This window comes from Prevotella sp. Sow4_E9_plate (assembly GCF_052116205.1).
Classification (GTDB): Bacteria; Bacteroidota; Bacteroidia; order Bacteroidales; family Bacteroidaceae; genus Prevotella.
On the sequence record NZ_JBQKLN010000003.1, the window covers coordinates 1 to 57,671 of the forward strand.

Below are 57,671 nucleotides of genomic sequence, written 5' to 3' on the forward strand. Positions count from 1 at the left end.
TGATTTGTTGTATTGATGGTCTCAAAGGCTTCCCAGATGCCATCCAAAGCGTATTTCCTGAGAGTTCTGTGCAGCTCTGTATTGTCCATCAGATACGCAATTCTATCAAGTATGTTGGCAGTAAGCATCAAAAGGAGTTTATCAAGGATTTAAGAACAGTATATGGTGCAGTAAACAAAGACTCCGCTGCTGCTAATTTAGACCTGTTAGAGTCTAAGTGGGGAGAGATGTACCCAATTGTCATCAAGTCATGGCGTGACAATTGGGAACGTCTGACAGAGTATTTCCAATATACTCCAGCCATCCGTAAACTCATTTATACGACCAATACGGTTGAGGGGTATCACAGACAGGTAAGAAAGGTCACAAAGACTAAAGGGGTCTTTCCTACGGATAATTCTTTGGAGAAGCTTGTGTACTTAGCTTACCGCAACATCCGTAAGAAATGGACTATGCCACTGGCAAATTGGGGACAAATTTCTCAACAATTGGCAATAAAATTTGGAGATAGATTTAAAATTATGTAACTTTGCAGCCGAAAAGGCTTCCCTGCTGGGGGCATGCCCCCAGCAGGGAGTGGGAATGAAAGTTAAGAACAAGCCTTGACACAGTTTAAATTACACCCCCTAAGTATTCTTCTTTGTTGATAAAGCGAGCTGCACTCGGCAATTTGAAAACGAGTTTTCATTGCACTCATTGGCATCGCTTTTTCCCATTAAAGAAGGATCCACCTCTCATCTCGGTCTTCTTCAATGGTCTTTACACTCCCTTCGGTTCCCTCTTTTAGGGGACAGAAACCTTCCTTACCTTTTTTCGAAAACCTACCCGTCCTTCCTTACCATTAAAGAAGTTTTTTTCGAATCCCTCCGTCTCCCTTAAGCCAAAAGGAGGTTTTTCTAAAATCATCCCGTCCTTCTTTACCATTAAAGAAGGCTCCACCTTTCTCACCAAGCCTCTCTTCAATAGTCTTTACGCCCCCTTCGGTTCCCCTCACAGGGGACAGAAACCCATCTCAGACGGGAAGGATGTAACCGCCCTACAGTGCTGAATTTTCTACCTCTCCGTCTCTCCTGCAAGGAGAGCTCCACTTTCTCCCCAAGCCCCTCTCAATGGTCTTTACACCCCCTTCGGTTCCCCCGTTCCCGGGGGACAGAAACCTCAGGAAGCGGGGATGTAACCGCCCTCCGGTGCTCGGAACCGCTACGCTCTAAGGTTGGCGGGGCATCAAAGCCCTTCGCCATCTTGTGCGGGATGGGACCGCCTTATTACAACTTGCTTCTGGTCTTCGCCATCTTGTGCGGGATGGGACCGCCTGGGGTAAGGTGGCTAAAAGTGAAAGTATGGGGAATCTCCTTGGGTGGTTTTGGGGTGATTGGAACTGATGTGATTATTGGTTATCCAATATTTCCATCATTTCTGCTGCTGTAATCACTTGCGGTTCTTTTGGAAAATGCTTGAGGTTACCGGTAACCAGGAAGGAATCTTCCTTGCTCAGGCAGACTTCGTAGAAGACTCGGTCGTCCTCATCTGGCATTTCGCCAGCATAAGGAAAACGGGACGAATCAATTCCGTTTTGCTTTACAAGTTCTATAACTGTGCAGATTTGGTCGTTTGACAACTTGAATTTTGCGCGATGAAGCACTTCATCGTATTCTTTTATAATGTCATCATTATATAAAGGTATAATACGATGAAGGAACAAACTTTCAAGAACTCTTGCTGTTGAAGCATTTGAGTTGTGAGTGATAAGGGCTGATACAAATATGTTTGTATCAATGACTGCATATACCATTGCGTTCTTTTCTTAATCGTCTGACTTCTCTGATTTCTTCATTGATTTCATCAAGCGTGAGTTCTGGGGTTTCACCTCTTTCTGCTTTAGCTCTAAGTTGCTTGAAAGCAGCCTTTGCTTTTGCAGTCACTTCATCTTCTTCTTCATTCTTTGCCTGAATGGAGAATGGAATGCTCTTACTGCGAATTACTGCCTTTACAAAGATGTTGATGGCGGTATTCGCACTCATACCGAACTGCTCGCAGAGTTTATCAAACTGTGCTTTCTGCTGGTTGTCCATACGGACTGTCATTGCTGTCTGTGCCATAAGCCTAAAATGTTTAATAATAATCATTCTGACTGCAAATATACATCATTATGGCGTAAAATGGTGCGGCAGTATTAATAATTTAATAAAGATTAATAGTTGAATGAATGATATAACTGCTTGTTTCGCTTTCCTGAAGTATTGCCTTGGAAATAAGGAGAAATATGCATTTCTTCTGGAGACTTAAACACAGGAGATAATCTTTCGGAATCTTCTTTTCTTGAAGCCCTATTTGGGCTGGAGTTTGGTCACGCAGATTTCGCAGATGACGCAGATTTTCTTCTTTGCTGTTTATTAGTCCCACAGATTTCACGGATTTACACAGATTTCTTTTGATTTTCTTGGTGGTTTCGAAGAAAAAGCGTAATTGTTGCGCTAACAAAACGAATCGGATGCGGATATACACTTTAATTGCCTAATATCTGGAAAACACAAAAGGATTAGATTTTAAATTTTAATTATATACTTTAAGATTGGCAGGGCTTTTGATGAAGCTCTGCCTATCTTTTTGACTTTTCTTAAAAAAAAGATACCATATTACTTTTTAACATACTGATAGGTGTCACTGCTTGGAATATAGCAGGGACGCTATATTTATTATATGCTTTTATATGAAGAATATCAAACTCTTTGATTACCAAGAGGATATGAGGGAACGGATTGAGAAGGCGTTGCGCCTTCATCGGTCCGTTATGGCACAAATGCCAACGGGTACGGGTAAAACGGTTCTACTCGCTTCGGTCGTAGAATCGTTTTTGAGGGAACATTCCGATTGTAATGTTTGGATTGTTGCCCATAGAAGGGAGTTGGTTTCTCAGATTCGAGAAACTATTGGAAGAGTCTTTTCGAAAATCACCCCGTCCCTCTTTACCCTTAAAGAGGGGAATTTTTCGAAAACCCACCCTCAATGGTCTTTACACCCCCTTCGGTTCCCCCGTTCCCGGGGGACAGAAACCTCCCTTACCCTTAAGGGAGGCTCCACCGCTTTCCCCAAGCCCCTTTCCCCTCAGGGGACAGGGGATGTAACCGCCCTCCGGTGCTCAGAACCGCTTCGCTCTAAGGTTGGCGGACCATCAAAGGTCTCGCCAGATTGTGCGGGATGGGACCGCCTGGGGATGAGTGGAGCATCAAAGATCTCGCCAGATTGTTTGTCGGCTGGCGCATTCAATGTTCCTATCAAGGCGGTGTCGATACAATGGTTGGTTAAACACTATGATGAGATAGAGGAAGAACCGGGGATGATAGTGATTGACGAGGCACACCATGCGCTTGCCAAGACCTATAAGGAAATGTGGGAGAGATTCCCGAATGCTAAGTTCCTGGGACTGACGGCTACTCCTTGCCGATTAAACGGTAAGGGTTTTACTGATCTGTTTGATGTGTTGGTGCAGTCGTGGAGTGTTCCTGAGTTTATCAGCAAGGGAAGATTGGCGACATACGATTTCGTGAGCATCAAATCGGATGGTGTAACGCAACGGCTCATCGACTCCTTGCAGAAGCGAGGGGCAGATGGTGACTACCAGAACAAGGAAATGGATATGCTGCTGAATAAGAAGCCGAGTATCGAAAGGCTCTATCGGAGCTTGGAAGAATTTGGTAAAGACCGAAAGGGCATCGTCTATGCTATCAATATTTCTCATGCCAATGCTATTGCCGAGTTCTATAGAGAACACGGCATAGCGGCTGTTGCCATTGATAGTAAAACGCCAAGTTCTTTACGAAAAGAACTTATTGAAAGGTTCAAATCTTCTTCCTTATCTTTTTCGAAAACCCACCCTCAATGGTCTTTACACCCCCTTCGGTTCCCCCGGGGGACAGAAACCCTCTTTACCCTTAAAAAAGGAGATTTTTCGAATCACCCCGTCCCTCTTTCCAAAGAGGGCTCCACTTTCTCCCCAAGCCCCTCTCAATGGTCTTTACACCCCCTTCGGTTCCCCCGTTCCCGGGGGACAGAAACCTCAGGAAGCGGGGATGTAACCGCTCCTCCTCGTCGCTCGGAACCGCTACGCTCTAAGGATGGCGGACCATCAAAGGTCTCGCCAGATTTTTTGTCGGCTGGCGCATCAAAGGAGGTGTCAAAGGTCTCGCCAGATTGTGCGGGATGGGACCGCCTGGGTGCTACTTGCTTGCGGGCTGCTGATAGGCTTGGTGCTACTTGCTTGGGGGCTACTGATGGAGTAGCTGATGAACTTGCTCCTATACAAGTATTGGTGAATGTGGACATCTTCTCGGAGGGATTTGACTGCCCGGATGTGGAGTTTGTACAGTTGGCTCGACCTACCTTGTCGCTTGCCAAGTATCTGCAGATGGTGGGACGTGGACTGCGAGTGGCTAAGGGGAAGAAGAACTGCTTGATTATAGATAATGTGGGACTGTATCGGGTGTTTGGATTGCCTTCGCAAGTATGGAACTGGAATGCTATGTTCGAGGGAAAGCTGAAAGTTGGCAAGAAAAAGGAGACTTCGAAGGAAAGAGATTTCTTCTTGATGTACGGAAAGCAAGAAACTATGCCTGTTGGTCAAGACTCGGAAATGATGATGGTGATGAGCCATGAGAAACTGATGCAGTCATTGCTGTATCGGGAGTTTGTGGATTGCAATGATGATTTTGCCATCGTCAAGTTGAATGATGGAAAGATGACGGTGGTAAACCGACAAGGCGAACAGGTGATAGAACCAGGCAACTATTATGAAATGAAGTTCTTACGAGGTAATATCTTATCCTATCGACCTCGCAGAAAGACTGTATGTTACTACGACCTCTTGGCGAGAGTTGTCATTGACGAGGACATTCATGAGAAAGATGCTCCCGAGGTAATCACCATCAATAAATGGGAGTTCGTCGAATATAATGGTCTCTTCAGGTCTCGTACCTACGAGCACTTTGCTTTACCTTTTCGCCCTTCCCAATATGACCTTTGGAATTATGGATATTATATGATCTACAACTTTCAATGCTCTACAGACAGTGGTTGTCTGGAATGGATATATAAAGAGGAGGATGGCGGCTCTATGCGCATGTATAAAGAAAACAGTGAAAAGGTTTGTTTTTTACGTGGCGACCATACTCATGTATATTGGCTGTGCGCCGACCTGTACGACAGTGGCATAGTGGTCATGGACAGTCATGAGGATTACTACTTCGTTGACTCCAGCTTGAAAAAGACCTATATAGGTTGCAATCAACCCAAAACAGAAAGCGAGAATTTGATGGTTGCGATGCCACGGCTTGGCAAACTGGTCTATGAGCGAGAAATGAAGCGCAGGAAAAAGCAAGAGGAACAGGAACTGTTACTGTTGCACGAGAAGTCGGAGGCAGGCAGCGTGGAATTGTATCAAGCTGGAAAGAAGTGGGGATTGAAGATGGATGGTAAGGTTGTAGTACCTCCTCTCTACCACAGCATTTCTCAACCTGTTGGTGCCTATTGTGCCTTTGAGCAGATGCCAAGGCATTGGGGTATCATGAACTTGAAAGGCAAGGTGATTGTTGATGCTAAATATGAAAAGGTGGAGGTTCTTGCCAATGGTAAAGCTGTTGTTACTACTATTACGGGGAAAACACAGACTGTCAATCTTAGATAAAGGTAGGTGTTTCCCTTGACGTCACATGCCGTTTGTTGCTACCTATCTGACCGTTTTTTCTGTTATTCTGTCAGTCTGTGGGCGTGCCAAAGTGTCAGTATTGATACTTTGGCACGTTTTTCGTATGGGCATGTGTCGATTGGTGGTGAGCCCCAATAGGCTTGCTGAAGATCTGAAATATAAACAAGAAGTAATAACAATTTAAAAAAATAGAATCATGAACATTAAACCATTAGCAGACAGAGTGCTGGTACTTCCTGCACCAGCTGAAGAAAAAGTAGGTGGAATCATTATCCCTGATACAGCAAAGGAAAAGCCACAGCGTGGTAAGGTCGTTGCTACAGGCAAGGGTACTAAGGATGAAGAAATGATTCTCAAGGAAGGTGATACCGTTCTCTACGGTAAGTATGCTGGTACTGAATTGGAATTTGATGGTACCAAGTATATGATGATGCGTCAGAGCGACGTACTCGCAGTAGTAGAGGAGTAGTTTTAAAGGTAAAAAGGTAAAAAAGTAAAAAGGTAAAAAGCTTTTTTGCTGATAAAGGTAAAAAATACTTTTTGCGATATTTAAACATTATTAGAAAGAATATATTATGGCTAAGGATATTAAATATAATATGGATGCCCGCGACCTCTTGAAGAAGGGTGTCGATCAGTTGGCAAATGCAGTAAAGGTAACTCTCGGCCCTAAGGGACGCAACGTGGTAATCGAAAAGAAGTTTGGTGCTCCTCAGATTACTAAGGATGGTGTTACCGTGGCTAAGGAAGTAGAGTTGGAGAATAAGTTCGAGAATACTGGTGCTCAGCTCGTAAAGAGCGTTGCCAGCAAGACTGGTGATGATGCCGGTGACGGTACAACAACTGCTACTATCCTGACTCAGGCTATCGTAAATGAGGGCTTGAAGAACGTTACTGCCGGTGCTAACCCTATGGACTTGAAGCGTGGTATCGACAAGGCTGTAGCTGCTGTCGTTGCCTTCATCAAGGATCATGCTGAGCAGGTTGATGACAACTACGACAAGATTGAGCAGGTGGCTACTGTTTCTGCCAACAACGATGCTGAGATTGGTAAGCTCCTGGCTGACGCTATGCGCAAGGTTTCCAAGGATGGTGTCATCACTATCGAGGAGAGCAAGAGCCGTGATACCAACATCGGTGTAGTTGAGGGTATGCAGTTCGACCGTGGTTACTTGAGCGGTTACTTCATGACAGATGCTGACAAGATGGAGTGTGTAATGGATAACCCATACATTCTTCTTTACGATAAGAAGATTTCTAACCTGAAGGAGTTCTTGCCAATCCTCCAGCCTGCTGCTGAGAGCGGTCGTCCTTTGTTGGTTATCGCTGAGGATGTTGATTCTGAGGCTTTGACTACATTGGTAGTTAACCGTTTGCGTGGCGGTTTGAAGATTTGTGCTGTAAAGGCTCCTGGCTTCGGTGACCGTCGCAAGGCTATGTTGGAGGATATCGCTGTATTGACTGGCGGTGTTGTTATCTCTGAGGAGAAGGGCTTGAAGTTGGAGCAGGCTACTTTGGATATGCTGGGTTCTGCTGACAAGGTTACTGTTACCAAGGATAATACAACTATCGTAAATGGTCATGGCGAGAAGGCTAACATCCAGGATCGTGTAGCTCAGATCAAGAACGAGATTGAGAACACCAAGTCTTCATACGACAAGGAGAAACTTCAGGAGCGTTTGGCTAAGCTCGCCGGTGGTGTAGCTGTTCTCTACGTTGGTGCTAACTCTGAGGTAGAGATGAAGGAGAAGAAGGATCGTGTTGACGATGCTCTCTGCGCTACCCGTGCAGCTATCGAGGAAGGTATCGTAGCTGGTGGTGGTACTACTTATATCCGTGCTCTCGAGGCATTGAAGGATATGAAGGGTGACAACGCTGACGAGACAACGGGTATCCGCATCGTAGAGCGTGCTATCGAGGAGCCTTTGCGCCAGATTGTAGCCAATGCAGGTGGCGAGGGTTCTGTAGTAGTAAATAAGGTTCGCGAGGGCGAGGGTGACTTCGGTTACAATGCCCGCAAGGACGTTTACGAGGATATGCGCAAGGCTGGTATCGTAGATCCTGCCAAGGTTGAGCGTGTAGCTTTGGAGAATGCTGCTTCCATTGCTGGTCTGTTCCTGACTACAGAGTGCGTATTGGTAGACAAACCAGAACCAGCTCCAGCAGCTCCGGCAGCAGCTCCAGGTATGGGCGGCATGATGTAAAAACCGAATAGTTCGCGCAAAGAACGCATACTGTAAGGGCGCGGTTTTGCAAAGTAAAAATAACAAATAGGGGTGATTCTCAATGAATTACCCCTATTTTTGTATTTATTAAGTTTTAAAGATGCAAAAAATCGCAAAATTATTTGGAGTGAATTGACTTTTTTTGTAATTTTGCAAGCGAATAAAGATAGTTCTTCTCACTGCGAGGAGATTATCTTTCAAAGTTTGATTGTAATTGTATGAGGACCGTGAGGTCTGTGTACAATGAAAATATTTTTTTGATTTGTTTTAGTAGATTAGTTTTTAAGTAGTTTGTTTTTGAAAATCGGTTGTCGTGAGACATCCGATTTTTTTTGTTATTTATTTTGTGTTTTCGAATTTATTGTGTAATTTTGCAGCATGAAGAATATTGATTGGAAAAAAGCATTGGTCTTCCTGATTGTTATCGGTGGACTGATTTATATAACAAAGGCTGAGTTGGGAATGACAACTACTAATTCATTCCTCACTACGCTTGGTATTTTATTGCTTCTCTTTATCGGTGATAACTTCGCTCAGAAGATAGACGATAATAGAAAGCGTCGTAAACTGAATGATGATGGAAAAGCTAATTAATCTTTATAGGCAATGGGCTGGCGAAGAACCTGCGGAGGTCATCAAGTTGGCAGGGCAGGGGAGCAACCGTCAGTATTTCCGTATCATCAAGCAAGATGGAGATACGGTGATTGGTGTCGTGGGCACCAGTCGTGATGAAGATCATGCCTTCATTTATCTTGCCAATCATTTCAACCTCCGACAGTTGCCTGTACCTAAGATCTTGGCAGTGAGCGAGGATCAGCTTTGCTATATACAGACTGACCTGGGGGGAACTTCGCTTTTCGATGCTATCAAGGGTGGTCGTGAGGCTGGAGGAAGATATAATCAGAAGGAGAAGGAACTTCTGAAGAAGACTATCCGTGAGTTGCCTAACATCCAGTTGCGTGGTGCTCGCGGGCTGGACTGGTCCAATTGCTATCCTCAGCCGGAATTTGATGTGGATAGCGTTCTTTTTGACCTCAACTATTTCAAGTATTGTTTCCTGAAACCTACCGATCTGGATTTTCATGAGCTGAAACTTGAAGCCAATTTCCGGTTGTTTGCAAAGGATCTTACTTCCGAAAAGATGGATTGTTTCCTCTATCGTGATTTCCAGGCACGCAACATTATGTTGGACGAAAATGGCAATCCGTATTTTATCGATTTCCAAGGTGGCAGAAAGGGACCGTTCTATTATGATCTGGCTTCCTTCCTCTGGCAGGCTTCTGCCAAATATTCCTTCAAGCTCCGCCGGGAGTTGGTTTGGGAGTATTATCAGTCGCTCAAGAATTATACGGAGGTTCCTTCGGTCCGCCATTTCGTGAATCGTCTGAGTCTCTTTGTGCTCTTCCGCACCTTACAGGTGTTGGGAGCTTACGGTTTCCGTGGCTATTTCGAGCGCAAGAAGCATTTTCTTGAGAGTATTCCACCTGCCATCCAGAATCTTCGTGATCTCTTGAAGATGGGCGAGAAGGTGTTCCCTTATCCCTATATGATGGATATGCTTCGCAGACTTACCGAACTGCCGCAGTTCAAGCGCATCGAGAGTGCTGCCGTAACACGTGCAGATGGATATAAGACTACAGATAATAATATTTATCGGGCTCATCCACAGGATGGACCGGCAACATTCTCCAAGTATGACGGAAAGGGACCTTTGGTTGTGAGAGTCTACAGTTTCTCCTTTAAAAAGGGTATTCCTGAAGATCCGTCTGGCAATGGTGGCGGTTATGTCTTTGACTGTAGAAGCTCTCATAACCCAGGCCGTTATGAACCTTACAAGAAGTTGACGGGTCTGGACGAACCGGTCATCCGATTCCTGGAGGATGATGGTGAGATTCTCCAGTTCCTGGAGCATGTCTATGCACTTGCCGATCATCACGTGAACCGTTATATCCAGCGTGGTTTCACCTCTCTGATGTTCTGTTTCGGTTGTACGGGCGGTCAGCATCGCAGTGTGTATTCCGCTCAGCATCTGGCAGAGCATATCCACGAAAAGTTTGGCGTGGAAGTGCAAATCTGCCATCGTGAGCAACAGATAGAGCAGGTTTTGCCTGCAAAATAAGAATAAGTGGCGTGCAAATTTGGCTATCTCGCAAAAAGTTAGTAAATTTGCACGCACATTAAGATATAGCTATACAGCAATGATGCAAGCAATGATATTCGCAGCAGGTTTGGGCACTCGCCTTAAGCCACTTACCGACCGTATTCCGAAGGCATTGGTAAGTGTCGGTGGAGAACCTTTGCTCAAACGTGTCATCTTTCAGTTGAAGGATGCCGGTTTCACTCGCATTGTAGTGAACGTGCATCATTTCTCCAATCAAATCATCGATTATCTCAGAGAGAATGATAACTTCGGTATGGACATCCGTATCAGTGACGAGAGCGAAAAGCTGCTCGAAACGGGTGGAGGTATCCGGAAGGCATGGTCGCTCTTCAACCAGACTGAGCCTATCCTCATCCACAACGTGGATATTCTGAGTAATGTGGATCTGAAGAAGTTCTACCAGATGGAGTCGAAGGAACTTTCAGATGATTCTTCGGATTTTATGAAGGAGAAGGCTCCCTTGGCAGCCCGCCTTCTGGTGAGCGAACGCAAGACCAAGCGCTATCTTCTCTTCGATGACAGCATGCGATTGGTAGGCTGGACGAATATAGAGACGGGCGAGGTAAAGAGTCCTTATCCTGATCTCAATCCTAAAGATTATAAGATGTATGCTTTCTCGGGCATCCACATGGTAGCCCCATCACTCTTCCCATTGATGGAGGAGGAACCGGATAAGTTCCCAATCATGGATTTCTATCTGAAGCATTGCGACAAGGTTCGCATTGAGGGATACGTGAAGAACGATCTCAAGCTGATGGATGTGGGAAAGCAGGAGACGCTGAAAGAAGCGGAGGCGTTCCTGAAAGAATTATAAATTATAAATTAGACAATATGCAACAGAAGATTATTATTTTGGATTTCGGTTCACAGACCACACAGCTGATTGGCCGTCGTGTCCGTGAGCTTGATACCTTCTGCGAGATTATGCCTTACAACAAGTTTCCAAAGGATGACCCATCTGTGATTGGTGTCATCTTGAGCGGTAGCCCTTATTCCGTTCATGATCCGGAAGCTTTCAAGGTAGATCTGAGCCAGTTTATTGGCCGCATTCCTGTGCTCGGCATCTGCTACGGTGCTCAGTTCCTCTCTTACGCCCAGGGCGGTAAGGTGGAGGCTGCAGACAGCCGTGAGTATGGTCGTGCCAACTTGGAGCAGTTCGACAAGGAGAATCCTTTGTTCAAGGGATTCATCGAGAACTCTCAGGTTTGGATGAGTCATGGTGATACCATCACTGCGATTCCTGAGGACTATAAGTGCATCGCTTCTACTGCCAATGTGAAGTATGCTGCTTATGCTTCTACCAAGCAGCCTGTTTGGGCTGTACAGTTCCACCCAGAGGTGTTCCACTCTTTGCAGGGTACACAGCTCTTGAAGAACTTCGTGGTAGATATCTGTGGCAGCAAGCAGGACTGGAGTGCTGACTCTTTCGTTGAGACAACAGTTGCTGAGTTGAAGGAACAGTTGGGTGACGACAAGGTTATCCTCGGTCTTTCTGGCGGTGTTGACTCAAGTGTTGCTGCCGTTCTCCTGAACAAGGCTATCGGTAAGAACCTTACCTGTATCTTCGTTGATCACGGTATGCTCAGAAAGAACGAGTTCCGTGATGTAATGGAGGATTACAAGTGCTTGGGTCTGAACGTAATCGGCGTTGATGCATCAGAGAAGTTCTTTGCTGACTTGGCTGGTGTTACAGATCCAGAGGAGAAGCGTAAGATTATCGGCCGTGACTTCGTGGAGGTTTTCAATGCTGAGGCTAAGAAGCAGACTGGTGCCAAGTGGTTGGCTCAGGGTACTATCTATCCTGACCGTATCGAGAGCTTGAACATCACCGGTAAGGTAATCAAGAGCCATCACAACGTAGGTGGTCTTCCTAAGGAGATGAACCTTCAGTTGTGCGAGCCATTGAAGTGGTTGTTCAAGGATGAGGTTCGCCGTGTAGGTCGCTCTATGGGTATGCCAGAGCACCTGATTACCCGTCACCCATTCCCAGGTCCAGGTTTGGCTGTCCGTATCTTGGGTGACATCACTCCAGAGAAGGTACGTATCCTTCAGGATGCTGACGATATCTATATCCGTGGCTTGCGTGAGTATAAGGTGAAGTTGAGTGGTGAGGAAGCTCGCCGCGTCCTGGCTGCCGGTGTTCCTGCTGACATGCAGAATGGCGAGATTGAGGTTTCTCTTTACGATCAGATCTGGCAGGCTGGTACCGTATTGCTTTCTACTGTCCGTTCAGTAGGTGTGATGGGTGATGAGCGTACATACGAGCATCCTGTTGCATTGCGTGCCGTAACAAGTACTGATGCGATGACTGCCGACTGGGCTCATCTTCCATACGATTTCATGGCTAAGGTAAGTAACGAGATTATCAATAAGGTAAAGGGTGTTAACCGCGTTTGCTATGACATCTCTTCAAAGCCACCTTCGACAATCGAGTGGGAATAGTCGGAATACCGATAAACAGCTACTCAAATAAAGATGAATTAATTTAAACTCAATAAGTTAGGGGATTCGTTGACGTAAATCATTGATTGTCAACAAATCCCCTTTCTTGTACATTTTATCCAAAACCGTCCCCGATTCCGTCCCTGCTTATCCCCGATAGCATTGGTTATATGGCAGTGTTGAACTCCAATAACTTGGCTATCTGTTCGGGAGTAGCCTTCACGTATTTATAAAATGTGCGCTCGTTGGTATGGCCTGTAAGCTGCATGATAGCGTAGGTAGGCTTACCTGCCAAAAACATATTTGTAGCAAATGACCTTCTTGCAGTGTGGAAACCTATCAAATCATATTTCTTGTGCTTGAGCGTTGTGACCTTTCCACCCCGATTTTCAGTTATGGCTGTAATCTCGTTAATCCCTGCCAATCTCCCCAAGTTTTTTAGATGTTCATTACTGTTGTGCTTGTCTCCAAGTTTAGGTAACACACCATGATATTTATTGTAGATGGCTCGTACACATGGATGCAGTGGGATGATAACTCGCTTTTTCGTCTTCTCGGCAATAATAGAAACTGTATTCCCATTCTCGTCTAAATTCCATATTCCATCGTTCAGCTTGTTTAAGTCACTCCTGCGTAGTCCTGTATAGCAGCCGATAACGAAAAGGTCTCTTGTCTTTTCCATTGTACTTTTTTCGTCTATCAAGCCTTCTTGCTTGAGCTTTGGTATATCCAAATTGTAGATGGCTTTAATCTCGTCCTCATTGAGATATATGTTATCCACGTCCTTTCCCTTTCCTCTCAATTGTTTATAATAGGTATCGTCTATATCAAACTTAGCTCTTTTGGCTGCATTCAATTGAGCCTTTACGATTTCATAAGTGGCGTAGATGGTATTTTCTGTGTAATTCTTCTTGCTATACCCCCAATCCATAAACTTTGTTCCAAAATTTTGTGCTGTGAATGTCTCAAACGTATCTGCAAGATTGCAATCTTCCAAGAAAGATTGTAAACGGTGAATTACTGTTGTTTGAGCATTCTTCGTTCGGTCAGCTACATAACGTCCTGTGTGGGTATCAAGTCTATCGCTGTTTATATTGCTCAACATCCACTCCGTAGCTTTTGTTTCTTGCTTATCCATCGCCTTCAACTCTCCATCGAAAAACCAATTTGCATAACGCTTGATACTTCTCGTTAGCTCATCCTTATCGGTAAGACGTTTATTATAGTCATTCCAATAGCTTATCTTATCTAACATAAAATCGTTGAATTTCTTCAAGAAGGTATTGGTCTTTGATGCTGCACGATTATCTCTGTCCTTAAATTTTTCCTTAGATGTATAGCAAATATGTTTTTTCTTGTCCCACATTTCTGTTTTAACCACTTGTTTTGTTGATACCTTGGTTGTCATACCATTACAACGAACACTAAAAAATACCAAGCTCTCTTCTCTTTTTGGATATTGCAGTATATAACTGCATTTTACATTATTTTCTACCATACATTATTTTTTTACCATTAGACATTTGTTTAACTGTTCCAAATATACTACTTGGATGAAGCCTTTGATGAAATTGTTAGCCAACAATTGTTAAATCACGCACTTTACGCAATGTATTCACGCTTGTATGAGTGATTTTAGATACATTTCGTAATGAAATACCTTTTTTCAAAAGTCGTAACTCTTCGGCATATTCCTCACGCATATCATCTTGTGATTTGCGATAACCTGTCTTCCTGCCAACTTTTCCGCCGTTATCTCTAAAATGGTTATAACCGCTCTTCATACGGCTACGGATTAAAGAACGTTCCATGCTGTTAAACTGAGCGATAATCCCGAGAACCAAAGATGCGATAGGGTTTACAGAACCATCTTCAAGCAAGGTTTCAAGTCCATTTTGATGTATATAGAGCGATACTTTCTGCTCGTTTAGTTCTTCAATGACTTGGAGAAAGTCAACGATTCTACGAGACAAACGGCTACACTCATAAATTAACACCTTGTCAACCTTGTTGTTTCGCACATAGTTCAACAACTCAGATAACGCATTGCGTTCAGCCACCTTTTTTGCTCCACTGATTTTCTCACAGAAAACTTTGACTACTTCATAATTCATGCGCTTCGCATAATCTTTTAACTCGTCAACCTGCCTGTCATAGTCTTGAATGACGGTGGAAACTCTTGCGTATATAACTACTCTTTTCATATTCGTATTGATATTATGTGTTACTATTATGGCCGCTAAAGTACATAAATTATCAATTGGAACCAAATTATTAGTGATATCTAAAGTTAAATCGTATAATTTAGATTGATATTTAATATCAATTTGCTACCTTTGCAGCAAAAATGAATGATATGAAAGTCAATTTAAGTCAAACAGTGAAGAAATTGTGCAATAATCAGAATATGACTCTGAAAGATTTAGCAAATAAAATGGAGATAGCTCCCGAAAGCCTTTCCCGAGCTATAAATGGCAATCCTCAATTATCTACTTTGGAGTCTATTGCAACCCATTTGGATGTAAATATATCTGAATTGTTTTCTTTTTCTCACACAATTTCGTTACATTCTATAATAGTGCATGACAATACTACTTATATTGCAGACGATTTGAACAGCTTAATAAATAATGTAAAGGCTATTTGTGCAAAAGAAGGTGTTGAGCTGTAAAAGAATAACCGCCAAGTATTGATTCTTTAAAAATTCAACACTTGGCAGTTTCATTTGTTCACATAGAATTGGTAATTACTTTGATTCTATGCGCTTCGTTTCTTGTTCAAACAACGTTATCAAGTCCTTTTCGACTTGGGAAAAAGTTGCATCCATATCCATTTCTCCAATACCATCAAAGTGCTTTATAATGGATAGTCCACCAAACGGCTTAGTCATTGTTACTTTAAAAGTATCAGAAGAAATCATTTCGCAATAGCCCTCTAAATGGCATTCTTTGCCGTTGACAATAGGATTAATGTCAATATCAAATCGGTACATATCGCTTACTTGTTAGAATAATCCCCATTCGGCAAATTTCTCAAAGCCACCGACCTGTTTGATGTATTGACGAGCGATTTCTACTATCTCACGATAAGGTTTACCGTCAATAGTTTCATCGCCAATAGCACAAAACAATTCAACCTTTTTATCTGTTTGTTGGGCTTTCAAGAAAGCATAAATGTTGACGGAAACATCAGCCTTTGAAAGGTCTTTCCCCTGCACTCCTCCGCCCGAAACAGACTGAGCCATATCCGAACCGAGCTTGCGATTTGTTGCTCCTGCGTCTACATCAGTTCCTCCTGTCCAATCTCCGAGCGGATTAACAATGGCGTTAGGGTAGATTCGCTTCAAATCATCTGATGGGACGTTACTTTGGCAGATAATAAGCTTGCCATTGCCTAACACATACTTACCATCTGAAGGGTAACGCTTGTAGATGTCATGAGCGATTTTGCTGAGTTCTTTTTCCTCCTCAGTCAATGGAACACCCTTAAAGATTCCATTATCGCCACAGCGGATTTCTCCGTCTTGGTTGCTTGCAAGTATTGGGTCTTGAGCTACCATAACGAGCGAAACCTTCAAGTCTGTGCGCTTAGTGATACGGCTAACTATATCCTCAGCCTCAGCGTTAGAAATGTTCACACTACTCTCAATAATGAGATTAACAACACCATGTCCGAGCAGTACTTCAACTGCTATTTTCGGATTCTCTTCTTTCTTGTACGCAAGGTCTACAATAGCTCCTGCGATACGGTCTGCCACCTTATCCGGATGACTTGGATTTACTTTTTCAATCATAATTTATTACTTTAAATTAATTGTTTTTATGTTGTCTAAAAGTTCTGTCAACGTAATTGCTTCGTCACCTTCTGCCTCCTTGAATAATTCTTGTTGCGTAAGGGCAAGAGTATGCGCACGGCTAAGGAAACTTCCAACTTGGGCATTGCCGTTTTTATGGCAATGTATGCACTTGTAGGATATTGATGTTGTGCCACTCAACGGACTACCTGCAAAGCTATATATGAAAGCCTTGTGCCCACATTCGCATTGATATGTAAGCCACTCGTTTTCATTCGCCCAAAGTCTTAACATCGTGCCAATACAGATAGGTTGACATACCATATATACTTTCAATGGTATTGTAGCCATTGCCCATTCCTTATGAGCAAGAATTTCATTTCGATGCTCATAAAGCAATTCGATGTTGTCTATATATGGACTCCATATCCTTTTTTCAGCCAAATTATGCTCTCTTTGTTTGACTAATGATGTAATTGTATCATGAACGTTTTTGAGCGTAAGATGTTCGTATTCTCCTGCTGCCTTGCTGTATCGGCTACAGTGTTGCTTTAAGCGACTTAGCCTGTCGGAATTGTCTTTTTGAAAAAGAACATCTTTGATTACCTCCGATATGGTAGCCACTTGTGTAATACTTTCCAACCATTCCAATAAACCACCTAAAGTGTATATGAAATCTCTGTCTTGATATACAGGTATCAAAAACATACGGCTGTTATCGAAAATGAACTCTCTATGTTCGTAAAAGAAATCAGCATGTTCGCAAAAATACCTTATGGTATTCTTGTTACTGTGCTTTTGGCCGCCATAGAGCTTTAACTCCTTGCCACTCTTTATTTTGATTGTATTGCTAATTTTCATGCCACTATATGTAAGTTAGACATTGGTGTGTTGTTGGTTGGGAACGTGAGGCGTTTGCCCATGATGTGAATGTCTTTTGACTCCAAAAGAGCGTAGTCTATTGGTGGTTCTACGCCTTGTATAAGACAATCACGGCAAATCATGAGAATCTTTCCTAAGTTATTCTGACCGACAAACGTTCCAATGCCATTGACTTTGCAAGTCTCACTGTTTACCAAACGCTTCAAAGCAGCCTTGGATATGTTTGGATAGTCTGCCTTAGCCTGTTTGATGGTTTCCTTTTTAACCTCTGCTCTTCTTGCAGCCAACTCAAAGTTGGTGCATCCCCAAACTTCCTTTGTGTCGCAATGTTGTATGGTTGTGTCCTCGATAATGATAGCGTCATTTGGTAGTTGCAAGAGCATCTTGGCAAAATCCGCATTATCCTTGCACTTCTGCCATACTACGTAAAGCATCCACTGTATGCGAAATGTCGAGAAGTCACTACGGATGAATCTCTTGTATTTGTTCTTGACAAAGCGTTTGGCTGCAAAGCCGCTTGTCTGTCGGTGCATTTCCTCCTGTATAGCCCGATGTTCGTCAGATGAGTCCGAAAACTCACCGCACAAATAAAGCGTCTCACTATCACGCCAAGTTATGTCTCCGAATGAAAACGGATAGCCACCTGCCATATTACTGAGACGCATGTTAATGCCATTCACCAAGTCAGAAGTCTTGGAGAACGACAAACAGTTAAAGTGTGAAGCGTTGATGTACTCCACACGACCTAAGATGATTTCTGATGTTTTTGATGTTGCCATAAAATTTTAATTTAAAGATGAATAATCAAGCCTTAAACTCACATCTATTTTACCACCGTGGCAATGGCTAATCTGCTCGGTTGGTTCTGTATTTAAACAGTCTCTTGATGCTTGTCAATAAATAAAAGAACAACTCCCCATTTTGGAAAGCGGTTGCAAAATTACGTTCTTATTCTGAGAAAAACGAAAAGATTGTGCTAAGAAAAGTTAACGATGATTAGTTTAGAGTTCTGCTAAATAGTATTTGTGCTTATCAAATGATTTGGATATGGGGTCTTGTTATATGGAAAGAGGCTGCCAGAAGCAGCCTCCATAAATCTGTATTTCAATATTACCAATATGTTATTTTGACAGTCTCTTTGTGTAGAAGTCCATCGTAAACAATCTCTGTTGGTCTGCCTTGCTCGTCTGAAGAAGTTATTTTGTCTTCCCAATTTTTAGGTATGTAAATCGAACTCCCGATGATGTCTAAAATAGGTATTGACATTTTTTCTTCCGTTTTAGCGTTTCCCCAAATATCTTCTCTTTCTTCGTGAGCATTATTTTCTTCGTCATAGGCAAATGTACTTGTGTCGTATTCATCTTTGATTTTTACAATACGGTTCTTGCTGTCATATGTAACATTGCACAATGTGTAGTTGTCACAGGAAATAATATCTTCATTTGCGCTAACCTTGTTATACTCCACCTCTTTACCATCCTGTGATATTAGTTTCCCTTGTTTTATGGTGTAACTGTGAGAAGAAGTAAAGGTAGTATAGTCTCTATTGCACTTAACGCTGATAAGAAATCCCTGTTTGTTAAATTCGTATATAGAATTCTCTTTTTCGCTTGTCATACGAATTTGTTTAATTCCATTGGGTAATCCTATAACTTCAACATCAGAAAAAGATGGTGTAGGAGCAGAAGGTCTATAATTTCTTTTTTTTCTTTCTTCTTTTTGCTGCTGCATTGCCTTTTCATGTTCGATAGAATCTCTTACATGCTTTTCTGCCATCTCTGCATTGTATTCTTCTAATTCAACTTGTTTTGCGTGATTGCTATATTGTATTAATCCTATAACTGCAATTATAAAGCAAGCGACCACTAAAAATATGGTTAAACACGATTTTCCATACTCTTAGTTTTAATTTCTTCTTCCTTCTTTTCTTCTTTCTTCTTTTCAAAATTTTCTTTCTTCTTTTCTAAAACCCCAATGGCAGATGAAGGATAATACATCTTTAGTAATTTCTCCTTCTGATTTTCTGTTAAGCCAAAATCTTCTTGCTTTAAATATTTTTCAAAGTTTTTGTAATGAGCAACTCGTTCTTCTAATGTTTTTAATTTATGCGTACGAATACTACTGAGGGTACGGTCTTTTCCAAGTCCGTCTACATAGAAATAATTTTCCTTCCTATCTAGGTTGAAATGTATAACGTAAAATGGAATAGTTATAGGAACGCCATCGTCTTGCAATTTAGAGATTACAGACTCATCATACCAAGGATTCATGCTGCGGATACTGCTTGAAAATTGTTCTTTCCCTAATCTATTCCAAATTTCATTAGGAGTCTCTTCACATTTACTAATGTTTACATCAAAGTCGGTTTCATATTTACCTTCTATCGATTCCTTGATATATAAATCGCTGTCATAGAACATGCTATAGCTATCAAACGAAGGTAGCTTTTGAATACTATCATCGTATGATGGGATGATAATTTTTTTTCGCCTTTTAAAGTACCATTGTCAGGTATTCCATCTTCATTTTCACCTGTCCAATAATATTCATAATAAACGTTATATGCAATAAAAGGGATACTGTAAGTTGAAATATTTATAATCTTAATGTTTTCAAAAGAAACTTTTTTTCCATACAAATAGCTTAAAAACAGCTCAATAGCTTCATCCTTTGTTGTAGAAAATCTAACAATTCTTGGTTTGTGCTCTTTTGACTTACCGCTTGTTGTTGGCTTTTCTTTTGGAAAAGGAATCTTTGTACCGCAAAACTCACAGTATCTTCCAACTGTTCCTTCTGCTCCACAATTAGGACATATCGCTTTCTGTGTCATATTTATATCTTTTTGGAACAATCAATGTTATGTCTGTGTAATTAATTAAGTAAAACTTTACAGATGGCAAGTAAATTCAGAATACCTGCAATTATAATGCCAATTACCATAAGTATAGGCACGCAACCATCTGTTTGGGTTGTATTTTCGTTTGTACCCAAGGACTCTGGCATATTAGAAATATCTGCTGATAATTCTTTGCATATTTCTAAATCATTAATACCGAAATTATTTGTATTGAGAGCATTAGTAAGATTTTTACATTTTAAAGTTTGAGAATCATTTAGAATGTGGCTTCTTTTATTTTCCGCTTCTTGTTTTGCCTTGAAGTTTTGTTTAACTTTACCTAATAGATAAAGAGATACAGCACACAAGGTATCCGCCAATAACAATAAAACAGGATTAAATGTAGTGGCAAATATTGCTATAAGTGAAACAAGAAGTAATATGCCACCTAATAAGCCCCCAAATATAGCATTCCCTTTGCTATCCTTTATTGTTTTGTTGAGTTCGTCTAATGAGCTTTTTTCTTTCTCATCAATAGGAGCATTTGAAAATATATAGTTCCCTGTACCATCAATGATAAAATCATATTTTTCTTCATTATAGTTGTAGTCGATGATCCAAGTAGCTAAAAGGAATGCTCTTCCTGCTCCACCATTTGTTGAGCAAGAATATGATAAATCTTCATAAATACGTGGAAGTTGAGCGTTTACAGATTTTTGGATATTACTATCTAAACACTTTCCACAATCGCTGTTGTTCCAAACAATAGCTTGAGAATCACCCTTTTCTTCAATAATATAAGTTTGCTCTTCTGAACTTAGATTCTTACGAGCTGTTTGGTCATATAGAGTCTTGTCAAATTTGATGCTTTCAAAAAAGTTATTGAAACTTGTTGGTAATGGACTTACGTCACAGTTTGGTAGCAAGAAGCTAAAATTGCCTCCTGCTACACCATTCATAGGATATTTCTTTTCTATTTCTTTGGTTTCGTCTCCAACCTTGTATTTTTCTGTCTCAATTTTTAGACACGACCAATTAGCTTGATATGAGCCTATGTAAGAATACATAGGGATGAAAACAGGTGAGACTTCTGTAATCTGAAGTTTGTTGAAAATATCAGATGGTACAGCTTCCTTTTGAGCTAAATTCTTTAAAAAGATTTTTATTACTTCATCTTGTGAAATTTTAAAATCCAGAACAGTCTTTCTAATAGTAGTGGAATATTCTGTATCTTTTTTCAACTCCACAATCTTTGTACCGCAAAACTCACAGTATCTTCCAACTGTTCCTTCTGCTCCACAATTAGGACATATCGCTTTCTTTATCATGATTATATCTTTTTTGATACAATATTTGCAATAATCAATAGTGCCGTCTGTGCAGTTCGTCAGACTGTCTTGTTGATTACATTCGACTTAAATTCTTACTTACCCTTTGTCTTATTCTTTAATAGTTGCATTGCTCCTTTAGCGAGAACGGACACACTTAAAGAGTGCATACTCTTAAATTCCTTTTGCGCCTTACTTCTACTCTTATCTGATAAAATAAAAGCATCAACAGGTGTATCTTTAGGTACGTGCAGCATATTATCTGAAACATAACAAAAGAAACGTGTAGCGGCTTCTGTATCATCACCAAATGATAAGACCAACGATTCATAATGATTTTTTGTTATTGGGTCAATGCCAAATTCTTGTGCAAATGAAATCTTATGCTCCTCAGCAAAAGCTGCACATCTATTGACATCCACATAATTATCTTTTAGCAAAATAAAGATTTGTGGCTTGCCATTTTTTACATTTTCCTCAAACAATGGTTTGCAATCATTATATCTGCTAAACATTTCATTGCCCACATTGAAAGCACTAACCCCCAAACGGATATCGTCTTCGTCTATCATTTCATCATCGGCAAGTCCGATTTTATCCAAGTCCAATGTAAAACCCATATTGACATCGTTCTTAGGTTTCTTCATTTGTATAGCTGTGAAATCCTTGAAAAAAGCCAATACTGTATCATAGTAGGTTATATCTTTGGGGATTTGTACCATAGCAGGTTTGTCAAATAGTACATATTTTATATGCTGCGTTGTTTCTTCCACAGCGTTTTCTTTCATACCGCTTTCTTGTGCTATGATATCCTTTTCTTGTGATTTGTCACCCTTTTCTAATAGCTTCTTTCCACAGCCTTCACACACCTTGGAAAGTGCAGGAATTGAGTTCCCGCATTGAGGGCAAATCTTATTGCACAGAGCCAATATGCCCATTATGTCTCCACTTAAATCAGCGTTATTTCCACTTTCCATTAATTTGCCAAAATAAGAATGGCTTTCACTCTTTGGCGTAAATAATCCGCTAAGTTTTAGAGAGGTTTCATCAAATTTGAGAACAGAGCTTTCATACCCCTTCTTTTCTGCTCGTTTGTTGTATCTCTCTACCATTTTGGCCACTTTGTCTTTCAACTCAGATGGCACATTCCATTCATGATGTTCGCTTGAAATATATTCTTGCGTCTCAAAAAGCCCCATTAAATTATTTTTATCCATAACTATTTGATTCTATTTGAAATAACTTTTGTTATAAACAACAATATCAGTTGAAACACAACTATAAGTGTTATCACTATTATCACCCAATTATCCATTATTCTATTGGGAGAAAATAGCGACAATACAAGTTCGATGAATCCTAAGATGGGATATAACACATACAAAGACGATTTGAAACCATCTTTTAATTGCACTATCCCAATCAACAACATAAAAATCCCAAACAATATGATGATTCCGCTGCTGAGAAGCATATTAAGCCACTCATAACTACTCAATAATAGGCCAAACAAAAAGTTGGTGATAAGTAGTGTTGTGCAAGTGAATAAGACTATTCTCTTCATTGTCGTATACTTTTATATTATTGGTAACGGTGGAGGACATTCTTCGTCAAACAAAGATTGAAAGTCTTCCACGTTGCAAATTTTATCCCAAGCTTTCATGCCTTTTCTCCAAACTAATATGTTAGCATTGATTTCATTGGCTGAATACTTTTGGCATATAGTATCAAAATCCATTGGCCCAACAGATTTGCCATTTATGCCTAAGTAATAGACAAATGCTTTCGGTAATGGGGGAGGAACTTCATCAGAGTTTAAGCCATTGGAAAGTGTCTTTGAAGCCATGGCTCCGACAGCATTTCCTATGCCAACACCTGCTCCAAGTCCCATTGCTGTACCCATACCGCCCTCATTTTCAGCAGCTGCCTCAAGTACATCGTACGAACGAGATAGACGATAATTCTCTTTGCCCATGATATTGATATGAGCAGCCTCGTCTTTGACTTGTTTCAAGCGTACAAAACTTGGGTCGTCTTCTTTTACAGAAATGGAAATGATGTTGAATAGTTCCAAGCTGATACCATAACGCATAAAAGTATCTTGTAAATGGCTTTGTGCATATTCAGACAGACCTTCAACCTGTGAATTGACATTCAAAGTAGATAGACCTTCTTCCTTCAGCTTGTTGTAGATGATGGTTGTCAGTTTAGACAATATCATACCACGGAAATAAGACACAATCTTGTCAACGGCAAAGGTTGGCATATTCCCGACTAACTTCTCAAGAAAGATTCTTGGATTAGTAATTTTGAATCCATATTGCCCGAAAGCACGTATTGGAACAATCACATCATACTTTGGATCTTCTACTTGTAAAGGTGTTGCTGTTCCCCACTTGCAGTCAAGCAGTGATACTTGGTTGACAAACCACACTTCGGCAGTAAAAGGGGTATCACCTCCAAATGGAATGTTCACCACCTTATTTAATATGGGAATGTTTTCTGAATTTAGTGTGTATGTGCCACTTGTGAACTCGTCTAATATCTTTCCGCCTTTTACAAAGAATGCAGTTTGGCTTGGATAGACAATCAACTGACTGCCTAACTTTATATTGTCTGACTTAAACTTACCTACAAGTTCTGTATCAGAAATTTCATGCTTTATAACATCTACAATTGCCATGCGACAGACAAGTTAGAAGCACCTTCAGCTCAAACAGTGCAGTTTGATAAATCTACTTTAATAGGCATACAAAAAAGTGGAGCTTCTATTCGCACCCTTGATGTAAGCCTTCGACTGCTCATGGAATTGGGATATGAATAGACAACTCCACTTGCAGTATGTTCGTGTTGATATACGAATACACCGAAATGGAGCGTCCTTTCACATATACCCTCAATTCCATTTTGTGAGTTGTCGAAGTTCACATCAAATCAGGTATAAGCGAAATACGCTTTTTCTAATATGTCTGTCAAAAGCCTATTACAGCAATATGACGCAACAAAGTTAATGAAATTCTATGAGACTAAAGAATTTCTATTGATGAATTTGCTGTTTTCTATCTGTATTTAGAATAATTCCATTTTGCGGTTGCGTTTTGTTTGAAAACTGTGTGAAAATAACCTTTTAGGTTAAACTGATACATTTAGTATAGTGTATCAATACCTGTTTGAAAGATTAAATTGACACACTATATAGTTTGATACAAAATCAAGCTATCAGACTACGGACATCTATACAGGTAGCGACTTCATTCTGCATTTTCATGTATAGGTTTCGAAATGGCTGCATCTTCTTTTTGACAGATACTGTCTTTGGTATCATAGCCCTCACCTTTGCCTCAACCTCCTCCAAGTCATTGTGACAATCTTTGATTAGTAGTTTCATCATGTATTCTTTCAAGTCTGAATGATAAGCCGTAGTTTCATTACGTCTTATCGCTTCATCGAATACCGTTAGAATAGGGTTGGCAGTTGATGATAGTACAGAGAAAAGCCGATTATCCGTCACTCCAAGCAATAATCTAATCTGCGCCTTGGTGTCTATGTTCAATTCAAATCTGATTTTGCCTTGGAAATAATCTAATAGTTCCTTTCTGTTGGTGATGGTGTTAAGGAACTCACGATTGCAAGCCTTATTCAATTCCTTTTGTTTGTCGTAGATGCTCAGTCGTTTTTTATATCTGTCAGTCTTAACAGTATTGCTAATCACAAGCCCATTGCCTTGGTACTTAGCACAAGTCCACTTGTCATAATTGCTAAGACTCTGCTTCATCTGTGTAATTATCTCCTGCATTTGTGTTGACGATATATCTTTTGTGACATCGCACTTACAGACTTCCCCATGCGCCAATATAGCCTTGGTGTCTATTCTGCATATCCCTATGTCATTTATCGTTTCAAGACATTTAACGATGTTGTTACGGTTTATCAGTTGTGAATAATCCTCTTTAAGAATTTTACCTGTAAACTCTATCACAAGTTCTTGATTATTTAAGTCTGCTTGTATCATTAGGCTAAATGGTGATTCTTGCTTATATTTATAGTAAAGGATTTTCCCATCCTTGGTTTGTGTGACAAATACAGTTGTATCTATTTCTGTAATGTCTTTGATTTTTGTGACAATTTTAAGTTTGTCAAATGTTATCATTACTCATTGGTATATACTTTTATTTTCTTGCGTTTTTGCAAGTTTTGTCACCTTTAGAAGTAGTGAAGTGGAGACTCTATCTCTCCGCTTCATTTTTCTTCTACAGGTATTGTTGCCCAATATTTGACTAATGCTGCCGACAATGATTGTCGATGCTGCTTTGATTTTGGTTTTCCTTTGAGTGCTGACGAAATCTTTTGTTTCGTTTCACTACTTAATTTTCTGTTCGTCCGTTTCATTGTGTTTGTCTTTAAATTCTTATTCAACGTTTCAAATATACTCCTTGACTTTTTAATAATTATAGGTAAGAGTGATAAAATTATCAAGTTTAGTAAGTTTTCCGAAAAATATACCGGAAAATTTCGGAAAAGGCACGGCAAACGGTTACAGTCAAAGCCTCGCTCCCTCTATAGGGGGAGGGAATGGGAGAATACGGTGGAAGCCCTTCCTTTAATCTGTTTGTATACAGTACTTTGTGTTTGTTTGGACTACTTAAAACGCTACTAAGTATTTACACCTTATTATATATGATGGGCAACAGGCTCTTTCCATGTTGAGGCTTGAAATCAATTGATTTTAAGTAGTAAAAATCGTGTAAGTGATTGATAACCACGGTTGTGTATGAAGTTCGTACAGTCCCCGATAAATATCCCCGACAATAGCTAACTCTCTGATTATCAGAAATAGAGTACAATTGAGTGGGAATAATCATATAAAAAAGACCACCATTTGAGTTGGATATCAAACTCAGATGGTGGTTTTTTTTTTGATGAAGAGTACTGAGTACTTTCTGAATAATGTACTCAGTACTTTTTGTTTTTAATAACCGTCGTTCTGCTTCAACTGCAAGTTAGCATCAAGTGCACCCTGTGGGATAGGGAGATAACGGTTGGTGGTCTTGAATACACGATCCTCAATCTTCTTGTCAGCTGCAGAAGCATTTACATTGATAGTGGCACGCATACCAGGAGCTACAGACTTATCCATGCTCACAGTACCAACCCGACGCTCCAATGTGCAGTTCAGCAAAGTCTCAGCCAACATCTTGCCACTGGCATCCTTCCAGCGTAAGATATCAGCACGGCGGATACCCTCACCTGCGAACTCAACACCACGTTCGCGACGAATCAACTCGCGAAGCTTCTCCTTGGTATTGTACTTAGCTTCATCTACATCAGGCATACCAACACGGTTACGAACCATATTCAGGTAGGTGTAAACCTGAGCAGAAGGACCGTTCAATTCATTCTCTGCCTCGCAGTAAGTAAGCAATACTTCTGCATAGCGGAAGACGATAGGCTGGCAAGTGGTGTTCCAGATGTCAGGATACTGGTTCATAGGTGCCAAGTACTTACCCCATGTCAAACCAGTCTTTGAACTGTTGTCGGCTGCAGTGTAAAAGTTGGCATTAGAAGCTCCATTTATAGTCTTGTCAAGCGAATTGTAGATAGCCTCTTTACCATTACCATTGATGTAGTCACAACCTGGATAGATGACAGTCATTGCCATACGTGGGTCACGGTTGTTGAATGGATGAGTAGGATCATAGCCAGAACCCGGTTCGTCCTTGGTCAAGCCGTTTGCCATTTCATAGGTGTCGATCAAGCCGTAGCTAGGAACGATAGAAGACCAACCGCCATCGGCGTTGTTGTACATACGGCCAATCACATCGTTATAGTAGTCGTTTTCTACAGCCTGTACGGCAAGGATGATTTCCTTGGAATCCTGACCTGCTACATTGAACAGGTTAGCATAGTTGTTGTCTAACTCATACTGGTTCAATGCAATGATCTTCTCAGCACGATCCTTAGCAGTAGCATAGTCTCCATAATAGAGAGCCTCGCGCATGCGGAGAGCCAGAGCTGCACCCTTGGCGATGCGACCACGGGCTGCAGGAGTTACATTGATATCGTTTACCAACTCGTCGAGTTCCTTCTCGATATACTCCTTCACCTCCTGCTCGCTTTTACGTGGAACCATAGCTTCCTCTGCAGTAGCATAGCTTTCGATGATAGGTACACCACCATAGTTCCAATTCATCAGGAAATAGCGGTAAGCGCGAATCCAACGAGCCTGAGCCATAATGTCTTTCTTGGCTGTTTCTGGCATAGTACACTTGTCTATGTTAGCCAACAGCTCGTTGACGCGACGGATGCGTGAGAAGTCGTACCAGTCTCTACCGCTTGATGCGGTCACAGTTCCATTGCCGATAGGTGTATAACCCTCCCAGGAGAACTGGTCGTAACCAAAGTCACTTGTACCATCCCAATACAGGAGGAAACCATCCCAGCCCCAACCGGAATTGTATTGGTCTTGCCAATTGTTGTAACAGCCAACGAGGAACTTGTCTGCATCGTCCTGGGTTTGCCAGGTGCTGACAGGTGAAAGGGCATCCTTTGGGGCTGTATCGAGGAAATCGGAGCATGAGGTTGCCAAGAGGGCGGTCATGCCGATAAATATATATTTCTTAAGATTTCTCATGATAATATCCTTTTTAAGTTATTAGAATGTTACGCTCAAACCGAATGAGTGAGTGCGGAGCAATGGATAAGAGCTGAGTCGCTGGCTCGTAGCCTCTGGATCCACGTTGATGTCGAGGTCGTCGATTGTGAACAAATTCTCGCAAGAGTAGTAAACACGTAGCTTGTTGACATGCAGGAATTCGAGTGCCGACTTAGGAAGTGAGTAACCCAGCTGCAAGTTCTTCAAACGGCAATAAGATACATTCTTGAGCCAGAATGTAGAAATCACCTGACGAGAAGAGCTAGGAGAGTTTGTATTGGTGAACAATCTTGGCATCTTAGGATTTGACTTGTTGTAAGTCCAGGAGTCTCTCCAGATGGTTGCTGGGTGAGAGCTGTCGCCCACAAAAGCACCTTCTACCTCGTATGCATCGAAGTAGCGGTAAGCCTTAAACTGTCCATTGAAGAACAGAGAGAGGTCGAAACCCTTCCAAGCTGCGTTCAGGTTCAAACCGAAGGTCCAGCGAGGAACAGAACTGCCTGCATAGAAGCGGTCGTTCTCGGCATCAATCTTGCCATCACCGTTGATATCCGCATATTTCAAGTCACCAGCCTTGAAGCTGCCACCGCCGAAAGGACAAGAACCCTTTGAACCGTCTGCTGGCCAGTATTTGTTCATATACTCCTGTGCCTCAGCATCAGTCTGGAAGAATCCATCAGCCTTATATACATAGTAGCTGTTGAACTCCTGACCCGTAGCGTTGCGCTGGTTGTAGCCAGTACCTACGTATCCCTTACCAGGCATGCTCTCAATCTTGTTCTTGTTGTATGCAACATTCAAGCCTGCGCCTACTGTCACCTCACCAATCTTATCGTTGTAGTTGAGGCTCATCTCGACACCCTGGTTGCGCATCTGGCCCACATTGTCAAGATAGCTACCCAAAGCAAACTCGTAAGGAGCATCTACAGAGATCAGGATACCATCTGTAAGACGGTTGTAGTAATCAACAGATGCAGTAATCTTGTTATCGAGGAATCCCAGGTCAACACCTACGCCCCATGTGGTCGCCTTTTCCCAAGTGATGGTGTTGATCTTGTATGAACTCTGGTAGTATCCAGATGTTACCTTGCCATCGAATGCATACTTGGCATTGATATTGTATGTATTGATAGCTGGATAGTAATCGCTCAAAGCCTCCTGGTTACCCAACTGACCCCATGATCCGCGAATCTTCAGGTTAGAGAGCCAAGACTTGGTTCCCTCCATGAAAGCTTCCTCGCTCACACGCCAACCTGCAGAGAATGATGGGAAGTAACCCCAACGATGACCATCTGCGAAACGGCTGGATGCATCAGCACGGAGGTTAGCCTCGAAGAGGTAACGGCCTGCAAAGTCGTAGTTAACACGACCAAACCATGAAAGCATATTCAACTCACGGGTATTTCCCTGTGCCTGCTGCGTAGATACATCACCGGCATTGATATCGGTAACACTATTATTAGGGAAGTTCTTGCGGTAAGTGTACCAATACTTATAGTCGTAAGCCTCTGCATGCCATCCTGCCAAAGCACCAACGGTATGCTGTCCGAAGGTCTTGTTGTAGTTCAGCAATGCCTCGAAGGTCTTGCGCTCCCACTTATATACTCGTTCATCGTGGAAATTTGGATCGGTCTTCTTGTTCGCATTGTAAACGAAGAACTTCTGGAAGTAGTCGTAGTTCTGGTTGTTATTAACATAAGATGCACTCAACTTAGCTGTCAAGCCGTCAAGAATCTTGTAATCAACACCGAAGAGACCTGTGAAGTTGGTATTGCGGCGATATACCTTCAGATCGTTGTCGAGCCATGCAATAGGGCTACCGTCAGAAATGGTTCCCCATGTACCATCGTCATAACGAGCGGTAATCCATGGTGCAATCAAGTTGAGCTGACGGATAATCTGGTCAGAACCACCACCTGCGTATGCAGAAGAAGGGTCGGTATAATCGTTCTTGATGTAAGCGAGATTCAAGCGGGCAGTGAGGCGGCTGTTGATCTTCATCTCCAGGTTGGTACGGCCGTTAACCTGCTCACGTCCAGCGTGAGGCAAGATACCCGACTGCTTCAGATAACCTACAGATGCGAGATAGTTTACGCTCTCTGTTGCACCGTTCACGCTTACGTTGTGGTGCTGCAGAGAACCAGTCTTGTAAGCCAGGTCGTACCAGTCGGTATTAGGAAGTGCATTGATTTCCTCTTCAGAGGTGAATTTCTTAGCCTTGCCCTCGCTTTCGAGCGCATCGTTCAGCATGTGGGCATACTCGTATGAATCCAGACGGTCAACCAGGCTGGTTGGATTCTGCACACTCACATAACCATTATAAGAAACTTGAGGCTTGCCGCTCTTACCACGCTTGGTGGTGATGAGGATAACGCCGTTGGCAGCCTTGGAACCATAGATGGCAGCAGAAGCAGCATCCTTCAATACAGAGATGCTCTCGATATCGTTAGGGTCGAGGCTACTCATGGTACCAGACTCTACGCCATCAATCAAAATATAAGGAGAGGAAGAGTTGAGGGTTCCCACACCACGTACGTTGATGCTACCTGAGTCCATACCCGGAGCACCATTGGTACCGCTGATGGTAACACCAGGCATCATACCCTGGAGTCCACTCTGCAAGTTCTGGATAGGACGGCTTTCCAAAGCCTTGCTATCCACTGATGATACAGAACCGGTGAGGTTCACCTTCTTCTGTGTACCGTAACCTACAACTACAACTTCATTGAGCTCCTTGTCTTCAGACTTCATGGTAATCTGCATGTTGCTTGCAGCTGTAAGAGTCTGTGGATTGAAGCCGACGTAGGAAATTGTAATCTTGCCATTAGGATTTTTCAGACTGAGGGAGAAATTTCCGTCTAGGTCGGTTACTGTTCCATTGGACGTGCCAACTTCCATCACGGTAACACCGATAAGAGGTTCGCCTTGATTGTCGACAACACGTCCTGTTGCTACTTTCTTCTGCTGTTGGATGCTGGTGGTAGGGTGGTTCAAGTTGTCAGCTTTTACCATAGTACCATTTGCAAACGCAGGAGACATGGAAGTCAGCGCACAAATCAGCAACGCTGTCTTCATTTGGTCTTTAGGTTTCATGTTCTTACTCATATTGTTTATGTTAAGAGTTGATGTTTAATTAAGATTTAGTGTACCTACTTAGATCTTATTTCGGGGCAAAGCTACAAAAAAAATATGTAATCAGCAAGGAAAAATGAAAGTATTTTTTAATAAACGTGAAAAATGTGTGTTTTTTTCAAAAGTAGGGGAGTTATTGTGGCTTTTTTTCTTTTATACCTTATTTATATATAGTATTTTTCTTTAAGGAGGGGCAGGAATGGTTGGGATGGAATACTTCTCAAGCCTTGATAGTGGTATTCATATCCTCTCATTCCTGTCTTCTTTTTTTTATTCTGCCATGAAAAAAACAGTGGTTATCCCTTCTGCTCTTTCAGCAAATCACGGATCTCTGCCAGGAGCTTCTCTTCCTGGGTAGGCTCTGTAGCCTTAGGAGCTTCAGCAGGCTTCTCTGCCTCCTTTTTGGCGGTAACCTTGTTCACTACCTTGATGAGCAGGAATACACAGAAGGCAACGATGAGAAAGTCGAGAGTGGTCTGGAGAAAATTGCCATAGTTGATGGTTGCAGCCTGAAGCTTCTCGCCACCGATCACCTCTACTGATGGAAGTGTGACTTTGAGGTCGGAGAAGTTGACGCCACCGATGAGCCATCCGATAGGAGGCATGATGATGTCATCTACTACAGAACTTACAATCTTGCCGAAAGCACCACCGATGATTACACCGACTGCCATGTCGAGCACATTTCCACGCATGGCGAATTGCTTGAATTCATTCAAAAATTTACCCATAGTCTTTAATGTTTATAATGATTAATACTTTCCTTGAAATGATCTATTTTTTGCTTTTCTGTGTACGATGAAGCTTTTCCCCCTTAATATAATAAGGTGTAAGTTTCAGACGCAACTTTCACTTTATCTTCTGGTGTCATATTCTACTTCCATTTAATAATTGCATTTTGCTATATGGAGTTGTCAGTATGGCATCTTAAAGTGCTTAAAATAGGTAATAATCGAGTTCTATCGCCTTTTTTTAACTTATTTAATACTCTATTCGTGTGCAAAGTTAGAAAATTTTTTGTAACTTTGCGCACGAAAAGAAGAAAAAATGCTTGATAGGGATGAAAAAAGGTGTTATCAGCTCCTTCGGATTCGCTTGATAGCTTAAAAGATATAATTTTTAAACTTTTAATTTAAATATTAGAACAATGATTAAGATTGGTATTAACGGATTTGGCCGTATCGGTCGTTTCGTATTCCGTTCTACAGTTGAGGCTGAGAACGCAAAGGAAGTACAGGTAGTAGCTATCAATGACTTGTGCCCTGTTGATTACATGGCTTACATGTTGAAGTATGATACAATGCACGGTCAGTTCGACGGTACTATCGAGGCTGACGTTGAGAAGAGCGAGTTGATCGTAAACGGTAACCACATCCGTGTTACTGCTGAGCGTGATCCTGAGAACTTGAAGTGGGATGAGGTTGGTGCAGAGTACGTAGTTGAGTCTACAGGTCTCTTCCTCGCTTACGACAAGGCTGAGAAGCACTTGAAGGCTGGTGCTAAGTATGTAGTACTTTCTGCTCCTTCTAAGGCTGACGCTAACGGTAACCAGGCTGATATGTTCGTTTGCGGTGTTAACACTGACAAGTACAATGGTCAGAAGATCGTTTCTAACGCTTCTTGTACAACAAACTGCTTGGCTCCTATCGCTAAGGTATTGAACGATAACTTCGGTATCGAGACAGGTTTGATGACAACTGTTCACTCTACAACTGCTACACAGAAGACTGTTGACGGTCCATCTATGAAGGACTGGCGTGGTGGCCGTGCAGCTGCTGGCAACATCATCCCTTCTTCTACAGGTGCTGCTAAGGCTGTAGGTAAGGTTATCCCTGAGTTGAACGGTAAGTTGACAGGTATCTCTATGCGTGTTCCTACTTTGGACGTATCTGTTGTTGACTTGACAGTTAACTTGAAGAAGGCTGCTTCTAAGGAGGCTATCTGCGCTGCAATGAAGGCTGCTTCTGAGGGTGAGTTGAAGGGTGTACTCGGTTACACAGAGGATGCTGTTGTTTCTTCTGACTTCTTGGGTTGCGCTTTGACATCTATCTTCGACGCTAACGCAGGTGTTTACTTGACAGACAACTTCGTTAAGGTTGTTTCTTGGTATGACAACGAGATTGGTTACTCACACAAGGTTGTTGAGTTGATCAAGATCATGAAGAAGCACAACGGTTAATTCGTTGCCTCTTAACGATTAAGAAATATAGCCGCCCAGCATTTCTGATGCTGGGCGGCTTTTTCTATATACATACTTCTCTTTTCTGTCTATATACTTCCTTTTTTGTTCAAAAACTCACAAATGATTGCTCAGATTGTCTTGATGTGAGAATTTCTTTTCGTTTTATTTTGTATTATCAATTATTTCCTTTATCTTTGCGGCATGAAACAGACGATGATTACCATATTAGGTCCTACTGCGAGCGGAAAGACGAGCCTTGCCGCAGCGCTTGCTTCCAAGATCAACAGCTTGGATGCTGCGTCGTGGGGGGGAACTACCCAGGGGGCGGAGATTATCAGCGCCGATAGTCGCCAGGTGTATCGTGGCATGGACATCGGTACGGGAAAAGACCTGGAAGATTATACCGTGGACGGCAAGTTGATACCTTATCACTTGATAGATATCTGCGAACCGGGAATCAAGTATAACCTCTTTGAATATCAGCAAGATTTCTATGATGCCTATCTCGATATCCGGAAACGGGGCGTACTGCCTATCTTGTGCGGCGGAACAGGACTGTATATTGAGTCTGTGCTCAAGGGATATCATCTTTCGCCTGTACCACAGAATCAGGAGTTGAGAGACCGGCTGGCTGATAAGAGCCTGGATGAGCTAACGGTGATGCTGAAAGAGTTGAAGGCTAAAACGGGTTCCAATATGCACAATCGCACAGATGTGGATACTGCACAGAGGGCTATCCGAGCTATCGAAATAGAAACCTATAATCTGGAGCATCCTATGCCGGAACGGGAATTGCCTTCGGTAGATTCGCTTATTATAGGTGTCAGTATCGATCGTGATGCCCGTAGAGAAAAGATTACCCGAAGGCTGAAGCAGAGACTCCAGGAAGGAATGGTAGATGAAATCAAAGGTTTGCTCGACAGGGGAATTCCAGCAGAAAACCTCATCTATTATGGTTTGGAATATAAGTTTATCACCGAATATGTGATTGGTAAAACCACCTATGATGAAATGTTCAGAGGTTTGGAGATTGCCATCCATCAGTTTGCCAAGCGCCAGATGACCTGGTTCCGCGGTATGGAGCGAAGAGGGTTTACCATCAATTGGATTGATGCCCTGCAGCCGATGGAGAAAAAGGTGGAGGCTGTTTTGGAGCTGATGAGGAGCTAAGGTGTAGCCTGAAAGCTGGCTCGGGCTGGTATCCGATGGAATCGGATGCAACGGTGTCTAGGCTTTTGAGGACGGTGTCTAGGTGGAGGTAATATTATTCAACTTTCAAATTACAAAGAAGAGACAATGATAAACGAGAATAAATGGGGATTGCTTTACTGCCCTCGAGGCGGCTGGAGAAGCAATAAGCGCTGGGAAAAAATAGAAAAGGTACTCAAGGCACAAAATGTAGATTATGACTTTGTGCAGAGTGAAAATCAGAAAAGCGTAGAGCGACTGATTAAGATGTTTGTCAATAATGGCTATAAGACAATAGTTGTTGTGGGCGGAGATTCTGCGCTCAATGATGCCGTCAATTGCTTGATGCAGATGAATACTGAGGAGCGTGAACAGGTGGCGCTGGGTGTGATTCCTAATGGATTGATGAATGATTTCGCCCATTTCTGGGGATTCAGCGACAGCGATATTGAAAAAACGGTGGCATCTCTTAAAGCAAGAAGAATCAGAAAGATAGACCTTGGATGTATCCGTTATACGAATAAGAAAGGGGAGAAATGCAGACGTTATTTCCTCAACTGCATCAATATAGGATTGATTGCTGCCATCATGAACCTGAGAAGGAAAACTCATCACATGTTTGGCTCCCGTACGCTGTCGTTCCTCTGTTCTTTCATCCTGATGATCTTCCAGCGTCTGGATTATAAGATGCATATTAAAATCAATTCAGATGTCATCAAGCGCAGGGTAATGACCATGTGCGTCGGTAATGCAACGGGTTACGGACAAACTCCTAATGCTGTGCCATACAATGGTTTGCTGGATGTTTCTGTGGTTTATCATCCGCAGATGACGCAACTCTTTGAGGGTATTTACCTCTTTGTGAAAGGTAAGTTCCTGAATCATAAGAGTGTGCATCCTTACCGTACCAGAGAAGTGGAGGTTTCATCCAATGCCCTGATTGGTATTGATGGCAGATTGATGAATACGCCGGTAGGACCTTACCAGATTACCGTTATTCAGGAAGTTGTCAATTTCCTGATTCCTGCGTAGTAGGAGGTCGTGAATAAAATTTAACTGTATACGCTTTGAAAGGACAATGGCTTTCATTGATGCTTTTGCCCTTTCAAGGCATATTGTGTTTTTTATCCCCTTTCTGCAATATTCTTCAGTTCTTCCTCATTCAGGATCTTTATTTTTCTTACGTTCGTACTGATAAGGCCTTCCGTCACGAAGGAGGATAGGGTGCGAATACAGTTACTTGTCGTCATATTGGCAATGTTGGCTAAATCTTCACGGCTCAGACTACAATCCAGGGTGCAACCGTCTTTAGCCAGTCCATAAGAATCCAATAGGAAAAGAAGAGCGTCGGCAAGGCGGGCACGGATGTGCTTTTGGGTGAGATTGACAGTGCGGTCGTCTGATTTACCGATTTCAATACTCAGGTATTTGATAAAATAAAAGCCGATGTTGTAACTGCTCTGCAGCATCTTCATGAGAACCTTCATAGGAAAATGAGCCACTACACAGTTGTCTAAAGCCATTGCTGCAGTTCTGTAGGCTTCATTGGCAAAATAGGCACGGAATCCCAGAAATTCACTAGGTTTGATAACGCGGATTATCTGGCTTTTTCCGTTGATTCCATCCTTGTAAATCTTCACCTTTCCTGCAAGCAGACACATGGCTTCTTTGGGAATAGTACCATTTTCATATATGATTTCACCCTTCTTGTATTTGGTGACTTGTATATACGTTTTCATCATCGCGAGCTGTTCACCCTTGATGCCGCCCCACAAGTTTGCCACTTCCTTGGCTGCACTATCTGTATTCCAAATCTTATGTTTTGCCATTATCCTTCTTGTTCGTTTTGTTTATATTGGTTTAAAACCGTGTGCAAAAGTACATAAAAAAATCCACATAAATGAAAAAAATAAGCAAAAAATATGTTCTATAACATATAAAATGAAGATTTTAAGAAAAAGTCGCGCTTTTTCCTTTGCTATACCATTATTTTTTCTTACCTTTGAATGCAAAATAGATTAAAGTCAATAATTTATAAACCTTAATATAGATCTATGAGTTATCTAAAATTCGAAAAGGCCCTAATGACTAACTTACAAGAGTCATTGCCAAAGGAGTTGTTAAGAACAAACCGCTCGGGTGCTTATTCGTGCTCAACGATTGTAGACTGTAATACGCGAAAGTATCACGGATTGCTTGTCGTTCCGGTTCCAGAACTGGACGATGAGAATCATGTGCTCTTAAGTTCGCTCGATGTTACGGTGATTCAGCATGGCGCTGAATTCAATCTCGGCTTGCACAAGTACCAAGGCAATAATTTTAGTCCGCTCGGCCATAAGTACATTCGTGAATTTGATTGCGATAAGGTGCCTACTACACTTTATCGCGTAGGTGGTGTTATCCTCAAGAAAGAGGTCGTTTTCCAGCATTATGAGAATCGTATTCTGATTCGTTATACTTTGGTAGACGGACATTCTGCCACCACACTTCGTTTCCGTCCATTCTTGGCTTTCCGTAGCGTTCGCCAGTTTACTCATGAGAATTCAACAGCTTCTCGTGACTATTCTGCTATAGACAACGGAATCAAGACTTGCATGTATGCTGGTTATCCTGACCTTTATATGCAGTTCTCTAAGAAGAACGAGTTTAAATTCTGCCCAGACTGGTATCGTGGAGTAGAATATCCAAAGGAGCAGGAGAGAGGTTATGCTTCTAATGAAGACCTCTATGTTCCAGGATATTTCGAAATGGGTATCAAGAAGGGCGAGACTATCGTCTTTTCTGCAGCTACTTCTGAAATCAAGACCAGTAGCTTGAAGAAACTTTTTGACACAGAGGTTGACGAGCGTTCGCCTCGCGACAACTTCTTCCATTGTCTGGTCAATGCTGCTCATCAGTTCCATCGTCGTGAGAAGAATGATGACCGCTATATCCTTGCCGGTTATCCATGGTTCAAGTGCCGTGCCCGTGATACGTTCATTTCTCTTCCTGGTCTTACGCTCTCTATTGAGGAGAACGATTACTTTGAATTGGTCATGAAGACTGCCATGCGCGGATACTATGAGTTTATGGAGGGCAAGCCTCTTACAGCTCATATTACTGAGATAGAGCAGCCTGACGTGCCACTTTGGGCAGTCTGGGCTTTGCAGCAGTATGCCAAGGAAACCTCTAAGGAAGAGTGCCACAAGAAGTATGGCCAGTTTATCAAGGACGTGATTCGTTTCATCCAGGACAACAAGCATCCTAACCTGGAATTGAAGGAGAACGGCTTGCTCTATACCAATGGAAGAGACAAGGCTGTTACCTGGATGAATTCTACCGCCAATGGCCGTCCTGTGGTTCCTCGTACCGGATATATTGTTGAGTTTAATGCTCTGTGGTACAATGCATTGTGCTTCTGTGCTTCTTTGGCAGGGGCAGTAGGTGAGGAGGCTGACCAGCAGGAATTGCTGGCTCAGGCAGAGATTACCAAGAAGTCGTTTGTAGATACATTCCTCAATGAATATGGCTATCTTTACGATTATGTAGATGGTAACATGATGGATTGGAGTGTTCGTCCAAACATGATATTCCCAGTAGCCTTCGACTATTCACCATTGTCTCAGGACCAGAAGAAGAAGGTACTTGATATCTGTACCCGTGAACTCCTGACTCCTAAGGGATTGCGTTCTCTTTCTCCAAAGAGCGGTGGCTATAATCCTATCTATGTAGGACCTCAGACCCAGCGCGACCATGCTTACCATCAGGGTACAGCATGGCCATGGCTTTGCGGCTTCTATATGGAGGCGAGTCTGAAACTCTATAAGCGTACACGCTTGAGTTTCGTTGAGCGTCAGATGGTAGGTTTCGAAGACGAGATGTCTTATCATTGTCTCGGTACTATCAGTGAGCTCTTCGATGGCAACCCACCATTTGCAGGTCGAGGCGCCACATCTTTCGCCATGAATGTGGCAGAGATTCTCCGTGCGCTCGAATTACTAGAAAAGTATCAATATTAATATAAGGAGGACGCTATATGAAAGTATTAATGTTTGGATGGGAGTATCCTCCTCACGTATTTGGTGGCTTGGCTACTGCCAACTTTGGTATCTCTCAGGGCTTGCATGCCCAGGGTGATGTCGATATTACATTGTGTCTGCCTCATCCTTTCGGTGATGAGGACCGCAGTGCATGTAAATTTGTGGCTATGAACAGTGTGCCTATTGCTTGGCGTGATGTAAATCACGACTATGTACAGCAGCGCGTAGGCAACATTATGGATCCTGATGACTATTTCCGCTACCGTGACCACATCTATGCTGACTTTAATTATATGAACGTGAATGACCTCGGCTGCATGGACTTTGCCGGTGGTTATCCATCTAATCTCCACGACGAGATCAACAACTACAGTATCATTGCCGGAGTTGTTGCCCGTAGCGAAGAATTTGATATTATCCACGCCCACGACTGGTTGACATTCCCTGCTGGTATTCATGCCAAGCGAGTGAGTGGAAAGCCATTGTGCATTCACGTACATGCTACCGATTTCGACCGCAGCCGTGGTAAGGTGAACCCTACCGTATATTCTATCGAGAAAGACGGTATGGACAATGCCGACTGTATCATGTGTGTATCTGAGTTGACTCGTCAGACAGTTATTCATCAGTATCACCAGGATCCACGCAAGTGCTTCGCCATGCACAATGCCGTTTATCCATTGAAGCAGGAGTGGCAAGACATTCCACGTCCTAACCATAAGGGTAAGGAGAAGGTGGTAACCTTCCTAGGCCGTCTCACCATGCAGAAGGGTCCTGAGTATTTCGTAGAGGCAGCCAATATGGTATTGCACCGTACCCGCAACGTGCGTTTCTGCATGGCAGGTTCGGGTGATATGATGGACCAGATGATTTATCTGGCAGCAGAACGCGGCATTGCCGACCGTTTCCACTTCCCAGGCTTTATGCGTGGCAAGCAGGTATACGAATGTCTCAAGGATAGTGATGTCTATGTCATGCCATCAGTGAGTGAGCCTTTCGGTATCTCTCCTCTGGAGGCGATGCAGTGTGGCACACCTACTATCATCTCTAAGCAGAGTGGTTGTGGAGAAATCCTTACCAACTGTATCAAGGTTGACTACTGGGATATTCATGCCCTTGCCGATGCCATCTACAGCATCTGCCACAACGAGAGTCTGTTCGACTATCTCTCTGAGGAAGGCAAGAAGGAAGTTGACCAGATTACCTGGGAGAAAGTGGGAGCCCGCATCAAAGACCTCTATCTCAAGACTTTGGGGTGGAAGTAATTTTTAATGTTAAAGGGCTAATCATAAAGTTCAAAGTTCAAAATTTAAAGTTCAAAGTATGAAAACAATTTGTTTATATTTCGAGATACATCAGATTACCCATCTGAAACGCTACCGCTTCTTCGATATCGGTACCGATCATTACTACTATGATGATTATGAGAATGATCGTAGCATCAACGATATCGCTGAGCGTTCATATATGCCAGCCTTGAATGCCATTCAGGAGATGATTGAGAAGAATGGTAAATCTTTCAAGGTGGCTTTCTCACTCTCTGGTGTGGGTATGGAGCAGTTGGAACTCCACGCTCCTCAGGTGATGGAGAAACTGCAGGAGTTGAACAGCACTGGCTGCGTGGAATTCCTCGCAGAGCCTTATTCTCACGGTCTTGCTTCATTGGTTAATGAGGCTAGCTTCAAGGATGAGGTGAAGCGCCAGTGCACTAAGATCAAGGAATGTTTCGGCAAGGAGCCTACCGTACTCCGCAACTCTTCTCTCATCTATAGTGACGAGATTGGTGCTCAGGTAGCTGATATGGGCTTCATGGGTATGTTGACCGAGGGTGCTAAGCACGTATTGGGTTGGAAGTCTCCACACTATGTTTATCATTGTGCCATGAACCCAAAGCTGAAGCTTTTGCTTCGCGATGTTCGTCTGAGCGATGACATTTCTCTGCGTTTCAGTAACAGTGATTGGGAAGGTTATCCTCTCTTTGCAGACAACTACATGAATCAGATTGCTGCTTTCCCGGAAGAGGAGCAGGTTATCAATATCTTCATGGAGCTTTCTGCTTTGGGTATTGCCCAGCCTTTGTCTAGCAATATTCTCGAGTTCCTGAAGGCGCTTCCACAGTGTGCTAAGGACCGTGGTATTACCTTCTCTACTCCTACCGAGATTTTCCAGAAGATGAAGTCTGTAGGCGAAATCAACGTTCCTGATACATTGAGTTGGGTAGACGAGGAACGTGATGTCAGCTCATGGCTCGGTAACCCAATGCAGCGTGAGGCTTTCAACAAGCTCTATAGCGTAGCCGACCGTGTTCGCATAGCCAACGATCCTCGTATCAATCAGGACTGGGATTATCTCCAGGCTAGCAACAACTTCCGTTTCATGACTACCAAGCCAAGTAACGTAGGTCTGGACCGCGGTTTTTACTCTAGTCCTTTTGATGCTTTCACCAACTATATGAACATTCTTGGTGACTTCATCACTCGCGTCAACAACCTTTATCCTGCTGAGGTGGATAATGAGCAGCTCGAGAGTCTTCTCACTACCATCACCAACCAGGACGAGGAGATTGAGATGAGAGACAAGGAAATTACACGTCTTCAGGCTAAGATAGAGAAGATTGAGAAGGAAGTGGTAAAACTTCGTGGCGACAAGCCTGCTGCAGCCAAGAAGCCAGCAGCCAAGAAGGCTCCTGCTGACAAAAAGACAACAGCTAAGAAGGCTGCTTCTAAGAAGGAGGGAGCTAAGCCTGAATAAAAATAGTTCTATTTTAAATAAAAAGCCCAGAGGGATAATCCTCTGGGCTTTTTTAATCTCTATTTCATTTCTACACGTGGAAATCGTGATAAAATTCTATTCTTTATGTTTAGCGAACGAAAAGGAGACAGGAAATGAAAAAAGACCGTAATCTCAAGATTCTTAATCCTAGATTACAGTCTTTAATTAAATAGTTTCTTTGTGTATGTCGTGGTATTTATAAAAAATCCTTCATCAAATCTTGTCTTAATAACCAGGATTCTGGTCTGCTGATGTCAACATATCGTTGGCATCAATAGCTGCCTGTGGGATAGGACGTAGAAGTTTTTCTCCTATATACTGGGCAGCCTTATCTCCCATCTCGTGGTTATACTTGGTGCAGCGCTCCACCAAAGTCTTGGTTCTGCGCAAATCCATCCAACGTGCCCCGTTACCGAAGTTTTCACATGCACTTTCGTCCAAAATGTTGTCAATTGTTACAGTGCCGGTGAGTGCAGCAAGACCAGCACGCTGGTGAACCTCATTGAGACGAGCCAAAGCCTTATCATTAGCTCCAGCCTTCAGATAAGCCTCTGCTGCTACGAGATACATTTCTGGTAATGTGATGATATGGATGTCACGATAGCAGGTGTTGCCTTGATTCGATGCAGTCTGGCTGTCATCAAATTTCTTGCAAGGGTTAGAACCATATACCAACTGCTGGTTGTCATAGTATTCCATATCTTTGCCATCCATATTCTGTGCCTCCTTAGTCTGTGTATCCATAGGGATGCGGTAGGTATTAGCTCTGTTGGTTGGGTCTTCTTTCTTCCATGCCTCGAAGTCGGTATCGGTCTCATACCATGCTGAATAATAACGGGTTACAGGATAGCCCTTCAGACTTTCACCATTCTTATACCAAGTCCAATAACCAGTTCCTGCTGCATTGCCCTTATTCACATCTGGCAATTCCTTCATGAAGGTAGCATCGTAACGCAGGTCGCCCTTCTGAAAGCAATGCAAAGCATAGATTGTTGGCACATAGCTAGAGGTAGTTGCCTTGATAGGATCTTCGGCTCCACCCAAGTAGTTGCAGTAGTATGTGCTCCATGCTGTACCACCCGATGTTGTGTTGTTGGCTGTTGCCAGATCATATTCTACATCCCAGAGGAACTCTGCGTTATCATCGCCAGAACCATCTGCCTTCCAAAGGCTGGCAAATGGTGTGGTCAACTTTCTGCCTGCAATTACCTCATCGGCAAGAGAAGCTGCCTTGGCAAAGTAATCCTGCTTGCCGAGGTCCCATGCTGCTGAGAGATAGGTCTTGGCAAGGATAGCCTTGGCTGTTTCCTGACTGATGCGGCCACCACCCTTGGTAGCTGTAGATGCCTCGAGCACGTTCTTGCTGATGACATCTTCCAGCTCGCTGATGATGTAGCCATATACTTCTTCTGCAGAAGACTTTGGATATCCGGTTTCTGCAGAAGTGAGGAAATCCTTCATGATAGGAACACCGCCGAAGTTGTTCACCAGGAGATAGTACTCGTATGCTGCCAGTACGCGTGCCTCGCCCACGAGTTTGTTCTTCAAGGCATCATCTATCTTAGCGCTCTGTGCATAGTAAGATACAGAATTAGCAGCACGGATACCTGCATAGAGATAAGTATAGAGATTCTTAATATCACCATTTTCAGGAGTCAAGGTCTCATAAGTGTTCAATGCCTCATTCATCTTATTTCGGGCATCGGCATACATATCTGTACCTGCAGAAAAGCAGCTGGTGAATAGAGGTGCTGCATAGATGTTATGCAGACGCTGATAGGCATCATTTACCAAAGTGTTGAAGCCATCTTTGGTAGCGAAAGTTTGTTTGTCGCTCACATTCGACTTGTTTTCTGCGTCCAGGAAGTCGCTACAGCTGGTCATGGTGCTCATGCAGCAAGCAGCGAGAGCTACGCTATATAATATCTTTTTCATAATTGTTTCCTTTTTTATATGAAGTTTAGAACTTAATTGGGATGAAGCTTAGAACTTCAAGTTGACACCAAACTGATAGGTTACAGATGATGGACCACCGTTCTGCAAGCTCTGTGAAGCCCACTCAGGGTCGAAGCCCTTGTAGTTGGTGAAGCAGAATGGGTTCAGGATATTCATGTAAACACGAAGGTTTCTGATTCCAGCCTTGCTCACTACGTTCTTTGGCAAGGTGTAACCCAGGGTGATGTTTTTAACCTTGGTGAATGAAGTCTTCTGATACTGGAAGCCTTCTCCCTTGGCTGAACCCTTGTCACCGAAATAACCACCCATAGATGTATCGCTGTTGTTTGGATAAGGATACTTTCCGTAGTGGGTCTCTGTGGCGGTTGTAATCTCACCTGTCTCATGATTGATGATTGGTGCTCCTGCAGGGATGTAGTAATCCAACTTCATGTGGGCATTACCACGGTCGCTATACTTCATATACTTCTCGTGGAAATAGCTGCGTGACCAGAATCCGCTCTTTGTATAGAACATGATGGAGAAGTCGAAGCCCTTAAAATAGACATTGGTAGAGAGACTTCCTGTCCAGCGTGGATCGGTGCAACCATAAATCTGCTTATCACTGTCATCAATCTTACCGTCGTCGTTCCAGTCATTAACGGCTACCTGGCCTTCATACCACTTGTATTTCTTGCCATACTTGTCGTAGAATTCCTTTAGGGTATAGTGCTTGTCACCATTCATAGTATGCATTGTTACACCCTTGTCAGTGATAACTTCTGTGTGGGTATAGTCGCGGAGTACGTTCAATGGCTCGCCGATGAACCAGTTGTTGGCAACTTCATCAATCTTACCATTACTCAACTCTTTGATTTTGTTCCAGTTGCGGGCAAAGTTCACGTTGGCACTCCAAGAGAAATCCTTCTTGTTGATGATATTGAACTGCAAGCCCAACTCGATACCTCTGTTCTGGACAGAACCTACGTTGAAGGTAGATGTCTTCTCACCAGTTTCCAGAGGCACAGAGCGCGACATAATCTGACCATCAGAAAGACGGTTGTAGAAGTCGGCTGTCAAATTGATGCGATTCTTCAGGAAACTCAGGTCCAGACCGAGGTCAAATTCCTTTACCTTCTCCCAGATGAGGGCTGTGTTCACCAATCCGTTAGGGTGATAACCCTGTACTTCGGTACCACCGAGTGTCACGTATGTAGGACCTGTCGCAGAAGCGATGGTTACATAGTCGCCCACATTGTTGTTACCTGTAACACCATAAGATACACGGAGTTTGGTATTATCAAGCCAAGAACTGAACTGCTTCATCCATGCCTCATCAGAGATGCGCCATGCCGCAGCTACAGATGGGAACCATCCCCAGCGGTTGCCATCGGCAAAACGGGAGCTGCCATCGGCACGGAGTGTGGCTGTTGCCATATATCTTCCCTTGTAAGAATAGTTGGCACGGAAGGCGAATGACTCCAAAGATGACTCGTTGTATTTGCTGGAGAGATTCTTATCACCGCTAGCTGAACCCAGATTGTGGAATGTAGTATGATCGTTGGCGATACCCTTAGCCTCTTCGTATTGATACTCAGTATTGCTTTTATAGAGTGAGAAGAGGGCCATGGCACCAATGTTGTGGTCACCAAAAGTCTCGTTATAGTCTATTTGGTTATCCCAGGTCCAATCCATTCGGCTGGTGTTTGCAACAGATGCAAAGTTGGTCTTGTTCTTCTGATAGTAGGTAGAACCTACATCGTTGCCCTCGTTGATACCTGTGGCATAGAAGATGCCCTGGCGCTTGTGAGAATAGTTTGGAGAGAAGGTTGTCGTAAACTTCAATCCCTTCATAATATTGGCACGTAGATACAAGTTACCCATCATGGTATATTTCTTGGTCTCATTGGTATAATTACCATCATAGAGGTCAATCAATGGGTTGTATGTCGAGGTAAACTGAGCATCTGAACCAAAGGCTGCTTTGGCTCCTGGGTTAGGAATCAAGTTGCCATCAGCATCTGTAGGAGATACGAATGGGTTGAAATAGAATGCGTTTACGTATGGTGAATAAGTTCCATCAGTACATACGTCTTCTGTACTGCTCATAGATAAGTTGACAGAGAATCCTGCATCAAATATCTTGGAAAGCTTGGCATCCATGGCACCCTTCAGATTGAAACGCTCATAGTCATTGCCTTTGAATACGTTTTCCTCGCCCTGATAACCCATACCTACACGGTAGTTTACCTTATCTGTAGCACCTGCAGCACTGATGAAGTGGTTCTGCTGAGCAGCTGTGCGGGTTACCATCTTCTTCCAGTCGTAACCGTCGAAGCTTGGATCCATCATTAGTTCGTAAAGCTTTGAATCCTTGTAGCTGGTTCCTCCCTTGCGGGTCAGAAAGGCTGAATTCAAGTCGGTATCCTTTATGATGTAGTGTGGATGTCCATCGGCATCAACACCCTTACGACTTGAGCCATCGTAGCTCTTACCATCGAGAGTGGTATATCTGGCAAAACGGTAATCCATGAATTCATTGGCACCCATCAATTCCGGCATGCGGGCAAGCTTTTTTACGCCATAATATCCATCGTAGGAGATGGTGGCCTTCTGAGCCTTGTCTGCGCCCTTGCTGCCTTTGGTAGTAATCATGATGACACCGGCAGAAGCACGGGAACCGTAGATGGCGGTAGATGAAGCATCTTTCAATACATCGATGCGGTCGATATCGTCTGGATTTAGGAAGTCCATGTTGTCACAAACTACACCATCGATTACATAGAGAGGCTGAGCCTGCTTGTTGATTGAAGCCTGACCACGAACCTGGATATTGAAGCCTGCGCCTGCACGGCTACCTGACTGGGTAATGTTGACACCAGGTACTGAACCCTGCAAAGACTCTGCGAGATTGGTTGTGCCACGAGCTGCAATCTTATCAGAGTTGATAGATGCAATAGAACCGGTGACATCTCTCTTACGCATGGTGCCGTAACCCACAACAACGACCTCGTCAAGAGCTGCGTTGTCATCTTCGAGTGTAATGTTCCATGACTTTTGACCTCCTACTTTGATTTTTTGTGTTTTGCAGCCTACATAGCTGAATGTAAGAACCGTGTTAGGTTCTACGTTTTGGATAGTAAAGTTACCATCCAAGTCTGTGATTCCGCCAGCTTTACCGTTTTGGTCGGTAATGGTAACACCAATCATTGGCTCGCCATTAGAATCCTTCACCGTACCCTGTATTGTTTTCTGTTGTGCAAACGCACCAATACAAACAGAGCCTAAAGCAAGTGCCATGCTGGCACGTTTAAGTTGTTGATACATAATGATGTTGTTTTATAGGTTATATTACTTTTAAATATTTGTTTGGTCTTTTGAATTTACAGGCAATTGTTGTCGTGTATTATTCTTCTAGATCAATAGGAATCAGAGATTATTATTTAGATTTTCTTTGATTTCGCCGTCAAAAGTAATAAAAATATCGTTATCTTGTATGGATTTTAATGGAAATTGTTACGTAAACGTTTTCGCAATTCTGTAGAATTACCAGATTTCTTAGTACCAAAATAAGTGAACAGAACCCCCCGCAGGCAGAAAAATCATCTGCCTGCGGGGTAAATAGGGGTTATTTTTCGAAATGTATCCAGTCGATGTCTAAGAAGGCGGCATCGTTCTTCTTGGCTGTGCGGGTATTGAAGAAACCTAGCTTGGCTCCAATCCATTTGCCTTCGCGCATGGTGAATGGATTGCCAATCTTGGTAAACTTCTTACCATCCAGACTGTAGCTCCATTCGGCAATGCCTTGAATCTGGTTAGCGATTCCCTCGCTGTGAACCTTTACACGGAGCCATACATCCAGAGTAGCGATGCGGGATGAAGGTATATCATCTATCGCATACTTCACGGTGTAAGGTTTAGGCAGCTTGCTGGTCTTGATGGCTACCTGCTTTATCACCTTCTCTTCCTTTCCTTTGTCAGCTTTTTCACAAGTTACATATTGCAATACAACACCTTCTTCCTTGGTGTCTACAAACTTGAGGGCTGCATAATCCATTCCCTGCATAATCATACCTGCGCTTTCGCCCAACACCTTATCTTTCTCCTTGTAAGCCTCGGTGCGGTTAGGAATGAACTTTACCTTGGCTGTGGCTGTAAAGTTCTCGGTAGGAACCTTCTGGAGCAGGAGATTAGGAAGGTCGTAAAGATTTTTGGCGCCTTCAATCTGCTCAACACCATATAGACGCAACTTTGATTTCTTGGCATCGCAGAAATACCAGTAGTGGCTGTAAGGACCGTTCCACTGCCATTGCAGACCGAGGTCTATGCTGTTGAAATCATCCGATTCCTTAGGCTGGAAGTTTCCGCTTGATGGCAAGTTGGGCTTCTTCCATTGCTGAACTGGATCGCCGCATCCGTCACCGTCCTTGTCGTCTCCGATAACCAGCCAGTCGTTTACCCATTTGGCAGGCTGCAGATGAACCACACGACCATAGGCATGCTTATCCTGGAAGTGGAGGAACCAGTCTTCACCGTTCTGTGTATCTACCCAAGCACCTTGGTGAGGGCCGTTCACCTTCTTGTTCTTTCCCTGAGCCATACCAACATACTCCTCGTAAGGACCGTATGGATTCTTGGAACGCAGTTCTACCTGCCAGCCATACTTCACTCCGCCTGCAGGGCTCATGATGTAATAATAGCCGTTGCGCTTGTAGAATTTGGTGCCCTCAATGGTAGGTTGGTCTTCATGGCCGTCATATACGATGCGTGAAGGACCGATAACCTTGGTGCCGTCTGGTGACATTGGAGCTACGAATAACACCGACTTGATACCGGCTCTGGAACCGGCGCATCCATGTGAAAGATAAGCCTTGCCGTCTTCATCCCAGAGAGGGCAGCAGTCGATAAGACCTTTTCCCTTCATCACCCAGGTGATAGGCTCCCAAGGACCGCGTGGATCTTGTGTCTTGGTCATGAAGAGTCCCTGGTCTGGATCACCGCAGTAGATATAGAACCATCCGTCATGGTAGCGGATGGATGGTGCCCATACGTAGTTACCATGCTGAACCTTCTTGCGCCAATCCAGTTCGGTGCCCTGGTATTCAGGCAAAACCGGATAGTCATCGAGTAGGGCAGCACCGATAATCTCCCAGTTTACCAGGTCGGTGCTGTGCAGAATCTGCAAGCCAGGGAAACACTGGAAGGAAGAGGAAGTCATATAGTAGTCATTGCCCACACGGCATACGTCAGGGTCTGAGTAGTCGGCGTCAATTACCGGGTTGCGATACATTCCGTTCTTCAGGTTCGGATTCCATGTCTTGGATACTGCTTTCTGGGCATTCACGCTCAGTGCAGAGAGCGGAGAACTCAATGCGATGGTGGCGAGAATGCACAGGAGTGAATGATATTTTATTTTCATTGTTACCGATGTTTAAATGAATTATTTAGCTACGTATTTCTTGTTATTGTAGATATAGATACCTTTTTTGAGACCTTGCAGGTCTTCTGCCTTGGCATTGAGCTTTACCATGCGACCGCTGAGGTCGTAAATGTTGTTATTGTTTACCTTGGCGGTTAAAACAACATTGTTGATACCGGAACTAGTTACCTTTACACCTTTCAGAGTGATAATCCAAGCGGCTTGTGCATCTTGTGGTGTGAAGGTAAGAGCGCCTGTAGCTGGAGTGTCTAGAGTAATATCAAACATTGTGCTCGTATCCGTTTGGGTTGTACGGCTAGGGAACACATATTTATCGCTGGCAAAGGTTGTTCCGTTCAGTTCGCCGAGATAGCAGGTCTTGTTGTTTTCATTGGCATATCCTGCAAATGTAGCCGATGTAATGGTAATATTCTCGGGCAGGTTGATGGTAAACTGTACGCCCTTGCTGTACTTGATGGTATTGTTTTTAGCTGTAGCGTAACCTTTGCTGCTCTCTATGCTGCAACCGTTATTGAACGTCCATGGTGATGGATCTGCGGTTGAAGAAGTGCTGGTTGATGCATCCAGAATATAGCTTATTTCTGTTGTCTCACCTGGGTTTGGAGTGGGATCTGGATTTGTACCTGCCCCTGTAGCATCACACTGGTCGTCTACTGTAGAATCGTACTGGCGAACCCAGAGTTTGCCAGACTGGCATGTAATCTTAGAGTTGTTCTTGAATACGAGATTATCTACGAAACGGATATCGATACCTGTCTTTGCCGAAATCTGCACATTGTCGAGTGTTACATTCTTGATATGACTCTCAGGACGGCCAACCAGGAAGATGGCTTTGCCATCGCAAACATCTGTTGTCTTCACGTTCTGAAGCAGGATACCATTGTATGTTGGGGATGTGCTATCCAAAACTCTTGCATTTGCCTTATCTACGGCAGGATCGCTGTTGTAGTTCTTGTCGTAGTAGCAGTCGATTGAGAATGGGTTCTTCACCTTGGTCATGGTGAAGTTGGTGAACTTCCAGTCCTCCTCGCCACCGCCACGCAGCGTACCATCACTGTTGATACCCGTTTTCATGCGGATACCGGCAGTTGTACCATTCATGGTGATGTTGTCGAACCATACATGCTTGATGTTCTTGGTGTAGCTACCGATAGAAGCACCATGTCCTGTACCGAACTTGCAGTTCCAGACATGGATGTACTGTGCATCATTGTCGCAAACCACGTTATCATCACCTGTACTGATGTTGCAGTTATAGATGTTCATGTGATGACCCCAGATGGAGATACCGTCTGTGTTATGAGAAGGCTGCTCTGTCTTGGTTTCAGAAGAAGGGTTATAGATGGTTACATCATGAACAGTACCATTGTTTGCACCATTGCTGTTACTCAAGGTGATGTTGACACCCGGAGTATTTTGAACCTTGAGATTGCGAATCAGGAATCGGCTGCCTTTCTCGAAGCGGATCATGGCTCCGGGATTGAATGTCTCCTTATTGTCGCGAGCCTTCCACCAGCGGGTTCCCTGTCCATCAATGATGGAAGTCTCATTTTCACCCTCTATGACAATGTCGCTTTGGTTCTTGTTCTTGCAACCGATAAAGATCGTTTTGTTGTTAGGCGCCTTGCCATATTCCACGAGCTTCAAGGTGGCTCCAGCGCAAAGGTGGAGTACAGTCTTTGACTTGATGCTGAGCACCTCAGTAGTGCTTGTCATCTGGTCTTTACTTCCAAACATCCAGGTACCCGCAGGTATTACGACCATACCGCCAGTTGAAGGAACAGCATCAAGAGCTTTCTGGATAGCCTTGGTATTATCTGCAGCAGATGTAGAGGCGCCATAATCCTTGATGTTAAACGTATTTGCCGAAGTGATAGCAGGCAACTGAGGCAAGTTGACTGCAGTCCAACCCACAGGGGTGTTCTGTGCGTTCTGCTCAGCAGTGATGCCGGCGAAAGTTTGTGCCTTAGCAAAGAAAGGCACAGCCATGAGTGCTGCGAGCACGATGGTTTTGATCATTTTTCTATTCATATTTTTAGGCTTAATTTCTTTTTGGCAAAGTTACTACTTTTCTTTCAATAACTCATACTATCAGTGTAGAAAAACCACGAAAACGATTACGCAATTCATCAGCCTTATCTTTATGAATCATGATTGGAAACAAATAAGTGCAATACCCGCACCGGGCATTGCACTTTAATATAATTGATAGTAGGATTACTTCCACTTAGAAGCACCTGCTTCACTGTCAAGACTTGCGTTGAACTTGAATTCACCATTTGCTGGAGCAGTCCAAAGTTCAGTCTCAGAACCCTTGAAGTCGATAAGACCTTCAATACCATATGTAACAGCGTCTGCACCTATTGGTGTGTAAGCAAAGTTAGTCTTGTATGAACCTGCAACAGAAAGCACTGTGCTTGCACCATTCAGAAGAACACTTCCCTTAGCGCCTGGTGTGTAAAGCTGAAGTTTTGCTCCTGCACTTCCGTCTGTAGCCATAGAAGGACCAAAGATGCTGTTGGTGATGTTCAAGTTTGCTGCATTTGTAGCAAAACGGAACAATGGTGTGTTAGCATTTGCTGTAGTCTCCATTGGAGCATAGCAGAATGTACAGTTGTTTACATTTACAGTAGGAGCCTGGGCAGTCTTACGTAAGTCGCAAAGCATAATAATGTTTGTAATAGTACAATCATCGAATGTTACGTTGCGGAAATCTCCACCCTTATCTGCGATAGTTACAACACCCTGATCACCGACACCATCAATTGTACAACCCTTGAAGGTAACGTTCAGGAAGTTGTCGTTGTTCTTCTGACCTCTTACTACACCACGGAAACCGCGGATGTAGCAATCGTTGAAGATGAGTTCACTGATGGTAGAACCAGTACCGCTGACATTGATAACCTGACGGCCACCGAAGCCCTTATCTTTACCAGCGAGGAATGCATCCTTATCAGCTTGCTTATCGCTAATCATATCGATGCTTTCGAACTTCACCTTATCGATATTAACACCCTTCTTGACGTTCATACCACCAGAGAAGGTGAACTGAGCGTTGCCACCCAATGTCATACCGGTAATGAAGGTGATATTGCGGTCGAGACTGATAGAGTTGTTGATCTTGTATTCCTGTTCACCACGGAGGATGATAGTCATACCGTCCTTAACCATATTCCAGAATTCTGCAGTCTTCAATGTATCCTTAGCTTCCTTAGCATCCCAGTTGCGGGTATCCAACCACATGCCTTCTCCATACTTCTCGTCGAAGTTGACGCTAGCCTTGGTTGTAGCTGTTGTTTTACCTGCATAGGTAGTATTATTGAAGTCAGAAGAACTGTCGTATGTCTTGAATGTGTATGATGTTTCTGGCTGCAAGCCATAAACATCTACATATCCCTGAGCATATTCGGCATCGCTAACTTTAACAGAGATTGTATCATGGTTTTCTGCTTCTTCAGCAGGGCAAGCCATTACATACTTGATTTTCTGGCCACCTTCAGCCCAGGATACACGAGCAGCGTTATCAATAGCCTTGGCACCAGAAACCTTTGTTGGGTAGTTGATGCTCTGAGCCTTTACCTCATAATACTCAGATTCCTTGTTGTTGCCAATACACTTGATTCTTACACCATACTTCTCGTCCCATCCTAAGTCATCGAAAGTATAGGTATCATTCTCTGTTGTGGCTTTCTTGATTACTTTCAGGTGATTTGTGCCATCCTCATCTGTAGATGTCACAAGACCCAATTCCAACTCATAACTGGTGGCACCTTGAATCTTATCCCATTCTACCTTCAAGGTATTTGAGTTGACAGTTGCGCTTGCAATTGGACGGAACAAACGAGGTGCATCGCCCAAGTTGTCATCGTCGCTACAGCTTACCATTGTGGTACCAACTGTAGTAGCGAAAAGCATAGACAATATATATTTATTGTATTTCATAATTACTTACTTTTATTTGTTATGGACTACATAACCCGATTTACTTGTTGCGAATAGCATAACCTTCGTTAGACAATACACCGTTTGAAGAAGCAATGTTGTCCTTAGGGATAGGCAAGATATATGGAGTTACCTTTTTGCGGAGAGGCTCCATGTCTTCTGCACCTGTTGTCACAACTCCGTCTGTCAAACCAAACCATGAGTATAAGAAAGCCTCATTCATGACACCCTTCTTGATTGTGTTGCCATCTGCGTCGGTTCCATACTTTGTGTTTGTTGTTGGATCAGTATCACTGACAGACATGTATGTATCCAAGAACTTGATATATTTCAAACCATCGAAAGAAGCTCCCGCAGTCTTGATGTCATCATCTGCAAGTGTTGTTGCCTCTTTGTATGGGCTTGCACTGTTATCACGATAAGTGAAATAGTTGTTCTCGAACTGAATCTCGCCATTTACATAGTTGTAGTAGAGGCGTGGTGCGATGCCCATATCAACAATTTCTTTAGTCTTGTCGTAGACGAATTCACCACCCTCCAGACGGAGCTGGTTATAGTTCATAGTTACGTCACGAACCCACTCCAGAGTATTAACGATGGCATCTGAGTAGTAGTTCCAACGAACGAGGTCGAACTTGCGGATGCACTCGCCACCAAACTCCCAAGCACGTTCGTTGATGATAGCTTTCTTGAAAGAGTCGTGATCGTTGAGATTATCAACATATTCATTCACCATCTCGTTCTTGTTGGTTGCATTTGCAAAGGCACGGTTACGAACTCGCTTCAACATCTCCTTTGCCTCAGCAGTAGGACCATTGTTGATTTCGTTATCAGCTTCAGCGAGGAGTAACAATACGTCAGCATATCGCAGGATAGGGAAGTTGATACCAGTACCCTTAGATTCAACGTTGTTGACACTCAAATCCATGCGGCACCATTTAGCTGGCTGGATGTTGACGCCATCCACTGCTGCCTGCTTGTTGTCGTACAACCAACGGTAGTTAGCACATGTAGCCTTCAGACGCTGGTCTTGTGCATTGAATGAGCATGCATAGCTTGGAGTCAGGTTGGTATAAGTAGTACCAGCACCCTTAGAACTTGAAACTACGCTCAAGCCAAGACACCAACCGATGTCACCACCTGAGTTTGGAACATAACCCATCTCGAACAATACATCACCATTAGCTGGGTTGCAGCCGTTGATTTCATTATCAAAAATCTGCTTGAAGTTGTTGTTGAGCTGACGGTCCTTCAAGGAAATCAACTTCTTGGCATAAGCCTTAGCAACCTTGTAGTAATCGTCTGCAGAAGTAGCTGTAGCCTCGTTACCATTCTCATCTACATAATGTACAGTATATTCATCGCCTGTACCTGTGCTGCGGGCCATTGTACCATTAGCCTGCATAGAGTAACCTGCACGGAACATAGCCAACTTGGTAATGAAACCGAGAGCGAACTCACGGTTCATACGCTCTACTGTAGCTTTGCTGCTCCACTGCATCTCACCCTCATTGTTGATGAGGTCCTGAATCAAGTGAGTATAGATGATGTTCTTGTCTGTACGTGGATCATTATGCATATCGTCCTTAGATGTAGGAGTTGTAGCAAATGGCACGTCACCCCAGAAGTTACACATCAGGAAATACCAGTATGCACGAAGACAGATAGCCTCACCATGAAGCTGCTTCATGTCAGCATCTCCGTTCTTGTAAGCATCGCTTGCCTCAATACCTTCAATACACTGGTTTGCGAAATCAATGGCTTTCTGGGTGTTGTTCCAGCAGTTCTTGATATCACCGAAGTATGATGGGTTCAGTGCCCAGATACCACGACGGGTAGTCTCAGAAGCTTGAGCCTTCTTGACGAAACCGATCTCTACGTCGGTATTCTGCATCCAGTTGGTGCTCATACGTGATGTATAAGTATCCTCGCAGAAGTAGGCATATACATGGTCTACCATCTTGCGGGCATCAGTTGCGTTTGAACACAGGTAGTTCAAATTGTCTGTAGACAAAGTCTCTGTGTCCAATAAGTCACTACAAGAGTTAAAACTTGCTCCTGCAATGAACATTGATATATATAGAAATATACGTTTCATAATTTGTATCTTGTTTTCTATTAGAATGAAATGTTTACACCTGCTGTCCAAGAGAATGACTTAGGATATGATGAGAAGTCGGCACCTGGAGTCAAACCGCTGGTCTTGCTGCCACGGATTGATGAGTTAACCTCTGGGTCATAACCTGAGTAGTTGGTCAAGCAGAACAAGTTTGTCAATGTGCAGTACATGCGTAGTGAGTTGCAAGCGAACTTCTTGGTCCACTCCTTAGGGAATGTGAAACCTACTGTCAAGTTCTGCAAACGGAGAAATGAACCATCCTCAACAGCCCATGATGAAGGTACAGGGTTGTTATCTGACAAAGTTGCTGCGCTCCAAATAGAAGCATTTGCATTCATATTCTTCAATGTCTCGTAATCTGTTACGATTTCACCTGTAGCCTGATCCATGTAAGTCCATGCCTTACCGCCCAAAGTTACAGGAGTCATTTCCTGACGGAGACTTGCGTATGTATTACGGTATGACTGTGATGTAACCATCTTGTCGAGGTTGTAAACGTCATTACCTACTACGAAGTTGAAGTTGGCAGTCAGGTCAAACCACTTGTATGTGGCGTTGAGGCCGAAACCACCCTGGAACTTAGGCTGGGTTTTACCGATGATGGTGCGGTCTGACTCTGAAATCTTCTTGTCACCATCAAGGTCTCTTACCTTCATTGCACCTGGACGGAGACCTGCCTTAGAACCTGCAGTAATGAATGAACCATCTACTACATCTTCCTTCAGGATATAGTTACCGCTCTTGTCAAATACGAACTGAGTCTTGCCGTTCTCATCGGTTGTGGTCTGGAAGTCATCAACAGTGTAGAAACCGTCGCAAACGAAACCATATACCAATCCGAGAGGCTGACCTACAACAACTCGGTAGTCGTCGTAACCGCGCATGTCGGTAGAGAAGGCACCAGAGTTGTAAGACTGGTAAGTCTGACCACCAGCCAACTTGTCAACTTTGTTCTTATTGAAACCAACGTTGAAGTTGAAGTTCAAAGAGTAATCCTTCTTGCGGAGGATAGCTGCATTCAAGTTCAACTCAACACCACGGTTAGATGTCTGACCGATGTTCTGCTGCATAGAAGTATAGCCGATTGCTGTTACAGGAGCATCGAGGAGCAGGTCCTTTGTGGTGTTCCAGTAGTAATCCAAGCTACCTGAGATACGCTCATCGAAGAAACCAAAGTCCAAACCAACGTTACGTGTAATGGTGGTTTCCCACTTCAATTCTGGGTTAGCCAACTGAGAATTGTTCAATGTATAGTGAGGGTTCTGCTGGTTACCTGCACCATAATATTTTCCGCTACCATAAGCCTTGTAAGTTGTCTCATACATGGAAGAGCTGATACGGTTGTTACCTGCTGTACCGTAAGAGAAACGGAGTTTCAGGTTAGACAACCAGTCCTTTGTATTTATCATCCAAGGCTCCTCTGCGATACGCCAACCCAATGCGGCAGCAGGGAAGTAGCCCCAACGGTTGTCCTTCACGAACTTAGAAGAACCATCGGCACGCATAGTGAATGTCAGCAAATAGCGGTCTGCATAAGAGTAGTTCAAACGACCGAAGAAAGAAAGAGTACGATCTTCCTGACCCAATGAAGAGTTGATGGTACGGGAACCTGTTGCACCTGAGTTTGATGCAAGACTTGCAAACATCTTCTCTGGAGCAATGTCCTTCTGGAAGTATTTAGCGATAACGCTGAGGCTCTCATTGTTTGTTGCTACATACTCCTGGCCAATCATGGCGTTCAGATTGTGTACCTTGTTAAATGTCTTGTTGTAAGTCAAGGTATGGGTCAGACGGAGCTTCCAGGTATCTTTCTTGGTCCATTCACCCATAGGAAGGCTACCGCCATCCTTTACAGCCTTGTCACTCAAAGCAGCATAATAATCTTTCTGCTGGAAGAAGGTGTAGTCGTAACCAGCCTCTGCACGATATGTAAAGTTCTTGAGGAACTTCCATGTAATGGCACCATTATAGTTGTAACGGCGTTCATTCTTTCTTCTCCAGTAGTCATTTACCTTATCCTGCAAACTGCGGGTAATAGAGATGTACTCATCATACTCATCGTCTGGAAGAGTTGAAGGATCGATGTCAAGCTGATCGTAGAGACCATTAACAGGACCCTTGGTAATAGCCTCATAAGAACGGATCTTGTAAGTACCACCACCTGTACCAACACCCTTGGTTGTAACATCAGCCAGACGCATACCGAAGTCGAGCTTCAAGTTCTTGCAAATCTCATGATTCAACTTGAAGTTTACATTGAAACGGTCGTAACCGTTGGTCTTCATCAAACTGTTGTCGTTGGTGTAAGTACCGCTGAGGTTGAACTTAGTCTTTTCAGAACCACCGCTAACACTTACGTTGTGAGACTGTGAGAGATCGTGATTGCCGAACATCTCGTTCTGCCAGTCATGCCCCTGCTGATACTGATACAAGTCGAGGTCTCCGAAAGAACCGAAACGCTTTTCGAAGCTACTGATATCAGATGTACCGCGGAGAGCAGCACGTTCATAGTTGTACATAACGTACTGATAAGGAGTCATGGTGTCAAGAGTCTTGGCGATGCTCTTGCCCTGAACGTAGCCATTGTAAGAAACAACTGTCTTACCAGACTTAGCGCCCTTGGTAGTAACCAGGATTACACCATTTGCACCCTGAGAACCATAGATAGCTGTTGAAGCAGCATCCTTCAATACGGTAATGTCCTCAATGTCAGAAGGAGCAATGTCACCGATGCTGGATACTGGGAATCCGTCTATGATGTAGAGAGGAGAGTTGTCGCCAGTGATAGAACCACCACCACGCACCTTGATGATCATTTCTGCATCAGGTGAACCGTCGGTAGTTGTAATCTGCACACCAGGCAACTTACCTGTCAAAGCTTCTGCTGCATTTGTAACAGGAACCTTGGTCAGGTCTTCACCC

The 57,671-nt window shown here is 43.2% G+C and carries 41 protein-coding genes and 1 riboswitch (1 of these 42 running past the window's edge); of the genes, 15 read left to right on the forward strand and 26 right to left on the reverse strand.

Features of this window, described 5'->3' with window-relative positions; all coding sequences use genetic code 11:
* A partial coding sequence (locus ACTQ53_RS01755; RefSeq protein WP_441931803.1) for an IS256 family transposase occupies positions 1-527 on the forward strand: 527 nt, incomplete at its 5' end.
* Positions 528-1,387: 860 nt separating this feature from the next.
* On the opposite strand, the gene ACTQ53_RS01760 is transcribed toward ACTQ53_RS01755, so the two are convergent.
* Positions 1,388-1,792: a putative toxin-antitoxin system toxin component, PIN family gene (locus tag ACTQ53_RS01760; RefSeq protein WP_441931804.1), complete on the reverse strand. Its 405-nt coding sequence runs from the start codon at positions 1,790-1,792 to the stop codon at positions 1,388-1,390.
* Positions 1,773-2,099 (reverse strand): type II toxin-antitoxin system RelB/DinJ family antitoxin, encoded by a 327-nt coding sequence (locus ACTQ53_RS01765; RefSeq protein WP_118086191.1) that lies wholly within the window; start codon positions 2,097-2,099, stop codon positions 1,773-1,775. The genes ACTQ53_RS01760 and ACTQ53_RS01765 overlap by 20 nt, the downstream gene beginning before the upstream one ends.
* 611 nt (positions 2,100-2,710) lie before the next feature.
* On the opposite strand from ACTQ53_RS01765, the gene ACTQ53_RS01770 reads away from it, so the two are divergent.
* The 7 genes from ACTQ53_RS01770 to guaA all read left to right on the forward strand — a co-directional run bounded on the left by ACTQ53_RS01770 (position 2,711) and on the right by guaA (position 12,529).
* The gene (locus ACTQ53_RS01770) at positions 2,711-5,680 is read left to right on the forward strand and encodes a DEAD/DEAH box helicase family protein (RefSeq protein ID WP_441931806.1); all 2,970 of its coding nucleotides are present in this window, start codon (positions 2,711-2,713) and stop codon (positions 5,678-5,680) included.
* A 217-nt stretch (positions 5,681-5,897) separates the two neighbouring features.
* Positions 5,898-6,170 carry a co-chaperone GroES gene (locus tag ACTQ53_RS01775; protein ID WP_117662833.1) on the forward strand — a complete coding sequence of 91 codons (273 nt, stop codon included), beginning with the start codon at positions 5,898-5,900 and terminating at the stop codon, positions 6,168-6,170.
* 106 nt (positions 6,171-6,276) lie between these two features.
* Positions 6,277-7,905 carry a chaperonin GroEL gene (groL, locus tag ACTQ53_RS01780; protein ID WP_441931807.1) on the forward strand — a complete coding sequence of 543 codons (1,629 nt, stop codon included), beginning with the start codon at positions 6,277-6,279 and terminating at the stop codon, positions 7,903-7,905.
* A 399-nt stretch (positions 7,906-8,304) separates the two neighbouring features.
* Positions 8,305-8,520 carry a transporter gene (locus ACTQ53_RS01785; protein ID WP_153124990.1) on the forward strand — a complete coding sequence of 72 codons (216 nt, stop codon included), beginning with the start codon at positions 8,305-8,307 and terminating at the stop codon, positions 8,518-8,520.
* The gene (locus ACTQ53_RS01790) at positions 8,504-10,045 is read left to right on the forward strand and encodes a RapZ C-terminal domain-containing protein (RefSeq protein ID WP_295347368.1); all 1,542 of its coding nucleotides are present in this window, start codon (positions 8,504-8,506) and stop codon (positions 10,043-10,045) included. The genes ACTQ53_RS01785 and ACTQ53_RS01790 overlap by 17 nt, the downstream gene beginning before the upstream one ends.
* A gap of 79 nt (positions 10,046-10,124) precedes the next feature.
* Entirely contained in the window at positions 10,125-10,901 is a 777-nt protein-coding gene (locus ACTQ53_RS01795; protein WP_441931808.1) for a nucleotidyltransferase family protein, read from the forward strand.
* Positions 10,902-10,918: 17 nt separating this feature from the next.
* The gene (gene guaA / locus ACTQ53_RS01800; protein WP_118310983.1) at positions 10,919-12,529 is read left to right on the forward strand and encodes a glutamine-hydrolyzing GMP synthase; all 1,611 of its coding nucleotides are present in this window, start codon (positions 10,919-10,921) and stop codon (positions 12,527-12,529) included.
* Between the two features lie 166 nt (positions 12,530-12,695).
* Here guaA and ACTQ53_RS01805 read toward each other — a convergent pair whose 3' ends face one another.
* Entirely contained in the window at positions 12,696-13,910 is a 1,215-nt protein-coding gene (locus ACTQ53_RS01805) for a site-specific integrase (RefSeq protein ID WP_441931809.1), read from the reverse strand.
* A gap of 193 nt (positions 13,911-14,103) precedes the next feature.
* On the reverse strand, positions 14,104-14,799 hold the full coding sequence (locus ACTQ53_RS01810) for a recombinase family protein (RefSeq protein WP_441931810.1): 696 nt from the start codon (positions 14,797-14,799) through the stop codon (positions 14,104-14,106).
* 77 nt (positions 14,800-14,876) lie between these two features.
* Here ACTQ53_RS01810 and ACTQ53_RS01815 point away from each other — a divergent pair, with 77 nt between their 5' ends.
* A complete protein-coding gene (locus tag ACTQ53_RS01815; protein ID WP_441931812.1) occupies positions 14,877-15,200 on the forward strand; it encodes a helix-turn-helix domain-containing protein in 324 nt (107 codons plus the stop codon).
* 75 nt (positions 15,201-15,275) lie between these two features.
* Here ACTQ53_RS01815 and ACTQ53_RS01820 read toward each other — a convergent pair whose 3' ends face one another.
* From ACTQ53_RS01820 to mscL, 14 genes are all read right to left on the reverse strand, one after another.
* On the reverse strand, positions 15,276-15,521 hold the full coding sequence (locus ACTQ53_RS01820; protein WP_427866483.1) for a hypothetical protein: 246 nt from the start codon (positions 15,519-15,521) through the stop codon (positions 15,276-15,278).
* A gap of 12 nt (positions 15,522-15,533) precedes the next feature.
* The gene (locus ACTQ53_RS01825) at positions 15,534-16,322 is read right to left on the reverse strand and encodes an S-adenosylmethionine synthetase N-terminal domain-containing protein (RefSeq protein WP_441931813.1); all 789 of its coding nucleotides are present in this window, start codon (positions 16,320-16,322) and stop codon (positions 15,534-15,536) included.
* A gap of 6 nt (positions 16,323-16,328) precedes the next feature.
* Positions 16,329-17,183, reverse strand: coding sequence for a hypothetical protein (locus ACTQ53_RS01830; RefSeq protein ID WP_042518875.1), 855 nt, complete (start codon positions 17,181-17,183; stop codon positions 16,329-16,331).
* Positions 17,180-17,983, reverse strand: coding sequence for an NADAR family protein (locus tag ACTQ53_RS01835; protein ID WP_441931815.1), 804 nt, complete (start codon positions 17,981-17,983; stop codon positions 17,180-17,182). Before ACTQ53_RS01835 ends, ACTQ53_RS01830 begins: the two co-directional genes overlap by 4 nt.
* A riboswitch (SAM-I-IV-variant riboswitch) is annotated at positions 17,976-18,099 on the reverse strand. It overlaps the preceding gene by 8 nt.
* A 215-nt stretch (positions 18,100-18,314) precedes the next feature.
* Complete coding sequence (locus ACTQ53_RS01840; protein ID WP_441931817.1) at positions 18,315-18,980, reverse strand: hypothetical protein; 666 nt, start codon at positions 18,978-18,980, stop codon at positions 18,315-18,317.
* 101 nt (positions 18,981-19,081) lie between these two features.
* Positions 19,082-19,624: a hypothetical protein gene (locus ACTQ53_RS01845; RefSeq protein WP_441931819.1), complete on the reverse strand. Its 543-nt coding sequence runs from the start codon at positions 19,622-19,624 to the stop codon at positions 19,082-19,084.
* Positions 19,585-20,034 carry a hypothetical protein gene (locus ACTQ53_RS01850; protein ID WP_441931820.1) on the reverse strand — a complete coding sequence of 150 codons (450 nt, stop codon included), beginning with the start codon at positions 20,032-20,034 and terminating at the stop codon, positions 19,585-19,587. The genes ACTQ53_RS01845 and ACTQ53_RS01850 overlap by 40 nt, the downstream gene beginning before the upstream one ends.
* 41 nt (positions 20,035-20,075) lie before the next feature.
* Positions 20,076-21,368, reverse strand: coding sequence for a hypothetical protein (locus tag ACTQ53_RS01855; protein ID WP_441931821.1), 1,293 nt, complete (start codon positions 21,366-21,368; stop codon positions 20,076-20,078).
* A 95-nt stretch (positions 21,369-21,463) separates the two neighbouring features.
* Positions 21,464-22,585 (reverse strand): hypothetical protein, encoded by a 1,122-nt coding sequence (locus tag ACTQ53_RS01860; RefSeq protein WP_441931822.1) that lies wholly within the window; start codon positions 22,583-22,585, stop codon positions 21,464-21,466.
* 359 nt (positions 22,586-22,944) lie between these two features.
* Complete coding sequence (locus ACTQ53_RS01865) at positions 22,945-24,051, reverse strand: SPFH domain-containing protein (protein ID WP_441199499.1); 1,107 nt, start codon at positions 24,049-24,051, stop codon at positions 22,945-22,947.
* A 528-nt stretch (positions 24,052-24,579) separates the two neighbouring features.
* Positions 24,580-25,518 (reverse strand): phage/plasmid replication domain-containing protein, encoded by a 939-nt coding sequence (locus tag ACTQ53_RS01870; protein ID WP_441931823.1) that lies wholly within the window; start codon positions 25,516-25,518, stop codon positions 24,580-24,582.
* Between the two features lie 819 nt (positions 25,519-26,337).
* Positions 26,338-27,999: a RagB/SusD family nutrient uptake outer membrane protein gene (locus ACTQ53_RS01875; RefSeq protein ID WP_294970011.1), complete on the reverse strand. Its 1,662-nt coding sequence runs from the start codon at positions 27,997-27,999 to the stop codon at positions 26,338-26,340.
* A gap of 21 nt (positions 28,000-28,020) precedes the next feature.
* A complete protein-coding gene (locus ACTQ53_RS01880) occupies positions 28,021-31,125 on the reverse strand; it encodes a SusC/RagA family TonB-linked outer membrane protein (protein ID WP_441931824.1) in 3,105 nt (1,034 codons plus the stop codon).
* 323 nt (positions 31,126-31,448) lie between these two features.
* A complete protein-coding gene (gene mscL, locus ACTQ53_RS01885; RefSeq protein ID WP_441931825.1) occupies positions 31,449-31,883 on the reverse strand; it encodes a large-conductance mechanosensitive channel protein MscL in 435 nt (144 codons plus the stop codon).
* 416 nt (positions 31,884-32,299) lie between these two features.
* Here mscL and gap point away from each other — a divergent pair, with 416 nt between their 5' ends.
* The 3 genes from gap to ACTQ53_RS01900 all read left to right on the forward strand — a co-directional run bounded on the left by gap (position 32,300) and on the right by ACTQ53_RS01900 (position 35,554).
* Positions 32,300-33,331, forward strand: a complete 1,032-nt coding sequence (gene gap, locus ACTQ53_RS01890; protein ID WP_118152030.1) for a type I glyceraldehyde-3-phosphate dehydrogenase — start codon at positions 32,300-32,302, stop codon at positions 33,329-33,331.
* 204 nt (positions 33,332-33,535) lie between these two features.
* The gene (miaA, locus tag ACTQ53_RS01895; RefSeq protein ID WP_441931826.1) at positions 33,536-34,504 is read left to right on the forward strand and encodes a tRNA (adenosine(37)-N6)-dimethylallyltransferase MiaA; all 969 of its coding nucleotides are present in this window, start codon (positions 33,536-33,538) and stop codon (positions 34,502-34,504) included.
* A gap of 126 nt (positions 34,505-34,630) precedes the next feature.
* A complete protein-coding gene (locus ACTQ53_RS01900; protein ID WP_218415666.1) occupies positions 34,631-35,554 on the forward strand; it encodes a diacylglycerol/lipid kinase family protein in 924 nt (307 codons plus the stop codon).
* Between the two features lie 92 nt (positions 35,555-35,646).
* Here the strand turns inward: ACTQ53_RS01900 and ACTQ53_RS01905 are convergent, their stop codons facing one another.
* Entirely contained in the window at positions 35,647-36,351 is a 705-nt protein-coding gene (locus tag ACTQ53_RS01905) for a Crp/Fnr family transcriptional regulator (protein ID WP_294969997.1), read from the reverse strand.
* 225 nt (positions 36,352-36,576) lie between these two features.
* Here ACTQ53_RS01905 and ACTQ53_RS01910 point away from each other — a divergent pair, with 225 nt between their 5' ends.
* The 3 genes from ACTQ53_RS01910 to ACTQ53_RS01920 are packed head-to-tail and all read left to right on the forward strand — an operon-like array spanning position 36,577 to position 41,292.
* Positions 36,577-38,520: a glycogen debranching enzyme N-terminal domain-containing protein gene (locus ACTQ53_RS01910; RefSeq protein ID WP_294969993.1), complete on the forward strand. Its 1,944-nt coding sequence runs from the start codon at positions 36,577-36,579 to the stop codon at positions 38,518-38,520.
* Between the two features lie 17 nt (positions 38,521-38,537).
* The gene (locus ACTQ53_RS01915) at positions 38,538-39,806 is read left to right on the forward strand and encodes a glycosyltransferase family 4 protein (RefSeq protein WP_294969990.1); all 1,269 of its coding nucleotides are present in this window, start codon (positions 38,538-38,540) and stop codon (positions 39,804-39,806) included.
* 58 nt (positions 39,807-39,864) lie between these two features.
* Entirely contained in the window at positions 39,865-41,292 is a 1,428-nt protein-coding gene (locus ACTQ53_RS01920) for a glycoside hydrolase family 57 protein (protein WP_441931827.1), read from the forward strand.
* Between the two features lie 246 nt (positions 41,293-41,538).
* Here the strand turns inward: ACTQ53_RS01920 and ACTQ53_RS01925 are convergent, their stop codons facing one another.
* The 7 genes from ACTQ53_RS01925 to ACTQ53_RS01955 all read right to left on the reverse strand — a co-directional run.
* Complete coding sequence (locus tag ACTQ53_RS01925; protein WP_441931828.1) at positions 41,539-43,248, reverse strand: RagB/SusD family nutrient uptake outer membrane protein; 1,710 nt, start codon at positions 43,246-43,248, stop codon at positions 41,539-41,541.
* Between the two features lie 48 nt (positions 43,249-43,296).
* Positions 43,297-46,548, reverse strand: coding sequence for a SusC/RagA family TonB-linked outer membrane protein (locus tag ACTQ53_RS01930; protein WP_441931889.1), 3,252 nt, complete (start codon positions 46,546-46,548; stop codon positions 43,297-43,299).
* A 328-nt stretch (positions 46,549-46,876) separates the two neighbouring features.
* Positions 46,877-48,667: a glycoside hydrolase family 43 protein gene (locus tag ACTQ53_RS01935; protein WP_441931829.1), complete on the reverse strand. Its 1,791-nt coding sequence runs from the start codon at positions 48,665-48,667 to the stop codon at positions 46,877-46,879.
* A 21-nt stretch (positions 48,668-48,688) separates the two neighbouring features.
* Entirely contained in the window at positions 48,689-50,719 is a 2,031-nt protein-coding gene (locus ACTQ53_RS01940) for a glycoside hydrolase family 28 protein (protein ID WP_441931830.1), read from the reverse strand.
* A gap of 186 nt (positions 50,720-50,905) precedes the next feature.
* Positions 50,906-52,630, reverse strand: coding sequence for a hypothetical protein (locus ACTQ53_RS01945; protein ID WP_441931831.1), 1,725 nt, complete (start codon positions 52,628-52,630; stop codon positions 50,906-50,908).
* 40 nt (positions 52,631-52,670) lie between these two features.
* The gene (locus ACTQ53_RS01950; protein ID WP_294969968.1) at positions 52,671-54,644 is read right to left on the reverse strand and encodes a RagB/SusD family nutrient uptake outer membrane protein; all 1,974 of its coding nucleotides are present in this window, start codon (positions 54,642-54,644) and stop codon (positions 52,671-52,673) included.
* 104 nt (positions 54,645-54,748) lie between these two features.
* Positions 54,749-57,671 carry the 3' portion of a SusC/RagA family TonB-linked outer membrane protein gene (locus ACTQ53_RS01955; protein WP_294969965.1) on the reverse strand. Its footprint extends 386 nt past the window's final position, so only the last 2,923 of its 3,309 coding nucleotides appear in the window; the start codon falls outside the window, past its right edge; its stop codon occupies positions 54,749-54,751.

Excerpts from the sequence above, each read along its gene's own strand:
- ACTQ53_RS01935 (WP_441931829.1), bottom strand. The coding sequence starts at position 48,667 with ATGAAAATAAAATATCATTCACTCCTGTGCATTCTCGCCACCATCGCA.
- ACTQ53_RS01770 (WP_441931806.1), top strand. The coding sequence starts at position 2,711 with ATGAAGAATATCAAACTCTTTGATTACCAAGAGGATATGAGGGAACGG.
- ACTQ53_RS01825 (WP_441931813.1), bottom strand. The coding sequence starts at position 16,322 with ATGATTGAAAAAGTAAATCCAAGTCATCCGGATAAGGTGGCAGACCGT.
- ACTQ53_RS01940 (WP_441931830.1), bottom strand. The coding sequence starts at position 50,719 with ATGAATAGAAAAATGATCAAAACCATCGTGCTCGCAGCACTCATGGCT.
- ACTQ53_RS01850 (WP_441931820.1), bottom strand. The coding sequence starts at position 20,034 with ATGACACAGAAAGCGATATGTCCTAATTGTGGAGCAGAAGGAACAGTT.
- guaA (WP_118310983.1), top strand. The coding sequence starts at position 10,919 with ATGCAACAGAAGATTATTATTTTGGATTTCGGTTCACAGACCACACAG.
- ACTQ53_RS01870 (WP_441931823.1), bottom strand. The coding sequence starts at position 25,518 with ATGATAACATTTGACAAACTTAAAATTGTCACAAAAATCAAAGACATT.
- mscL (WP_441931825.1), bottom strand. The coding sequence starts at position 31,883 with ATGGGTAAATTTTTGAATGAATTCAAGCAATTCGCCATGCGTGGAAAT.
- ACTQ53_RS01925 (WP_441931828.1), bottom strand. The coding sequence starts at position 43,248 with ATGAAAAAGATATTATATAGCGTAGCTCTCGCTGCTTGCTGCATGAGC.
- ACTQ53_RS01760 (WP_441931804.1), bottom strand. The coding sequence starts at position 1,792 with ATGGTATATGCAGTCATTGATACAAACATATTTGTATCAGCCCTTATC.
- ACTQ53_RS01905 (WP_294969997.1), bottom strand. The coding sequence starts at position 36,351 with ATGGCAAAACATAAGATTTGGAATACAGATAGTGCAGCCAAGGAAGTG.
- ACTQ53_RS01790 (WP_295347368.1), top strand. The coding sequence starts at position 8,504 with ATGGAAAAGCTAATTAATCTTTATAGGCAATGGGCTGGCGAAGAACCT.
- ACTQ53_RS01855 (WP_441931821.1), bottom strand. The coding sequence starts at position 21,368 with ATGATAAAGAAAGCGATATGTCCTAATTGTGGAGCAGAAGGAACAGTT.
- miaA (WP_441931826.1), top strand. The coding sequence starts at position 33,536 with ATGAAACAGACGATGATTACCATATTAGGTCCTACTGCGAGCGGAAAG.
- ACTQ53_RS01845 (WP_441931819.1), bottom strand. The coding sequence starts at position 19,624 with ATGTTCTATGACAGCGATTTATATATCAAGGAATCGATAGAAGGTAAA.
- ACTQ53_RS01930 (WP_441931889.1), bottom strand. The coding sequence starts at position 46,548 with ATGGCACTTGCTTTAGGCTCTGTTTGTATTGGTGCGTTTGCACAACAG.
- ACTQ53_RS01835 (WP_441931815.1), bottom strand. The coding sequence starts at position 17,983 with ATGGCAACATCAAAAACATCAGAAATCATCTTAGGTCGTGTGGAGTAC.
- ACTQ53_RS01830 (WP_042518875.1), bottom strand. The coding sequence starts at position 17,183 with ATGAAAATTAGCAATACAATCAAAATAAAGAGTGGCAAGGAGTTAAAG.
- ACTQ53_RS01765 (WP_118086191.1), bottom strand. The coding sequence starts at position 2,099 with ATGGCACAGACAGCAATGACAGTCCGTATGGACAACCAGCAGAAAGCA.
- ACTQ53_RS01815 (WP_441931812.1), top strand. The coding sequence starts at position 14,877 with ATGAATGATATGAAAGTCAATTTAAGTCAAACAGTGAAGAAATTGTGC.
- ACTQ53_RS01785 (WP_153124990.1), top strand. The coding sequence starts at position 8,305 with ATGAAGAATATTGATTGGAAAAAAGCATTGGTCTTCCTGATTGTTATC.
- ACTQ53_RS01945 (WP_441931831.1), bottom strand. The coding sequence starts at position 52,630 with ATGAAATACAATAAATATATATTGTCTATGCTTTTCGCTACTACAGTT.
- ACTQ53_RS01880 (WP_441931824.1), bottom strand. The coding sequence starts at position 31,125 with ATGAGTAAGAACATGAAACCTAAAGACCAAATGAAGACAGCGTTGCTG.
- ACTQ53_RS01900 (WP_218415666.1), top strand. The coding sequence starts at position 34,631 with ATGATAAACGAGAATAAATGGGGATTGCTTTACTGCCCTCGAGGCGGC.
- ACTQ53_RS01775 (WP_117662833.1), top strand. The coding sequence starts at position 5,898 with ATGAACATTAAACCATTAGCAGACAGAGTGCTGGTACTTCCTGCACCA.
- ACTQ53_RS01865 (WP_441199499.1), bottom strand. The coding sequence starts at position 24,051 with ATGGCAATTGTAGATGTTATAAAGCATGAAATTTCTGATACAGAACTT.
- ACTQ53_RS01875 (WP_294970011.1), bottom strand. The coding sequence starts at position 27,999 with ATGAGAAATCTTAAGAAATATATATTTATCGGCATGACCGCCCTCTTG.
- ACTQ53_RS01840 (WP_441931817.1), bottom strand. The coding sequence starts at position 18,980 with ATGGCAGAAAAGCATGTAAGAGATTCTATCGAACATGAAAAGGCAATG.
- ACTQ53_RS01860 (WP_441931822.1), bottom strand. The coding sequence starts at position 22,585 with ATGGATAAAAATAATTTAATGGGGCTTTTTGAGACGCAAGAATATATT.
- ACTQ53_RS01915 (WP_294969990.1), top strand. The coding sequence starts at position 38,538 with ATGAAAGTATTAATGTTTGGATGGGAGTATCCTCCTCACGTATTTGGT.
- gap (WP_118152030.1), top strand. The coding sequence starts at position 32,300 with ATGATTAAGATTGGTATTAACGGATTTGGCCGTATCGGTCGTTTCGTA.
- ACTQ53_RS01795 (WP_441931808.1), top strand. The coding sequence starts at position 10,125 with ATGATGCAAGCAATGATATTCGCAGCAGGTTTGGGCACTCGCCTTAAG.
- ACTQ53_RS01820 (WP_427866483.1), bottom strand. The coding sequence starts at position 15,521 with ATGTACCGATTTGATATTGACATTAATCCTATTGTCAACGGCAAAGAA.
- ACTQ53_RS01910 (WP_294969993.1), top strand. The coding sequence starts at position 36,577 with ATGAGTTATCTAAAATTCGAAAAGGCCCTAATGACTAACTTACAAGAG.
- groL (WP_441931807.1), top strand. The coding sequence starts at position 6,277 with ATGGCTAAGGATATTAAATATAATATGGATGCCCGCGACCTCTTGAAG.
- ACTQ53_RS01920 (WP_441931827.1), top strand. The coding sequence starts at position 39,865 with ATGAAAACAATTTGTTTATATTTCGAGATACATCAGATTACCCATCTG.